Origin of the sequence: Kiloniella litopenaei (assembly GCF_000982415.1) — a bacterium.
GTDB lineage: Bacteria > Pseudomonadota > Alphaproteobacteria > Kiloniellales > Kiloniellaceae > Kiloniella > Kiloniella litopenaei.
On record NZ_LANI01000004.1, the window covers coordinates 1 to 57,671 of the forward strand.

A 57,671-nucleotide genomic window follows, 5' to 3' on the forward strand; every position below is an offset into this window, starting at 1 on the left:
ATGGGGCTGAGGAATCTATCCTCGGTTCTGCGGTCATGAACCTGCGCATGCCCGGCCAATACATCGATGAAGAAACCGGACGCGGCAGTGGATCAAGCCTGACCCACCCACTCTACTACAACTACAACCGTGACTACGATCCCGCCACAGGCCGATACACACAGGTCGATCCGATCGGACTGGCAGGGGGAGTGAATACTTATGCTTATGCTAATGGAAGTCCCAAGAGATATATTGACCTTGATGGCCTTTTAGTCCGCAATGGTGAAGGTGGAATAATTGACAGAATATGGGATGACTTTAGGAGAGGCTGGAGGGATCACAATAGAGAGGATTATTGCCCAGTCCCGTCTGGCCCATTAGATCCAAGTGCTCCGTTACCTCCTCCTGCCTTACCAAGTGAGAAAAGTGATGGGGAACCGGGAGATGGGAGTGATAAGGGGAAAGAGCCATCTCGACCAGGGAAAATGCAAAAGGAAGTCGAGAAAGGCCAAGCTCCTAAGGATGTAGATCGTGTTGATCCTCCTCATATTGATGGACAAGAACCTCATATACATTATAAGGACGGCACAAGTTCTAATCAGTCGGGTTCAACTCATGACAAATACAAAGGATCACCCAATCCTAGTAATAAAACTAGAAAGTGGTTGAAGAAACACGGTTGGACTCCACCTCTTAAAAGCTAAGGTTGTTATGAAAATGAAAATTTATGGCTATAGTGAAGAATCTGAGAATTTAAATAGAATGAAAGAGGTTTCATTATTGTGTAATAGTAATGATTTGGAATTAATTATCCAATTTTTAAAATATACGCAAAATCAGTTAAAGGAACATGGCAAAGATTTTGGACATGAGCACTTTAGAGATTGGTTAAAGCAGGAAAATATAGACTTTGTTGGGTCTGATATAATTATTGTTGGAGAATGAGAGTACTCTTGGTGAAATATTTTCTGAATCTGATATGAGTGAACATCGCAAACAACTAAAAGAAATTCCATTAACTAAAACGAAGAAATATTTAGAAGATATTGCATTTGAACTGGAGATGGAATCTCTTGGGGCTCCAGTTATGCCCGATGATATTTTTGCTCTTTATGTTGAGCTGTTTGAAGATATTTCATTTTGTCTTAAGAAGGGTTCATATCACTTTGTTGCCAGCTTATACTCTAAAGTAAATAAACTTTCTGACAGTCAAAAAAATCAACTATTAGATATTTTTGTGGTTAATTTTTCTCAATATGATGGACTTGATTTTCGGCTGTGGGTTTGTAGTTTTATTGCCAAATGTTATTCCAATGAAACAGCCTTAGGCGTTTTTGAAAGTTTTGCCGAGAAGTATGAATTTGACGTAATTGCTGATGTGCTTGTTGCACTGGAGACTATTATGTATCGATTGAAAAAAGAAGGTTTAGAGACGCAGAGAGCAGTGTTGCTTTATAAGAAAATTCTTCAAAAAGATGCATAATTAAATAATGCATTATTTAATCTCAATAACACGCACTATTTTTCCCTGTTGCTCCCTATTTAACATTGCAACCAACCTGAAAACTTTCCGTCTGGAACGCGTTCTGTAGTTTTGTATCTCAAGTGGTAGTGCATTGGGGTTTGTCGGACTCAATGCACCTTCTCCGCCCAACAATAACTCTATAAATTCAGGTGATGCGAGTTCCGGATCTAAGCCGCGTTGTTGGCTAGTCAGGGTTATATGAGGCGCGATTTTCTCAAAAAGATCCGGGGATATTCCAAGCAGGCCCTTTACTTCCTGAAGTGTTGTAAAAGGCCCATTGCCGGTGACCAGCTCCCCAATGTGTCCTCATTTATAAGTTAGCTGTGTTTGTGTTTTGATCTGTTGTTGACTTGGTAGCATATTCATATGGTGTTAGCCCCTTGAGGCTGGTGTGGGGTCTTTGAGTATTGTAATCCCTTCTCCAACTCTCAATCAATTCCCTTGCATGAAGATAGCTCAAGAACAGATGTTCATTGAGGCATTCGTCTCTTAATCGGCCATTAAAACTCTCGACAAATCCGTTCTGCATAGGCTTTCCGGGGGCGATATAGTGCCACTCTACCTTTTGATCCTTCTGCCATTTCAGGATTGCATTGGAGGTTAGCTCTGCACCGTTTAACCGTTTAATATCATTTCTGTCCCGCCAGTCCAGCACGGCGGCTGTCAGGCTATCCGGATCTGTTGCGCCAGCACGGTCAAAAAAGAGTTTGATAAATCCTTTCGGGGCTGCATTGAAATCAACACGCCCGCCTTCGTCGGGGATGATTCCAGTGATTTTGTTCTGGATAACACCTCTGCGGATGCTTTTGGCACCGGGGCGTGGGCAACCAATACCTGGCTTAAAGGTGGCCGGTATTGGGGCGAGAACTATGGCCAGCAACAGGCAAGCGACAACAGATGTCTTTACCTGGGCGCCAAGTCTGGCCAAGCCGGGTCGTTATCGTCTCTATACCCGTTGGGCGGCTGCGGATAGCTATGCCAAGGAAGCGGAATATACGATTCACCACGCCCGCGGTAGCAGTGTTGTTGTACACGATCAGCAACAGGAAGGTGGACGTTGGAAGAGCCTTGGTTCCTATGATTTTGTACCAGGGCAAAACCATCGCATAGAACTGCGCAATGCTGACACGGGTAAAACGGTGGTTGCGGATGCGATCTACTTTGAGTGGGTTGGGGATAACAGGGGGGGGGCACGGCGGATGCGGCGCGTTTTGTGCAGAATGATGCGCAAGAGATTTCCTATATCCTGTGGGATAATCTCTTTACCCCGAAGAAGCTTGTGGACAGTTCGGGCGCGGTTGTCTGGGATGCGGCGTTAAGACCCTATGGGGCTGAGGAATCTATCCTCGGTTCTGCTGTCATGAACCTGCGCATGCCCGGTCAATACGTCGATGAAGAAACCGGGCGCGGCAGCGGATCAAGCCTGACCCATCCGCTCTACTACAACTACAACCGCGACTACGATCCTGCCACAGGCCGATACACACAGGTCGACCCCATCGGACTGGCTGGGGGTGTGAATACCTATGCTTATGCCAATGGAAGTCCAAGGAGATACGTTGATCCGAAAGGATTGCAAGCTGTGTGTATAGGGAGGCGGTGCCAGGGAAATTATATAGAACCATTACATCCTTTGGGACCTCTAGCCCCCTCAGGACCAGGTGAGATGCCAAATTTTGGCGTTTGTGGATTAGGTCTTGCTATTGCTATCGGTATCATGGCTAGTCAAGAGGATGGGGATGAAAAAGAGGAGGGGAAAGCAAAAAAGAAAGGGGGAGGGAAAAATGCTAAACATGCTAATCAAAAGAAGAGAGATGAAGCTGCAAAAAAATATAAAGAAGCAAAAGAGAGATATGAATCTTTGAAAAGCCAGCCCAATAAAACTCCAGCAGTCAAAAAAGAAATGGAAAAAGCTAAGAAAGCAATGGAGAAGGCAAAAAAGGATATGAATTTTACAGGTGAGCATCATAGTGGAAAAGCAAAGGGTAATCGATAATATGGAAAAATATACATTTTTTCTTGAGTGGGACGGTGGAACATATATATCCCAACGTTTATCTGTTTCTCTTGATGCTGCAATTAGTGACTGGTCGGAAGACATAGATATGATTACGATAGGAGCGCATGAAGATTCAAAATCAAAATTTATTCTTGATCTTAAGGATGAAACTCCTGTAGCGGTTGATGAGGTAACTTCTGTTTGGTGTATGTGCGTTTCTATAGAAGATAAGTTGGCAATAATTCATATCATTAAATGATATGAAGAGATCGTTTCATTAGTTATTTTTTTAGGTGAATGAGTACCCTGCGAACCCAATAAGTCTTAATTATTGTTTTTGAAAAACTTGCCGAAGAATATGAATTTGTAGTGATTGTTGCCTTAGACACAGAACGGGCAGAGTTACTTGATAAAGGTGCATAGCTAAATAATGTATTATTTTACCTCAATAATACGCGTCATTCTTCCTTGTTGGTCTCCATTCAATGTGGCAACCAATCTAAAAATCTTCCGTCTCGAGCGTGTTCGATAATTTTGAATTTCAAGCGGCAGTGCATTGGAGTTTGTATGACTCAATACACCTTTACCTCCCAATAATAACTCAATAAATTCAGGTGAAGCGAGATCCGGATCAAAGCCGCGTTGTTGGCTTGTCAAGGTTATATGAGGGGCAATTTTCTCAAAAAGATCCGGGGATATTCCAAGCAGGCCCTTTACTTCCTGAAGTGTTGTAAAAGGCCCATTGCCGGGGCCGTAGGTACGGCCTTGTGCGGTGTAGTCTCTGCGCTCTGCACCGTTTAGCCGCTTAATATCATTTCTGTCTCGCCAATCCAGCACGGCGGCTGTCAGGCTATCCGGATCCGTTGCGCCCTCTAATACAGCTTTTGTTTGGGCGCTTTCTTTTGCTGTCTTTACCAAAGCGATGTCTGTACGGGCAGAAAAAATCATTCTGCCGACAAGCACAGACAGGGCAATGGAAACCCACAAGGCTGCAATAAGGGCTAAGCCTTGTGGGGGAGTAACAGAATTTGTGCTGCTAAATTTACTTTATAGTGAGCAAGATCAGTCTATTTTGGGTAGGCTTTGGTCCATTTCGCGGGCGGGTTGCGGGCAGCAGCTGCCGACAATTTTTGCGGGGACGCCGACGGCTGTGCAATGTGCAGGCACGTCTTCCAGAACAACCGATGTTGCACCGACCTTTGCGCCGCGTCCAATTTCAATGTTACCGAGAATCTTGGCCCCGGCGCAGATCAGAGCGCCTTCGCGAATTTTAGGATGACGATCCCCAGTATCTTTACCTGTTCCCCCCAGAGTAACGTTCTGTAACAGGGATACGTTGTCTTCTATCACAGTGGTTTCGCCAATCACGACGCCTGTACCGTGGTCAATCATGATGCCCTTGCCAATTTTTGCCGCCGGATGGATATCCAGACCAAAAACCTCTGATATCCGATTTTGCAAAAAGAGCGCCAGAGCCTGTCGGTCATTATTCCATAGCCAATGGCCTAATCTGTAGCATTGCAGGGCATGGAAACCTTTGAAATAGAGGAGAGGTTCCAGATGGGATGTGCAGGCGGGATCTCGTTCAAAAACGGCAATGATATCTGATCTGATAGATTGGGTTATGCTTGGGTCTGCGGAAAAAGCGTCTTCAAATACTTGACCAAGAAGTCGGGCGGGAACTGCATTGTTGCCTAGTTTTTCCGACAGCATGTAGCCAATTGCCTTTTCCAGACTGTTATGATTGAGCATGGAAGATTGCAGGAACCCCGATAAGACAGGCTCTTTCGCGAGCATTTCATTGGCTTCTTTACGGATATAGGACCAGATGAGATCGGTTGTATCGGTTTGCTCTGCGACATACGCCATTTTGTGTTCCTTTTCTTGGATAGCCGTCGAGGACAGTAATGGGAGCGCGTCTATCCAGAATTCATATTATACAATGATATAGGCAAGAGGTGTGATATTTTAAATGAAAATTTGTGATAACAGCCATTAACTATATTTATGAGCCCTCATATTCCGTGTGTATTTTACGTGTGTATTTTTGGGGGTGTATTTCAGGCCGTACATCAGAGGAGCCTGTTACCCAAGTTTAAACATGAGTTGTTGTTGTATTTATGATTGGCAATGCAAAGCGTCCGTCAAAAAGCTGAGAAAAGCATCCAGTTTGGGGGACAGTTCTCTTTTTTGTTGATAAACAGCAAAGCGATCGCGCTGACTTTGGGTGTAGTCCGGCAGAACGTGAACCAGTTTTCCGGATTTAATATCATCAGCCACCATATAATCGTTCAAGTTGGCAATACCAAGCCCTGATCTGGCTGCATCACGCAGTGTATAGTAGCTATTTGTTTTGAGCCTAGGTGTAATATCGACATGATATTGGGTTGTTTTATTGCTCATGGACCACCGCTGGGCCTGTGCCATTGCGGAATACACCAGTGTCTGATGCTTGGGCAGGTCATCGGGCGTTTTCGGTTGTCCTGATTGCTCTATATAATGAGGAGAAGCGACGAGAACGCGTTTTTGGGCGATCAGCTTCAGGGCAAAAAGCGAAGAGTCCGGCAGGCCTTTACTGGAACGAATAGCAAGATCATATCCCTCTTTGGTGATGTCGCGGAGCTTTTCCGTCAGGTCCAGATCTATGTTGATGTTTGGATATTTCTCAAGAAAAGTCGACAGACGTGGCCCCAGAAAATACTGTCCAAAAGCGGTAGGGGCCGTAATGCGCAGGGTGCCCGATGGTTCGTTCTGAAGGCTGCCGATTGTTTCTTCAAGTGTGACGACATCTCCTAGAATATGGTCACACTGGTCGTAATAGTATTTGCCAATATCTGTTAAGCTCAGGTTTCGTGTTGTCCGATATAAAAGTTTAGACTCAAGCAATTGTTCCAATTGCGAAATTGCTTTGCTGACAGAAGAGGCTTTCATGCCCATTTTTTCTGCCGCTTTATTAAACGCGCCGGTTTGTACAACAGTATGAAAAACTGTCATCAGATGAAATTTATCAGAAGGGCGCCGCATAATTAGTTCCTTAAAAGAATTATTAAGTCAATTATTCGGGCAATTATCAAGGTTTAATGGAAACTATATTCTTGATGGTGTTGATAAAGGCACAACAGGAATATCTTTAGATGCACTCTCTTTCTCGTTCGAAAAATTTATATCTTCTGGTTCTGTCAAATTTTATGACATCAATCGGCCAAGGGGTTGCGTTGATCGCAACGCCCTGGTTTTTGATCAATTCCAATGACGGTTCGGCCGTATTTGGTGTTGTCGCTTTTACCGTGAACCTTTTTATCTTTTGCACGGCGCCATGGTTTGGGGTTTTTGTTGATCGTTATTCGCGAAAAGGCATGATGATCACTATCCGCATTGTACTGCTTCTGTTATTGGCTGCGTTATTCGCACTGTCCTATCTTGAACAGTATCAAGCCCCTTTAATGGCAATGTATTTTGCCTTGGGGAGTTTGTTTTTTATTTTAAATCAATCTGCCCGTTCAGCCTTTATTCAAGAGGTTTTTGACGAGGGGCACTACGCCAAAGTCAATTCTATTATGGAGGTGGAGGGGCAGGCCGCGGCTGTTGTGACCGGGGCTATTGCAGCCGTCATGCTGCGTCATTGGTCACTTCAGGAAATTATTATGCTGAATCTGGGCGCTATTTTTGTGTCTCTTGCTGCGGTTTGTGTTGTTAGCTATCAACACCAGATTAGGCCTTCTGAAGACAAACCGTCATTTTTATCCGAATTTATGGTTGGGTTAAACTATTTGTGTCGGCATCCAAAATTGACAGTTTTTGTGCTTAGCAGTGCGACACCTTACAATTGTGTTCAAACTGGTAACTACTTGGTTCCTATCGTTTTGGTCGTTCTTTTGTCGGAAGGGGCGGAAACGCTTGCGCTATATGAAATTATCTTTGGGTTGGGGGCTGTCGTTGCCGGGCTTACCTATGCCTGTCTGTTTAGCGCACGTTCTCCGACACAGGTTATTCTATTTAACATGTGTATTTTTTCCCTGGTTCTAGTGGCACAAAGCTTTTCGCCGAACCTTTTTACGGTGATTTGGCTGGCACTGTTTCTCGGGATTGCAAATAGCTCACTTCGAATTGCGCGTAACAATTGGCTTATGACTGTGATCGATCCTGTGGTATTTGGGCGGGTTATGACCACAATCCCCAGTTTGTTCCTGGGAATGAAAGCGGCCTTGATCGGTGTTGTTGTTTTTGTTGTCGAGAATTGGGGACCTCACGCGGCGATTGGAACGTTGTGTGTTTTCCAGCTTCTTTCTCATCTAATTGCCTGGTACAGCTATCGTGCCGGGCTATCCTATGGGGTGCAGCAGGATGCCCTGGCACAGGATGTTCCACAAAAAGCCTAAGAGGAATATTCTGGAGCAAGATCCAAGGGTTTGTTAAGTAAATAGCTTATTTATTCTTCTCACTGTTCACAAGTATACTTCATGTCCGGCTCTATTTTTGATCTCTTGCCACTTGAAACACCAAGGTTACGTATTCGCCAGTATCGGGACAGTGATCTCGAGCCGACGAGACGGATGAGCCAGGATGCCGGGTTACGAAAATGGCTGCCGTCTGGTGTGTATAGCGATCAAGAACATGCTGACTATGTACGGGTTTCCGGAACGGCCGATGCCAAGGATTTTGTTGTCGAGGACAAGGTCACTGGCTGTGTTGTTGGGGAGATGACTTTTCATCTTTGGTTTGTCGAGAAGACCTGGGAGATCGGGTGGCTTATTCTTCCTGAGTTTCAGGGGCGAGGCTATGCCAGCGAAGCTGCCCGTGCTTTGATTAAAGTAGGGTTTGAAGAGCTTGGGCTGCATCGAATTATTGCAACCGCGCAACCGCAAAACCCGGCTTCCTGTCGTGTCATGGAAAAGATTGGTATGCGACGCGAAGGCGAGTTTCTACAATGTATTCCAAGGCCGGATGGAACGTGGTGGGATGAAGTTTTATACGCAATTCTGGCCAGCGAGTATCAAGCTGTGGATTGAAGGCGCCCTGTAAAAAGGTCCGGGAATAAGCTATTGCTTCTCGAGTATCTTTTTAAGGAACTTTTTGGTTCTTTCGCGTTTGGGTGCTGAAAAAAGCTCTTCAGCAGGGGCTTCTTCGACGATCTGACCATCGGCCATGAAGATGACGCGGTCTGCGACATCGCGGGCAAAGGCCATTTCATGGGTCACGATGACCATGGTTCTTTCTTCGGTTGCGAGCTCTTTCATGACGTTTAGAACTTCGCCAACCAATTCAGGGTCCAGGGCTGATGTCGGTTCGTCGAAAAGGATCACATCGGGTTCCATGGCAAGAGCACGGGCAATTGCTACTCTCTGTTGTTGCCCGCCAGACAGGGCCGAAGGATAGGCATCTTCTTTGTTGGCCAAACCAACTTTCTTAAGAAGTTTACGTGCTTTTTTTGCTGCGGAACCGGGCTCTTCGCCTTTTACAATAACCGGGCCTTCGGTAATATTTTCCAGAACCGTTCTGTGTGGAAAGAGGTTAAAGTTCTGAAAGACAAAGCCAGCGGATTTCCTTAAGGCACGGATGGCCTTTTTTTGTTTCTTCAGATCCTGTGATGCATCAACGCTTGTGCTTGAAATCCGGACGGTACCGCCGTTGGGTGTTTCCAAAAAATTGAGGCAACGTAACAGGGTTGTTTTGCCTGATCCACTGGGACCAATAATTGCAAGTACCTCGCCTTTGTGTACATTCAGATCAATGTCAGAGAGAACGTGGTTGTTATCAAAGGACTTTTTCAAACCCTTGACGGCGATCATTGTCTCTTTGTTTGTGCTGTCCATCTTAGTTCGCCCTCAAATGACGGTTTGATCGTTGTTCCATTTTATTTTGTAGTCTGGCGATAATGATACAGAGGATCCAATAGATCGCAGCTGCGCTAAGATACATGGCAAACACTTCGTAAGTTCTGGCTGAAATGAGCTGTGCCTGTCGAAACAATTCGGGTACCTGAATTGTTGCTGCAATCGCTGTATCTTTTATGAGGCTGAGGAATGTGTTGCCCAGGGCTGGTAAGGCGACGCGGATTGCCTGTGGCAAGATGGACCGCCGCATTGCCTGCGCCGGGGTCATCCCAATGGAATAGGCTGCTTCCCAGTGGCTTTTATCAACGGACTGGATTGCCCCGCGTAAAATTTCCCCTGTGTAGCCACCAACGTTCAGGCTAAGGCCCAGAAGGGCGGCTGGAATAGGGTCCAGTCTAATACCAAATTCGGGCAGTCCGTAGTAAATCAGGAAAAGTTGGACGATGAGCGGTGTCCCCCGGATGAAGGAAACGAAGAACATAGCTGGCCAACGAATTAACCTGGTGGGGGAGAGGTGCATAAATGCAATAAGGAAGCCCAGACTTAACCCGAGGATCATTGATCCAAGGCTAAGGCCAACGGTAAAGCCAGTTCCCGTCATCAAGAAGGGAGCTGATTTCAGGATAAGGTCGATTATTGCATCCATGAATTTACCATTTTATTGATTTGGCCGGGTGTCAGCAGCCTTGGGTTAAGTCTGGGCCAGTTTCACAGTTTATTTTGTCGCGTCCAATTTAAACCATTTCTGGGAAATCTTTGCGAGTGTACCATCGGCACGCAATTCATCTAAAGCTTTATTCAAAGCATCAAGAAGGTCGGCGTTATTTTTGCGAAGTGCAATACCCATGCGTTGTTTGTCAAATGGCTCGCCCGCGGCAACAATACGACCACCAGAGTTTTCGAGAAGATAAGTCGCGGCCAAACGATCGTTTAGGAAGGCATCGAGGCGACCAACCAGAAGATCCTGTAGCTTTGTTGCGTTGTCGTCATAGGTTGAAACATTTGCTTCGGGTACATTCTTGTTTAGCCACTCTTCGTAGTTGCTGCCCAGACCAACACCAACAGTCTTACCGGAAAGATCTGCGGGGGTATTGAAATCTGACTGTTTGTCTTCGCGGGTAATGACCTGAATACCAGATACGGTATAGGGTTGTGTGAAGTCATATTTCTTTTGGCGTTCTTCGGTAATTGTTACCTGATTGGTAACGATATCAAAACGCTTCGTTTCCAAACCGGCAAGCATGCCATCCCATTTTGTCGGGACAAACTCTGCGTTTACGCCAATACGTTCTGCCACAGCTTTTGCCACATCAACTTCAAAGCCGACAAGTTCACCGTTTTCATCTTGGTAGTTGAAGGGGGGGTAGGTTGCTTCCAGGCCGATCAGGATTGTGCCACGATCTTTGATTGTGGATAGCAGCTTTTCGTCACTTTCAGCATTGGCAGCAGAAAAGGAGAGGCCAAATGCGGTTGCTGCAAAGGTTGCTGCAGAAAGAATTTTTTTTATGTTTATGTAGCTCATGATGATTCGCTTGTTCTTGAATAAAAAGGTTCGTTTGGCGTTGATATGAACCATGCAAATAGGTGTTTCAAGCTATTTAACACTTCAAAATGTGAATAGCTGGTATTCACAATGTTTTGGTGTATTAATTTTCTTAATTATTTGTCACAAAAGAAGAAATTTTTGAAACTTCTTTAGATGTGCTTTTTGAATGGTGATCAGAAAAGACAAATCTAGGAAAGCTGTCCCTAAAATGTGTAAGAAATTTTCTTTGTCTCTATTGGGGCGATCAATCATAGTCTTGATATGGATTAGTAGATACCCTTTGTGATTTCAGCTTCCTGACTTCATTCCCTTAGTTTGTACCCTTAATTCGTACCCTTAATTCATACTAGGAGAAATTTGATGCCGTCCAAGCCTTCTTATGATCCCGCTATTGCGGGTGAGTTTCCAACTTTTGTGACACATCTTGAGTGCTCTTATACAGGTGAAAGGTTTGAATCAGGTCAGTTACACGGGCTTTCCCCGGCAGGAAAACCCATTCTGGTTCGTTATGATTTAGAAGCCTTGAGCCAAGCTGTTTCCAAGGATGAGTTAGCCGCAAGGCCCGGAGGGTTTTGGCGTTATCGGGAATTCTTGCCTGTGCGAGAGGCCAAAAACGTAGTTAGTCTGGGCGAAGTTATAACACCCTTGCTTTCTTTACCTACTCTGGCAGGGAAGGGTGGGGAACTGATTGTTAAGGATGAAGGACGGCTTCCCACTGGTTCTTTCAAGGCGCGTGGATTGGCGCTGGCGGTGTCTATGGCAAAGGAACTCGGGGTTCGACGTCTTGCCATGCCAACAAATGGGAATGCTGGCGCAGCCATGGCGGCCTATGCGACACGAGCAGGTATGGAAACGACGATTTTTTGCCCGGACGATACCCCGGAAGTGAATGTATCCGAGATCGAGTACCAAGGCGGAAAGGTCTATCGTGTCAACGGATTGATTAATGACTGTGGAAAAATTGTTGGTGAAGGCAAAGAACTCACGGGGTGGTTTGACTGTTCAACCCTGAAAGAGCCTTATCGTATTGAAGGCAAAAAGACGATGGGGCTGGAGCTCGCCGAGCAACTGGGATGGGATGTGCCAGATGTTATTTTTTATCCCACGGGTGGCGGGACTGGTCTTATTGGTATGTGGAAAGCCTTTGATGAGTTAGAGGCTATTGGTTGGATTGGATCCAAGCGGCCCAAGATGGTCGCTGTACAATCCACAGGATGCGCGCCGATTGTCAAAGCCTATGACGATGGAGAGGAGCATGCACCCCTGTGGGAAAATGCCTATACTCATGCATCAGGCATACGTGTGCCCGTTGCTGTGGGCGATTTTCTAATCTTAAGAGCAGTACGTGAAAGCGGTGGTTTTGCCATTGCGGTGACAGATGAAGCGATTGCTCTATCCCAGGCAGAGGTTGCGCAAAAAGAAGGTGTTTTACTTTGTCCTGAAGGGGCAGCAACCTATGCGGCCTATAAACAATCGTTGCAGGATGGTCGTATCAAGGAAAGTGATCGGGCGGTTCTCTATAACTGTGCAACTGGTTTAAAATATCCCATGCCGACGATTTCCCGTACTTTAGATAAAAACCAGCCCATTGATTTTTCTGCAATATAATACTTTTTTTCGGTGCCAATGCTAATGCTGTTTTATTGGACACGGATTTGATGTCTTTGAGATCTTAATAGGGAAATACAAAGAATTGTGATTATTATGATGCGATGATTATTTCGCCATCTTCCTTTGTGAAGGTTGCGCCAGAAGGAACGTTTATCAGTGAAAATACTGTTTCTGACGGCCTACATAATAGAGTGCCCTTATCTGTGCAGACTATAGGGCGATTTACGAGGATGGGGTACTCTAGCATTGCTTCGAAGATGCTGGTTTCTGAAACGGTCGTGTCCAGTAATCCCAGCTCTTTGGCAGGAGATTTTGTCGTTCGCAATGCTTGTCGTGGTGTTAGGCTGGATTTGTTCAACAAATCATTTAGTTGTTCACGCTGCCAACCTGTTTTTAGGTATTCAACAATTTTCGGTTCGCCATAAAACTGTCTTATAATATTCAGAACATTCCGTGATGTTCCGCATTCTGGGTTATGATGAATTGTGATTGTCATTGCTTTGATCTTTGAAATTTGTGTGCCACACCAACCGACTTCAGAACTGTTTATTTTCAGAACTGTTTATTTTCTGGGGAAATAGATTTGGGTTCTATTCGCAAGGGCAACCAACGATAACATAACGGGGACTTCGACCAGCACACCGACAACCGTGGTCAGGGCTGCGCCTGAATTCAATCCGAATAAACCTATCGCAACAGCAACAGCCAGTTCAAAAAAGTTTGATGTTCCGATAAGTGCGCAAGGGGCTGCGATCCGGAAGGGTACTCTCATAAACCAGGCGGCAAAATAGGCGACTGCGAAAATACCATACGACTGAACGAGTAGTGGGATGGCTATGATAATTATAAGTGTCGGGTTTGCGAGTATTACATTACCCTGAAAGCCAAAGAGAAGAACGACGGTTGCCAAAAGACCTAATATTGAAAAGGGCTTTAGAGCTGCGGTGAAATTTGAAATCGCTTTGTTTGTTCTATTTGTGCTGAGGATGATTTTACGGGTTACCACTCCGGCCAGTAATGGGACAATAACATATAAAACAACACTAAGAACCAGGGTACCCCATGGTACAGGAATATCTGTAACGCCTAAAAGAACGGCGACAATGGGGGCGTAAGCAAAGATCATAACCAGATCATTTATACTGACCTGTACTAATGTATAGTTTGCGTCACCTCGGGTTAGTTGAGACCAAACAAATACCATTGCTGTACATGGTGCTGCACCCAGCAATATTAACCCTGCAATATATGAATCAGCATCTGGGGCTGTTATTAAGTCTATAAACAAGAACTTAAAAAAGAAAACGCCAAGAGCTGCCATTGTAAATGGTTTTATAAGCCAGTTTATGACCAGCGTTATAAAGAGACCTTTGGGTTGCTCTGCCACGTGGCGGATACTACCAAAGTCAACCGATACCATCATTGGATAGACCATGGCCCATATGAGCACGGCTATGACGAAGTTGACATGTGCATATTCGAAAGAGGTAAGGAGGCTAAAGATATCGGGCCAAATTTGTCCTAATACAATGCCTAGAACTATTGATAATGTTACCCATAGTGAAAGCCATTTTTCAAAAATTCCAATACCGTTGTTCTCTGTCGACATTTCAGATCTACTTTTTGTACTTATAGGATAGGGGTGAGGTTTTGCCGTTATTGTTGAGCATTGTCAGGGGTGCAGGCAATTTTATCGATAATAGGCTGGCAAAGTTCTGGGTTCCCGCCGCAACAATCTTCCATCAAGAAAGTCAGAAGGTTCTTCATTGCTTCAAAATCGACAAAGTACCGTATTGTCCGCCCTTGTCGTTCTTTGCGTAGCAGGTGTGAGTTTACCAGGATCAATAAATTTGTTGATGCTGTATTCGGCCGGATATTAAGGGTTTCGCTAATTTCGCCCGCCAATAGACCGTTATCCCCCGACTTTATGAGTAAGCGGACTATTTCCAACCTTGTAGGTTGGCTAAGGGCTGAGAAAATTGATAGTGCTTTATATATTTCCATATTTCATGAATAATGGAAATATTAGAGTGTGACAAGTGTTTATTATTAGGATTTAGATTTTAAAAGCCTGACGCGGGATGATTTTGTGGCGTTCATGCCACGATCATTTTGTCTGTTAAAGTTGAAGTTATCTGTTCTATTCAATTATCATGCGTTGATGTTATCGGAAGATACAAAGGAATAAAGGTTAACATCCTGTCTTAATTGCCACCCTTTTGATTGCCAGAAGTAATTCGCGATACCGTTATCTTTGAAGACAAAAATATGGGTTTTTTCGATGCCAATCCTCGCGAGATTGCAAACGCATTCCCTGAAAAGCTTCTCGCCAAGTCCAAGTTTTCTGTATTCAGGTTTTACGATTAGATGTTGTAGGTAGCCCCTGCGCCCGTCATGGCCACACATGACACAGGCAATAATATTGTTCTTGTCTTCAACTACGAAATTGAGGTTGGGATTCCGTTCCAAATAAAGCTGTGTTGCTGCATAGGAATCTGCGTCGCGTAAGGTTACTCCGGGTGTTTCCTTAAATAACGTTATCAGTTCTGGATGGTCGGATGGTAGCATCTGGCGTAGTTGCATTAAAAATTATCTTTGTCGATGGTTCGTAAAATATTTCAAAGCTTTGCATCTTGTTAACAATATTAGAATAAACAGTTTCTGTCGTTTTTCCTATCTTTAGTTGGTTGAGTATGTAAGGGGGGTAGATTGGGGAAAATCTCACGTTTAGCAGTTATGCTTTTTATCATCGCGTTTCTTTGGGGGTGCAAGGAAAGTAGCGACACTTTTGAAATGAAGATGATAAGTTTGAGTAAGACAAACATTGGGGTGAAAAACCTGGATACACGAAAACTTGAGGGGTGTGTTGTTCTATTGAATGGGGCGAATGGATTTTGGCACGAACCCGAAAGATCAGAATTCAACAAAGGGGAAAGCCGCACCTTTTCACTGTCGCGATTTTACAGCGTAGGCAAACGTCAATTCGACTATAGAGTTGATAGGATTTCGCGGGTTTCCGTTAATTGTAAAAAACCACTTGGGTCTGCATTACTGTTTGAGAGCAACCAGAGCTTCAATGGTTTCCTCAGGTAGTTTGTGCTTTTCAGATACACTTCACTAAACCGTGACAAGAGAACTCTTTTTGTAACTTGATCCCTTGAAAATCAAGTGCTTGAATGTGTGCTCTTATAACTAGAGCAGCTTTGAGCCCTATGCATTCAAAAATTGATAAAAATCCAAACGATAAACAAGGCACTGGCGTTAGAGCTGAGGAACAAATTAGTTTCGTGCAATTGCGTGATGTGTCAGAGGATGAGATTATGTCTCATATGTCTGATCCGCGTGTAGCAGAGCATATGCCATTGCTCACATTCAAGTGGGATAAAGATGCCCTTGTTAAGTTTATTGCTGCCAAAGAGGAATGCTGGCGTCGGGATGGGCTGGGACATTGGGCGATATTGTACCAAGGAACCTATGTCGGATGGGGTGGTTTCCAGAAAGAAGGCAGCGAATGGGACTTTGGACTGGTCTTGAAGCCTGAATGCTTTGGTCTGGGACAAAAAATAACCAAGAAAGCGCTGGTCTTTGCCAAAGCTGACAGTCGTATCCCTTTTATAACGTTCTTGCTCCCTTTATCCCGGACAAAAACCGCAGCGCTGAAAAGACTTGGCGCTAAATTTATTGAAGAGATAGAACTGGAAGGTGCTGTTTTCAAAAAATACAAACTTGATACAGCCTAATTAAAGAGTATTGCTCGCCCATCTTGAATGAAAGCGTCGTTAAGGCAAATGGAACACTGCAACTCAGCTATGATGTCGCATGTTCTTGATGTTTTTTTTCACCTTTGATATATAGCCGCCACATATTGTAGCTCTGGTTTTACGTTCCAGCCCGCACAAGGAAAGAGAATGTCAAAGATTGTTGTTTCGGCACTGTACCACTTTGCCGTTTTGGAAGACTTTGAAAGTCTTCGCGAACCACTTCACAAATTCATGCTTCACCACGATGTCAAAGGCACATTGTTGCTTGCACGCGAAGGTATTAACGGCACTGTTGCATCTTCCCAAGAAGGAATTGATGCGCTTCATGCATATATTCGCGCAGATGAACGCCTAAAGAATGTGGTGACGAAAGAGTCCTATCACGATGAAATGCCATTCCATCGTACCAAGGTAAAGCTCAAGAAAGAGATTGTTACCATGGGGGTTGAAGGCATTGATCCGAACCAGATCGTTGGCACTTATGTCAAGCCAAAGGATTGGAACGAACTGATTTCAGATCCTGATGTGGTTCTGGTTGATACCCGGAATGATTATGAAGTGGGAATTGGCACCTTTAAAAATGCCATCGATCCCAAAACAGCAACCTTCAGAGAATTTCCGGCCTACGTTGAGGAAAAACTCTCAGACGCAAAAGATAAAAAAGTTGCGATGTTCTGTACTGGCGGTATTCGTTGTGAAAAATCAACCGCCTACTTGAAAGAGCAGGGCTTCAAAGAAGTTTATCATCTCGAAGGTGGCATTCTGAAATATCTGGAAGAAGTACCGGAAGAAGAGTCCCTGTGGGAAGGTGAGTGCTTTGTGTTTGACAGCCGCGTTGCGGTGAAACACAACCTTGAAAAAGGTATTTACGATCAGTGTTTTGCCTGTCGTATGCCAATTACCGAAGAAGACAAACAAAGCAAACACTATCGTAAGGGTGTTTCCTGTCACCATTGTTATGAAAGCTTGACCGACGAGCAGTTAAAACGCTTTGAAGAGCGCGAAAAGCAAATCGAGCTTTCCGAACAGCGTGGCGTTGATCACATCGGGGGGGAGGTTGCTTCACTTATAGAGAAACGCCGCGAAGAAAAACAGCAGATGAGAGAACAACAGAAGAAGATTACCCTGGGACAAGAATGATCTTTTTTGGGTAGCTGAGTTGTTGGTGTTGAAGATTTGGGCGGGGGCAATATTGATCCTGCCCAAACTTTTATGTGTTCCGCATTTTGACAGACATCTCTTTCAGAAATTCTTCTGCGGCAATCAAAGCGCCCTCCAGATATCCACCTTCGGACGGGGCTAATTCACTTCCAATAAAGTTAATCTGCCCGCTCCACAGGTCTTTCAGGCTTTCAGGTTTTCTGTAATGAGGATGTGCCTTTAGTGGCTCCATATCTTTTACGGTCGCTGTAAAAGGATCTTGTGACCAATCTTTGATAATGATTTCAAGTGGCTGTGGGGTTGTGTTACCAAACAGACGCTGGATTTGTTCTGTTATCAGGTATTTTAGCTGTGTTTCACCCAGGGTTTGCCTTTGTGTTCCGGATCCGCCAAGAAAGCCAAAAAGTGCATAGTTATTATTGGGTGACGAAGCATCGTGAATTTCCATCATGGGGCCAATGCGGCTAAAGACCTGTCCAGAAAGGTTGTGATCCTTCCAGAATGGGCGCTGGAAACGAATGAGTGTTTTGGCATGCCCGGCCATCCAGGTTGGAATGGCGCGCATATCCTTGCGGATATTCTGGTTTAACTCTGGAACAAACTGAATAGTGCTTTCAACCAGGCGCGGTGGAAGTGCAAAAATAACATTTTCACATGTAAATTTTCTGACTCCATCGTTCTTTTCTGCTGTGATTTCTATTGTGTCTGTTTGCTTTTCAACAGAAATCGCTTTGTGGTTCAAGAGGATGTGTGGCGTTGGAACCTGAACTTGCAGTCTATTGATCAAACTGGATATACCACCCTGAATTCGGTATGAGATCATCTTATATTGATTTCCTGACAAGCGTTCTGAGAATACTGTGGGATCTTCGTAGAGTATATCACCAGTATTTTGCTGTTCGAATATCTGGAGGTCCAGTTCTTGGACTAGATCCATCATATGCCGCTGTCCCGGCCAGAACCACGTCGGTCCAAGGTCGAATGGGGTGGATGTTTTTATGCGCCCTCCCAAGCGGTCACGCGCTTCAAGGAGTAGAAAGTTTTCTCCCTGTTGGGCCAGACGGTAGGCGAGGTACAATCCGCTTAAACCTCCACCAATGATTACGAGAGGGAGCCTGTTCATTTGGTAACCTTCAGTTTTCGTTTTATTATCGGGGGTCTTTCAGTGGTTAAGCATCGTGCCGATACAAAGAACAGACTTTAAACATCATCGTGACGTGTTGATTAAAGCCTGTTCTGTTTTGAGCAGTTTAGTACTTAATTACGACCCGTCATTACTCCGCCATCAGTATCCCAAATTGCACCCGTGACCCATGATGCAGCATCCGAGAGCAAGAAACTGATTACTTCAGCGACATCAGTTGGCCGGCCGACACGGCCGATCGGATGAAAATCGCTGAATCCCCCGGTGAGCGTGTCTTCAATTTGATCCGGTTCGATAAAAGAACTAAAGATCGGCGTCACAACAACAGCTGGTGAAACAGCATTTACCCGGATATTGAACTCTGCAAGTTCCATGGCCAGATGCTGTGTTAAAGAATGCAATCCTGCTTTTGCCATGGAATAGGCAGAAGAAGGGGTTGCTTTGATCGCCTGTTTTGCCCACATGGATCCAATATTTACAATTGAACCACCATTATGTGTTTTCATATTTTTTGCAACGGCTTGTGTTATAAAGAACAGGCTTTTGTTCAAGTTGTGGTAGCTATCGAAATCATCATGATTATGATCGAGAAACGTGACGGGTTTAAAGGTCCCTGCGGCATTAACCAGCCGTGAAATATGACGTTTCTCTGCTTTTACTGTTGAAATGAATTGCTGAACCTGATCTGTATCTTGAAGGTCAACAGCATGTATTTCAATTTGACCTGATCCATTTTGCCCCAATTCTGATTTGACCGCTTCGAGTTTTGTATGATCCCGACCAACGAGAATCAAATTTTGATCCTTGTTCCGTAAGGCCCGTGCTGTTTCTTTTCCCATTCCACTTGAACCGCCAACAATTATCGCAACCGTATCAGTCATTAATTTATCCAATCTATCTATAGGTAGGTGAGTTGTTTCTTTAAAATGGTAGTGTTGAGAAAATTGTCAATAAATTTATCTATCTATGAATAGGTAAATTTATAAATATTTATTTATAATGAGTCTAAGGTATTGTTTTGTTTGCGCTTTTTTTTGAGGGTTGATTCGTGGATGAGAATGGATAATACCAACTCAAGATCAAAAAACTGTTGAACGAGATCTGTCGCGCTCAACAGTTTTGATGAAAAGGTAATAAACTTCAGGAAATATCTCTTCTATCTGGCAGTAAGGTTTTTATTGAAGAACCTGATCACTTCTTCATTAAATTCTTTTTGGAATTCTTTTCTGTTAAAAGTGGGGGCATCGACGCATACCATATTCCAAACCCTTGGATTTTGCTCTTGCAGAACAGGATTGCAGGGAGAGAGAAAGGCAAAGTGTCCGGCATTTTTAACCAGATGATATTCCGGTTCCTGGGGAAGAGATTTAAAGATCAGATCAGCATTGCTTTCTGTTGGTACATTCAGATCATTTGTCCCGGACCAGAGTTGAAGAGGGAGTGTGATCCTTTTTAATGCCGATTGGTCAAAGGCAAAGCCAAAACCCGGCGCGACCACGACTGCGGCGGAGATCCTTGGGTCGTGATGCCAGTCATTAACAGGAAGTTTTGCCAGCTCAGTAATGGCTGGTTGGTTATTTATGCCAAGTTTACAGGCGATTTCCGATGGATTTTTTTGACAATGAGTAAGCAGTCTATGGATGTTTGGAACGCCACCACTTGAAACTAATGCAGTGTAGCCCCCGGCAGAAAACCCAAAAATACCAATTCTGGCTGGATCAATATTTGCCCTGCCAGCCCAGTCGTTGAGCAGATGATCTATGGTCAGTTTTATATGTCGGGGACGATCCAGCATCCAGCGTTGTGGAGGGTAACTCTCGTCTTCATAGTTGTTTCCGGTGTGGGTCGGTGCTGCTGCAACATAGCCTGCATCGGCAAGTGCTTTCGCTGTGCTGGCATGCCCGCCCATCCAGCCGCCATAACCGTGGGAAAGCAGGATTAGAGGATGAGAGCCCGGCTTTACAGGGCTATCTAGCGCTAAAGCTTGGCGAAAGGGCGTGTTTGCTTCATTGGGAGACGCACTGTCGCTTGGATACCAGACACCAACCTCTATAATCCTATCGTTAGGGTCGGTTACGAATATTCGTTGGAATCCTGCTGCCTGTGCGTATCCAGTGGTTAATACGAATAGTGTGCTTATCAGGGATATAAGAGCTTTCAATTTATGACACCTTTTCTTTCATGGAAGAGGAATTTAGAGTTGCTCTTTGGTTTTGACAGCGTTGGTTGAAAACTAAGACCTAAAACGTGATTTAGGTCGTTCTGAATCGCGATTTAGTCATAATCGCTATGACTTTGTTTTCGTACTTGGTTATGTTTCTCTCAGACTATGTGCACAGCTTCTGTCCGATAAATCTTTTTTCATTAGGTCTTTATGCTATTTATTCCTCTCTCTTTTGTTGTGGCTTTGTTGCTACTTATATTTCTTGCTCAAGGAATTTTGAGCGGGGGAACTCTGCAGAAAAGCCGTCTTTTTCAAATTTTGATTATTCTTTACGCCGTTCTTTCTGTGCTGATTGGGGTACGTTGGGGATACGGCATACTGACATTTCTTCCTCTACAATCAATTTTAGCTGCAAGTTGGGCATCCCTAGCATGGTTGAGCTTTCGGAGCTTTGTTCATCAAGGAGGACAAATCTCTTTTTTAAAAGATTGGTATCATCTTTTACCAACTCTTCTGGTTGTAGCCCTGGTCCAGGTATGGCCCGACCCGATTGATATCGTTTTAATTGTAATTTACTTGTTTTATGGGCTGATCCTTTTAAAGTTGGCGTTATCCGGGCCTGATCGCCTGAATGCTGTTCGATTGTCCGAAGCTCCTCGTACTCATTTGGCCCTATGGGTGACGTCTCTTATTCTGATCGCCTTTGCTGGCGTTGATATTTTTATTTCCTATGATTTTCGATTTATGGATGGTCAACTCTCGGGAATGGTTGTCTCGTTTGCGAATGTGCCTGCTTTATTCGTTTTGGGGGTTGCGGCATCCGTTGTCGGGCAAACTGTGTCAGATCCAAACGGTGACATTGAGGATCCGAAATCAAGTCGTGGTATCGAACCGGAAGATCAGGACGTTTTGATTAAAATAGAAAAGCTGCTTGATGAGAAAGCAATTTACCAAGACTATAATTTAAGCTTGAATCGTCTTGCCCGAAAAAGCGGTATTACTTCCCGACGTATATCAGGGGCGATTAATCGACTGAAGGGACAGAATGTATCTCAGTTTATTAATGAGTATAGGGTTGCAGAATCTTGCCGCCGTCTGGCAGATACAAATGATACCATCACGAATGTTATGCTGGAATCTGGTTTCCAGACCAAATCGAACTTTAACAGAGAGTTTAAAAGGGTAACGGGACTAAGCCCGAAAGACTGGCGACAAGAATACCCAAATGTTCGATATAAGCTATAAGAAGCTGATGAAAATTTAGCGGTATGGACAAAGTGCAACAGTATGTGTTGCTGATTGGTAACACTTTTGTTGAAATTGCTTTTCCGCATAATTTTAATACTTGGCAAATAAATCCAATACGGGTATTTGTCCTTTGTGAACTACTTTAAGCTTTGACAAGGAACGATTTATGACCCGTATTTTAGCCTCTGCATATACCCGCACGAGCGCTTTCGGGAATCGTTTTCTCAAAGCTTTTGTTGCTCGTGTTTTCGGATCAGCATTTCGTGGATGTTCTCGGTCATAACAAACTGAGAAATTCGTCTGCTGAGTGTCACATCTAATTGGCACTGACTGTTCGAAAAATAGTATTTCACCTTTTCACACAAAATTTAAAAATACGACCTGACAAACTTGTTTTGCTTATGGAGTTCTTGTCACCTTAATGGTGGTTTGAGTGTCTTCATTTGTTGAGCTTTTAATTACTGTCCCCAAAGGTTTGGGGAGGGGAATTGAGATGGGTTTTTATCCTGTGATCAGGAGGATAATGTTTAAATTCTGAGTGTTACACGAGTAACTATTCAAATCGAGCGGTCGTGCTTTCATTTTATGGAGTAAGTCATGGCTAGAGTTTTCAAGCTCTTTATTCATATTTTTTCTCGTATCCAGGCAAAAGGCATCTCTGGTGATGTTCGAAATCTTCCTGCATCAATCCGTAGGGATATCGGATTGCCTGCAGACCCGGACCCACCAATAGGGTCTGGTTTTACCGGGTATCCTTGGTAAAGAGATAGATTAAGCGGATGTATTACGCTTAATCTCTTGGTCGAGGTCAGGTTGAATTTGCAGCTTGGCCTCGGCTTAGGTGAGCAGATGTATAGTTGCTGATGAAGTTGATAGTGTTGTCTAGGTAATAAAATTACAAAATCTATTGTCTTCGAATGAATAAATAAGGTCGAATATCCAGAATTTAACAGGTTATTTTCAGGATTCTAGCATTAGAAAGAAAAAAATCTGCTTTTTTGCAGATCTTGGATGCAAATTTATATGTTTATCTGCAAATAAGCAGATGTCATTATTGTTGTCAAGTAACCAGTATATGTAGTGTTTTCAGTTAATATTATTGTATATCAGGTGGTTAAGAGGTGGTTTTCTTGGAATGGAAACGTTGTCTTGTGCTAACTGCCTCTAAAAATAATCTGGGAAAATAATAATTTAATTGACCTTTACGTAAGATGTTACAAAGATAAAGTATGAATGAACAGGGCTTGTATAGCATCACGGAACTAACGCATGAGTTTGGGATTACAACCCGAACCTTGAGGTTTTATGAGGGCAAAAATTTACTCAACCCACATCGGGAAGGGCGAAAAAGGTTATACACTTCGCGTGACAGGGCAAGATTAGTACTGATTTTGCGTGGTAAGCGCTTGGGGTTTTCCTTGGCCGAAATCAGAGAAATCATCGAAATGTATGATTTGGAACCTGGTGAGAGTGGTCAAATTCAACGTTTGCTCGAGTGTATTGCTAAACATCGTTCCAAGCTTGTGGAGAAGAGGGAAGATATTGATGAAATTCTCTCGGAAATGGCGCGTGTAACTGCTGTCGCATCACAACGTTTGGATGAATTAAAAAAATAAACCTGTTCAAGTTGTTAGAGACGTGACCTGCAAGGTCATCGAACCGTGTGTCGACGAATTCCTTTCACTCGTGTGAAAAGAATTTTCGCGATGCCAATAGGATAGTGGCAAGATTTGTCGCGGACAGGGAGAAGTTGTTTGGTTCAATCGGGCGACATGTTGCTCGAGGCGAAAGGTATTAACCTTCGCTTTGGCGGAATTCGGGCTTTAACTGATGTCAGTTTTTCTGTCCGCAAAGGAGAGGTCTTCTCTATCATCGGGCCCAACGGGGCTGGTAAAACCTCGATGCTTAACTGCATTTCTGGACGGTATAAACCTCAAGAAGGTGAAATTATTTATCGGGGAAAGAACCTGATTGGGCGATCAATCAACGATCGTGCTGCAATGGGAATTGGGCGAACCTTTCAGAATTTGGCGCTTTTTAGCCATATGTCTGTACTCGATAATATCATGGTTGGCCGTCACCACCTGCTGAAGAATAACTTTTTTACGGGCATGCTTTACTGGATTGGCGGGGCGAGAAAAGAAGAGCTAAAGCATCGGCGCGATGTTGAAGACATAATTGATTTTCTTGAAATTCAGCATGTGAGAAATGAGCCCGCGGGAACATTGTCTTATGGTCTTCGAAAACGCGTAGAGCTTGCCCGGGCAATTGCTATTAATCCGGATCTTATTCTTTTGGACGAGCCGATGGCGGGTATGAACCTTGAAGAAAAAGAGGACATGGCCCGATACATTCTTGATCTTAACGAAGAACTAGGTGTCACCGTTGTTATGATTGAGCATGACATGGGGGTTGTGATGGATATATCAAATCGCGTGATGGTTTTGGATTTCGGCAAGAAAATAGCCGAAGGCCTGCCAGAGGAAGTCATGGAAAATGAGCATGTTAAGCATGCTTATTTGGGGGAAGAAGATGAGTTACTCCATGATGATGAAGCAGAGGCGGCAGCACTATGAGTAACAAAGAAAAAAAGCCTGATCTAAGTGTTGTTGGTAATGCACACGTAATTGCCGGTAATGATATTGCCTGGAATGCAAAAGCCTCTGACCAAGTTGACGTTGAAGTCTATGACACGCTCCCAAAAATTCTTGCGTACAATGCTGCTCATTTTCCAGATGATGTTGCGCAACGTGAAAAGGAATTCGGAATCTGGAATCGCTTCACCTGGAAAGATTTCAACGACCACGTCGGACGGATGGCCCTTGGAATGGCTTCATTAGGGGTTAGCCAAGGTGACACGGTTGTCCTGATTGGTGACAACAGGGTTGAATGGGTTTGGGGCGAAGTCGCTGCACATGCCTGTCGTGCAATGAGTATGGGTATCTACCGCGATGCATTGGAAGATGAAATTGCCTATCTTACGGACTATACAGAGCCAAAGGTCGTAATTGCCGAAGACGAAGAGCAGGTAGATAAGTTTCTTAATCTGGAAGACCGGATCCCATCAATCAAACATATCATCTATACTGATCCCCGCGGGATGCGTAAGTATGATGATCCTAGATTAATGTCATTGGAAGATCTGGAGAAATTAGGACAAGCATCGCTGGATCAAGACGGTAATGCCTATGATCTTTTGATCAGTGAGACAAATACAGATGACGTTGCGGTGCTTTGTACAACATCAGGAACGACATCCAATCCCAAGTTATCAATGTGGCCGCACCGGGCGTTTTTGGGGCATGCAGCTTCGTATCTGCGGGCTGATCCCAAGACCTCGGCAGACGAATACCTTGCTGTTCTTCCCCTAAGCTGGGTGATGGAACAAATGTACTCTGTGGCTTGGAATTTAATCTCTCGCATGAAAGTCAACTTCCCCGAAGAACAGTCGACTGTGATGGCTGACCTGCGGGAAGTTGGACCCAGTTTCGTACTCTTGGCGCCTCGGGTTTGGGAAACAATTGCCGCCGACGTCAGGGCGAGAATGATGGATTCCAGCCCCTGGAAACAAAAGATGTATGATTGGGGGGCTAAAAAAGCTTTAGAGGCCTTGGAAAACGGACAGAAATCCTCTGCTGCTGAATGGTTGTTGATGCGTGCGCTCCGCGATCGTCTCGGATTTAAAAATCTAAAATCCGCGGCGACGGGTGGTGCTGCGATGGGGCCCGATACTTTTAAATTTTTCCTCTCTATGGGGATTCCCTTGCGTCAACTTTATGGGCAGACAGAGGCACTTGGGGCCCACACAATTCATAAAGCTGATGATGTGAACCATGAAACGGTTGGCTCTCCTATGCCTGGTGTCGAATTACGGATCGATAACCCGGATAAAGAAGGTCTTGGTGAGATCGTTGTCAACCACGACAATATGATGCGGGGCTATTATAAAAACGAGGCAGCAAGTAAAGAGACTTTTGGGGATGATGGTTGGTTCCTGACGGGGGACGCTGGCTATTTTAACGATGACGGACATTTAGTTGTTATCGACCGTATCAAGGATTTGGCAAGCACAACATCCGGTGTGAAGTTTTCGCCGCAATACATTGAAAATAAATTAAAATTCTCAACTTACGTTGCTGAGGCTGTTATTTTGGGGGCTGATAAACCCTATCTAACTGCGATAATATGTATTCGATATCCTATTGTGTCCAAATGGGCTGAAAAGCGGCGTCTTCGTTTTACGACCTATACCGATTTGTCTGCGCAACCTGCTGTCTATGAACAGTTGCGGAAGGAAGTGGAGATCGTGAATGCGACTTTGCCACCGGCGCAACAGATCAAAAAATTCCTGCTGTTATATAAAGAGCTGGATGCGGATGATGGCGAACTCACGCGGACACGTAAGGTACGACGCGGTGTGATTGCTGATAAATATGGGGATATCATCGATCGACTTTATTCGGATGATGATCATGTTGATATTGATACCGTTATTCATTTTCAGGATGGATCAAAACAACGCATTGTTACCACGCTTAATATTGAAAATTTAGGGTCTGATGGTTCAAGTCTTCGACCAGAAAAACAACAGGCTGGGGGACGCTAAGATGAACTGGGATCTTTTATTCCAACTGATGATAAATGGTATCATTGTTGGGTTGTTATACGGCGTGGTCGCCATGTGTTTTGTGTTGATCTACAAATCGACACAGGTTGTCAACTTTGCGCAGGGTGAATTTCTTGTTCTTGGGGCTTGGGTCTGCTGGTTTTTTGTCATGAAATGGCAATTGCCCTTTGTCTTGGCCTTTCTGTTTGCCATGGCCTTTATGACGGTTTTTGGTATTCTGGTACAAATGGTTATTCTGCGCCCTCTGATCGGAGAACCAATTATCTCTGTGATTATGGTAACAATCGGGTTGTCCATATTCATGCAGGCGTTAATGAATTGGGTATTTGGTAACTCCGCTGAACGCTTTCCCTCTGTCTTTGGCGATGAAACCATTTCAATTGGCGGGCTCCAGGTCGAGACGGCTTACCTTATGTCTCTGGTGCTTTCACTCGTCGTGATGGGGCTCTTCTATTACTTCTTCAAATTTTCTCGTTATGGATTAGCCATGCGGGCCACTGCCTTTAATCAGCAGGTTGCGCAGTCGCTGGGTATTTCCGTTAAACAGGTTTTTGCGATGGCCTGGGCTATCTCTGCATTGGTGTCTTGTATCGCCGGTGTGGTTCTGGGGCTTGTAAATGCGGTTTCAAACTCGCTGGCGATTATTGGAATTAAAGTTTTCCCAGCTGTGATTGTTGGTGGACTTGATTCCATCGTTGGCGCCGTTATTGGCGGTGTCATTATCGGGATTCTAGAAAACCTTGCAGAATTCTTTGATGGTCAGTTCTTCCACATCGGCAATATGTATACCGTTGCGCCGTTTTATGTGCTGATCATTATTTTGATGATTAGGCCCTATGGCCTTTTCGGTACCAAAGATATTGAACGCATCTAAGAAAGGGAGCGGTTAAGCTATGTCACATGTTCCTCATCCGCGCCCTTGCGGTGATTTCAGAACTACATACAGCGACGACACATCATTGTTTCGTACCAAAGTAGAGGGTTATACGATTTACGTTGGGATCGCTGCCTTGTTGTTTGCGCCTTTGGTGTTGAATGACTTTTATGTCAGTCAGATGATTTTGATTGGTATTTATGCCATCGCAGCCCTTGGTCTTAATGTTCTTGTTGGTTTTACTGGACAAATATCCCTTGGCCATTCTGCTTTTTTTGGCTTTGGTGCATTTGCCTCGGCCTGGCTGAATAATACCACTGGAATTCCTGTCTTTATTTGTATTCCCCTTGCGGGCTTGATGACCACAGCCATCGGCATGATTTTTGGGATTCCTGCTGCACGTCTTAAGGGACTGTATCTTGCGATCGCCACTTTGGCATCACAGTTTATTCTACAGGATTTCTTTGCCCGTGCTGATTGGTTCTCTGGCGGAGCTTATGGATCATCTGCCGAAGTGGTGAACTTCCTAGGTATCGATCTGGATACTGACCAGAAATATTTTTATCTGGTTCTTTTCTGGGTTGTTGTGTCTTTTCTCGCCGTGAGCAACCTTCGTCGTTCCAGAGATGGACGGGCGTTGGTTGCTGTTCGTGATCACTATCTATCCGCTGAAATCATGGGTATCAATCTAACCCGTTACCGGATTATGTCCTTTGGTGTTTCAAGTTTCTTTGCCGGTCTAGGTGGGGCTCTTTACGCACACTATCTGCAATATGTTTCTGTCGAAGGTTTCACGATCTTGCTGTCCATTCAATTCCTGGCCATGATCATTATCGGTGGATTGGGATCTGTTTCAGGCTCATTGCTCGGGGCAATTTTCATTCTGTTGCTGCCACAGTTTATGGAAGAGGTTGCCAGTAGTGCGGCGGTGGTTTTTGAGGGCATTGAACAAAGTAAAGCCTATATCAAGGAAATGTCTGTTGGCGCGGTAATCATTCTGTTCCTGATTTTTGAGCCAGAAGGACTTATTCATCGCTGGCGTTTAATTCGTGCCAGTTGGAAGCTTTATCCATTCTCTCACTAAGAGAGAGGCATTCATTCCGCGGCGGCCGGGGTGGAAATATAAGAATGATGCCGCCAAAAGGGAGGAAGACATGAAGCAGCGTATTCTCGCCGCAACACTTGCCCTGGCGGCAGCTAGTAGCCCAGCCATGGCAGAAGATTCAGTATTCGTTGGTCACCTTGTTGATTACACAGGTCCAACATCGTTTGTGAGTAAGTTCTATGGTCCGGGTGTACGTGATGCCGTGGATTACATCAATTCGACTGGGGGAATTGATGGAACTAAAATCGAAATGGAAACCATTGATTACGCTTATAAAGTTCCGCAAGCAATTGCGAACTATAAAAAGTGGAAATCAAAAGGTATGATCGCACTACAAGGTTGGGGTACAGGTGATACCGAGGCTCTAATCTCTTTTGTTGCAAAAGATCAGGTTCCAGTTTGGTCAGCATCATATTCCGGGCACTTGACTGACCCAACAGGAAAGAACCCAAAGACCAAAAAGCCTGCGCCATATAACTTCTTTTATGGTCCATCCTATACGGACGCATGTCGTGCGTTGGTCCAGTGGGCAGCTGGTGATGCAAAGGAAAAAGGCATTGCCAATCCGAAGTTTGTACACACAGGCGATAATCATCCGTATCCAAATGCACCTAAGGAAGGCTGTGCAGAGTATGCGACTGAGCTTGGGCTAGAGGTTCTGCCCCCGGTTGTTGTTCCGCTTGGTCCTGGTGACTTTAAAGCACAGTGCCTGACTATCAAAGAGTCCGGTGCGAACTATGCGTACGTTGGAAACCTGGGTGGATCAGTAATTTCACTGCTGAAATCCTGTAATACTGTTGGGGCCGATGTTACCTATATGGGTAATGTTTGGGCAGGGGATTATCTCACGATCGAAGCTGCGGAAGCAAAAGACTATGTCTTCCCAACAGCAACACCTTTCTGGGATGCTGCTGCGGACGGAATGGCGCTGGTTTACAAAATTGCCCATGATAGTGGTTTCTCAAAAGATGCCAAACCAACGCATCACTACATTCGTGGGGTCTGTTCTGCTTATTACATGAAAGAAGCTATGGAATGGGCAAAAGCGAATGGTGGGTTGACTGGTGAAAACATCAAAAAAGGTATGTATGTGAACCAGAACTGGACACCTAAAGGTCTGGAAGGTGTTTGTCTGCCGTCAAGCTGGTCGCCAGAAGATCACCGTGGAAGTACCGTTGTTTCTATTAACAAAGGATCTTTCGAAGATGGTGCCGTGAACATCGAACGGATTGCGGAAATGACATTACCGCGTCGTGACGATTGGGTTGGTTACTAATCGTGAAGATGGTCAGGTCTTCCTAGAGGTTGACCTGACCCTTTCTCTATAAATCATTATTTTCTGGATTTAAATCCGGCCTTAATCTGGGGATCTCTAACATGAGTTCTGTATCTCAACTACAAAGCCCAACACAGGATGAAATAATTCTGGCTGTCAATAATGTTGAAGTGGTCTTTAATGACGTTATTTTGGTGCTCAGAGGCTTGAACCTGACTGCAGAGCGCGGAAAAATTACTGCGTTATTGGGGGCAAATGGTGCCGGTAAATCCACTACTCTTAAAGCCATTGCGGGCCTGTTAGGTTCCGAAGATGGTGAGGTAAGCCGTGGTGATATTGTTTATAATGGTATGAATATCACCGAAATGTCACCAGAACAGCGGGTTCGAAACGGAACTTTCTTGGTGATGGAGGGACGCGGTATCGTCCAGGATATGACCGTGATTGAAAACCTGCGTCTTGGTGCTTTTACTCAACCACAAAAAAATGTCGCAGAAGATATGGAAAAGGTTTTTACCTATTTCCCACGCTTAAAAGAAAGAACGGGGCTGGCGGGGTATCTCTCGGGTGGTGAACAACAAATGCTGGCAATTGGTCGGGCACTTATGGCGCGGCCAGATTTGATCATGATGGATGAACCTTCCATGGGCCTTTCACCGCTGTTGGTGAAAGAGGTTTTTGGCATTATCAAGCGTATGAATGAAGAGCTTGGAATTAGCGTTCTGCTTGTTGAACAGAATGCGAATATGGCGCTTCGTGCTGCGGATTACGGCTATATCATGGAGAACGGTAAAATTGTTCTTGATGGTACTGCTGAAGAGCTAATGAATAACGAAGACGTCAAGGAATTCTATCTTGGTGGCGGCGGTAACGAACGTAAATCATTTAAAAATATCAAGTCTTTCAAACGACGTAAGCGTTGGCTTTAACATACTTTGTGTCTCGCGTATTTTATGAATTTGAACTTTTGTGAATTGGATCGCTTTTTATGACCGATTATTTTGATCATAAGGAAACTCGTAGCCAGGATGAGCGAGAAAATGATCAGTTGCTTAGGCTTCAAAAGTGCCTTTCTGAGGCAAAGGAAAAAGCACCTTATTATCGTGAAGCTCTCGTTGATATCGATCCCCAAAAAATTACCTCTATAAAGGATCTTGCTGCGCTACCTGTTGTGCGGAAATCTAATTTGATAGAAATGCAAAGCTCTAGCTCTCCTTTTGGCGGACTAGGACAGGTTTCAACAGGAGAAATGGCACGTTTGTTTCTTTCTCCGGGGCCTATTGTCGAACCTCAGGGTATTGATGGCGACATTTGGCGCGTAGCCCGTGCTTTACACGCGGTAGGTTTACGAAAAGGCGGTGTTGCTCATAACTGTTTTGCGTACCACTTTACGCCCGCTGGAATTATGTTTGATTTTGCTGCGCGTACTCTTGACTGTGCTGTTTTTCCCGGTGGTGTTGGCCAGACAGAAAGCCAGGTTCAGGCGATTAATCGCTTTCAGGCTGATACCTATATGGGAACACCTGACTTCTTAAAAATCATATTGGAAAAAGCTGATGCTTTGGAAACGCCGATATCATCAATTAAGCGTGCTTTGGTGACTGGTGGGCCTTTGTTCCCAGATCTAAGACGGTACTACGAAGAACGGGATATCTATGTCAGGCAATGTTATGCGACGGCTGATGTTGGTCTTATCGCTTATGAAAGCGAAAGCCTAGAGGGGATGATCCTTGACGAAGATGTAATTGTTGAAATTGTACGACCTGGTACAGGTGATCTCGTCGCAGAAGGTGAAGTTGGTGAAGTCATTGTGACGTGTTTTAATCCGAACTATCCACTGATACGTTTTGCAACTGGGGACTTGTCGGCATTTCTGCCTGGTCAGAGTTCCTGTGGCAGGACAAATCGCCGAATTAAAGGATGGATGGGGCGCGCCGACCAGACAACTAAGGTAAGGGGAATGTTTATTCATCCGGAACAGATCGCCCGAATTGTTGAAAAACATGATGAGGTTATAAAAGCTCGTTTGGAAGTTAGTGAAAAAGATGGGCGAGATAGTATGGTGTTACTTTGCGAAATCACTGGTAACGGTGATCGTGAAAGTTTGCGCGAAAAGCTAGAAGAAACAGTTCGATCTGAATGTCGTTTGCGCGGTGAAATCGCTTATAACGAGATTGGAACTTTGCCCAATGATGGCAAAGTCATTGATGACATCAGGCCTATAGCAAACGCCTAAAATTTTTAGGGTAAGATATCATCTAAATCATTCTGGAGTTTTTTCATACTCTCTTCGGTGTCTTTGGTAATCTCTGATGGCTTCCCATTCGGTTTTATGACAGCAGTGTTTGTGTGTGGTTGATCAATGTGCGATGCGTTTACCCATCTGGAAATTGCGCCTATTAGTGCTCTTTGATCAATGGGTTTTGAAACATAATCATCCATACCTGATGCAAGATAGAATTCCCGGTCACCTTTCATGGCATTTGCAGTTAAGGCAATGATCGGAATCTTTGATGTCGGTTCTGGAAGGCTTCGAATACGTTTTGTTGCAGTTGGCCCGTCCATCTGTGGCATTTGAACATCCATCAGGATGATATCAAACTCTTGTTTCTGGACTGCCATGTAAGCTTCTATGCCATTGTTCACGATGTGCAATTTGCAATTTAATGACCTAAGCAGTGATTGAATCACCTTTTGATTTATTAAATTGTCTTCGGCGACCAATATCTTGATTGTCTTGCCAATATATTCTGGAACCTGATCTCGTGCTCGTTCGGCTTCTTCCTCAGCACGGACTTTCTTTTCGTCTCCTTTTTCAACGAGAATTGTGAACCAAAATGTTGATCCCATTCCTTCAACACTTTCAACACCAATTTCCCCCCCCATCAAGTGAGTAAGCTGTTTACAGATCGCGAGCCCCAGGCCTGTTCCGCCATACCTGCGTGTTGTCGATGAATCAGCCTGTGAAAAAGCTTTGAACAGGTTACTTTGATTTTCTAATGCGATACCTGTCCCTGTATCTTCAATTTCAAAACGGAATTTTATTTTATTATCAATAGTTTCGAGTTGCTCAATAATGATAGAAATTTTACCGGATAAAGTGAATTTGATGGCATTGCCAATTAGGTTATAAAGAATTTGTTTTATTCGGCCTGGATCTCCCTTGATTACATCTGTGTTTGTCGGCGCGTTGAGTACTTGAAAACGGATGTTTTTTGCCCTGGCCCTTGATTCCCAAAGGGCTTCGGTTGTGCCCAATAATTTTCGCAGTGAGAAATCAATTTTTTCTAACTCAATTTTCTCAGCTTCGATTTTTGATAAATCGAGAATATCGTTAAGAAGAGAGAGAAGGGATTCGCCTGATTCTTTAATCGTGAAGACACTGTTGTGCTGTTCATTGGTTAAATTGCTACCCAACAGGGAGCTTACCATACCAAGTACCCCGTTCATTGGGGTCCGTATTTCGTGGCTCATGGAAGCAAGAAAGCGTGATTTGGCCAGGTTGGCTGCTTCTGCTTGCTGTTTTGCGTTTTCTAGTTCTGCTGTACGTTCTTTTACCCTGGCTTCCAAGTTTTCTTTGGCTTTGTTGAGGGATTTGGTCGTTTTGAAAAGGGTAAGAAAAGCTATTGCGACCCCAAGTGCTAGAATACAGGTGCCCGCAAGCATGATGCGTGTATTGTTTTCTGCTTCTTGATAATAGATCTTGAATTGGTTGTTTTGCGTTTCAATCAGAACATTTAGAATTGCAAGATTTTTTGAATCCGTCAGATCCTTTGTTAGAACGGATAGTTCTCTATCAAGTGTGATCAGTTGCTCTGCATAATTAATAATAGTTGTCAGTTCATTGTTTTCGACATTGTCAAAGTCTTGGGAAAGTTCTTTGAGTCTATCAACCAGTTGAGATAACCCGATCCTTATTTCTGCAGGGTTATATGCTCTGTTGTTATTTACGAGTGCTATAAGGTTAATCAGATTGGTAAGAATAAGTTGCGTAGCTTCGTTGCTGTGATGATTTTCTGAAAAGGTAATCAATGCTTGAGGGAAAAAAATCTCAGTATCTTTGTAAAGTGCATTCTGATTTTTAAATATCTTAATGACTTTTTTTCGTTGAATGTGATTTCGTTTATATGATCTAAAAAGTGTTTGAAATTCAGAACTGCTTAGTTTTTGTGAATTCAGGTTATTTTCCAGAGTGTTAAGTATCTGATCTATGGTTTGATCGGCTTTATCATATGCTTCGTAGTTTATTGTTGTCCCTAAGCGGTGTTTTAGAACTTCTTTATTGATATGGGTTTCATTTGTTTTTAGTTCTTGCAGCATCAGACTCAATTGCTGCATCTGAAAGGGATGTGTGCGTCGAGTTTCTATGTAGGTGAAGATGATGACGGCGCATAGGCATAAGACAAAGAGTGCCAGAACGCTTTTGACTATTGCTCTGCCCATTTGTACCCCCGATATTCAAAGCGGAAGGCTTCATTCTTGACCATGATTTTCACTGTTTTACTGAAAGCATGGTTTTCTTTGGTTTTTAGACAGCTAGCCATTTTAACTCATGATGTAGTCATTAGGGCGCGATACTATCTATGGTCGTGTATAAGGTTTAATTATTCGTAAAACGTTTAAGAGTCGCTTGAAACAATTTGTGGGGTATCATGACGCAGAACATAAAATCCCGGTGCTATCCATCCAAACTGGGTAATGTTGCACCGGGATTATGATTAATTTACATAGATTTGTTCAGTTTTTTAATAAAGTTCAACAGCCAAAGCGGTGGCTTCACCACCACCAATACACAGGCTTGCAATTCCTTTGGAGCCTCCTGTGCGTTTTAAGGCATGTAGCAAGGTGACAATCAGTCTGGTTCCTGATGCGCCAATGGGGTGCCCCAGTGCACAGGCTCCACCGTTTACATTAACCTTGGCGGGATCAAGATCAAGATCCTTGATAGCGGCCAGTGTTACAACCGCGAAAGCTTCGTTAATTTCGTATAGATCTACATCATCTCTGGACCAGCCAGCTTTGTTCTGTACCTTTTCAATGGCACCAACGGGGGCTGTGGTAAACCAGCAAGGTTCCTGCGAGTGAGTTGCATGAGCTTTGATTGCAGCCAGGGGTTTTAAGCCTTTTTTATCAGCCTCGGATTTTCGCATTAAGACCAAGGCTGCTGCGCCATCGGAAATAGAGGATGAGGATGCGGCAGTAACCGTGCCGTCAGGACGAAAGGCAGGGCGTAGCTTGGGGATTTTATTCGTATCAACTTTAAATGGCTGTTCATCATTTTCGACAAGTGTTTCACTTTTGCGATTTTTGACCGTCAGGGGTTCAATTTCGTCTTTGAAGTAACCTGCTTCTGTCGCTTGTTTGGCACGATTAAGGCTTTCGATGGCAAAGTTATCTTGTTCTTCTCGGGTGGCTTTGTATTTATCTGCTGTTGCTTCGGCAAAGGTGCCCATCAGACCGCCCTTGTCAAAGTAGGCATCCTCCAGGCCATCCATAAACATGTGGTCAACAACAGTACCGTGTCCCATGCGCATACCGCCACGTGCCTTTGGTAGTATGTAGGGGGCATTGGTCATGCTTTCCATGCCACCAGCCACGACAATATCTACACTACCAGACGCAATCGCATCGTGGGCCAGCATCACCGTCTTCATGCCAGATCCACAGACTTTGTTGACTGTCGTACAGCCAGCTGACAGTGGAAGGCCACCTTTGATTGCTGCCTGTCGCGCCGGTGCTTGCCCCAAACCAGCGGGCAGAACACAGCCCATCATAACTTCCTGAATGTCTTCAGCCGAAAGGCCGGACCTTGATACAGCGGCTTTAATTGCCTCTGCCCCAAGATCAGTGGTTGAAAGCGGAGATAAAGCTCCTTGAAAGGAGCCCATCGGGGTTCGGGCGGCAGAAACGATAACGATTGGATCAGACATGATTTTGTTCCCGGTACTGAGATCTGGATATCATCCAGATAAAGTTGTTGGCAGATAAAGTTGTTGGTGATTTTTGATTTAGGAAAGGCGAACGGCACCATCAAGGCGAATTGTGGACCCATTGAGAAAGGCATTTTCACAAATGTGTGCAACAAGGCCGGCAAATTCCTCTGGCTGCCCAAGTCTTTTGGGGTGCAGGCTTTTTTCCACCAAAGCATCTTTCACCTTGTCAGACATGCCCGCAATCATCGGGGTTTCCATGATGCCCGGTGCGATGGCCATGACGCGGATTGCGCTGCGGGCGAGTTCTCTGGAGAGTGGCAGGGTCAAAGAAGCAACTCCCCCTTTGGACGCAGCATAGGCTGCCTGACCAATTTGGCCTTCCCAGGCAGCGATAGACGCCGTGTTGATAATAACACCGCGCTCACCGTCAATTTCGTCGTATTGCACCATACGTTCGGCTGCCAGACGCATTACGTTGAAGGCACCGACTAGATTGATATCGATTGTTTTACGAAAGAGGTCGAGATCATGCGCACCGTCTCTGCCGACGAGCTTTGCCCCGGGGGCAATACCAGCACAGTTCACAACAATGCGGATGGGGCCGAGTGTGTCTTCAATAATTTTAACGGCTGACTTTACGGCGTCAGGATCTGTAACATCGGCTGTAACGGCAGCTGTATCAATGTCTTGGGCATCAATATCTGCTGCAACACGGTTTACGCCTTCGTCATTGAGGTCCACAAGACCACAGCGTACGCCTTGCGATGCCAAATGTCTGGCAACGGCTTCACCTAATCCGGAACCTGCGCCTGTAATCAGCGCTGTAAGACCAGATAATTTCATAACGTGCTTCCTCTTAACAAAGATCAAATTTGGTTATGTAGTACAAAGAGATGAGATTATTTGTTTCTCATCGCCAAGGAGATTTTGGAATTTGGATGACGATCTAGTTTATCGGCAATGAACCAAGCTGTTTCTACCAGCTTGTCAATATCGACCCCGGTTTTTACAGACATACCATTGAACATATAAACGACATCCTCGGTCGCGACATTCCCGGATGCTCCACGGGCATAGGGGCACCCACCTAGGCCCGCAACAGAGGTATCAAAAACGGCAATGCCATTTTGCCAGGCTGCAAAAATATTCGCCAAAGCCTGTCCGTAGGTATCGTGAAAGTGTCCGGCCAGCTTTGTTACGGGAACTGACGTCGAAACGGCTTCAATCATCTGCTGGGTTGCAAGGGGTGTTCCGGTGCCAATGGTATCGCCAAGACTGATTTCATAGCACCCCATATCAAAAAGAGCTTCTGCAACTTCGGCCACTTTTTGCGGGGCAATTTTCCCTTCGTAAGGACAGCCTAATACACAGGATACATATCCGCGGACTTTGATATTTTTTTCTCGGGCAGCCTGAACAACAGGCTCAAACCTGGCAAGACTTTCCTGAATTGAACAGTTGATGTTTTTCTGAGAGAAACTTTCAGAGGCTGCGCCGAAAATAGCAATTTCCTGGACACCTGTTTCAACTGCCCGCTCTAACCCTTTCAGGTTCGGTGTTAAAACAGGATAGCTAATCTCAGCTTTCCGGGTGATTCCAGACAGGACTTCACTTGCATCTGCCATTTGTGGCACCCATTTCGGGGAAACAAAAGCAGATGCCTCAATTGAGCTTAAGCCAGTTTCTGACAAGCGATTGATGAGTTCTATCTTTACATCGGCCGGAACAAGTATCTTTTCATTTTGTAACCCGTCGCGGGGACCTACTTCTACAAGCTTTACAGTCTGGGAGGGCGTAGGAGACATCTTATTCCTCACTATCCAGTTCGACAAGGACATCACCTTCGTTGACCTGATCATTTACCTGTCCCAGAAAGGCTTTCACGGTGCCTTCGGTCGGGGCAACAATGGTGTGTTCCATTTTCATGGCCTCGAGAACCATCAGGGGATCGCCAGCGGAAACTTTGTCGCCGATGGAAGCAAATATCTTAATAATTTTTCCGGGCATTGGGGCGCGGAGGCCACCTGTATCTTCGTCCAGATTTTCGGCCGCAATCAAAGGATCAAACAGATGGACCTGATAATGCTGATTATCCAAGAAAACATGACGTTCTAATTCGTGACAAATCACGGTTGCCTTGGTGATCTTTCCATCAACCGTGACTGTTACACGGTCTTCTTTAACCTGACCGGAAACGTTGTATTCCTGTTCATTGATCAAGAAGCTGTAGCCGTCAGCGTGATATGTTGCGATGACGTTATGCTCCTGGTCATTTTCAGTAAAGCGTAATTTTTTTTGTGCTCTGCCGCCCAAACGCCAGCCATCTTGTGAACCCCAGGGGGAATGAGGATCTGATTGAGGGATGTTTGGTGTATGTCCCTGGAGCTCGACAAGAGAAACGAGGATCAAGGCAAGATCTGAAGCTGTTGATTTTTCGGGGAACAGGTACTCCTGTTCTCTCTCGATCAGGCCTGTATCCAGCTGTGCTGCCTTGAAGGCGGGGACATTGGCAAGTCTGTCGAGGAAAGCCACGTTAGTTTCAAGCCCGACGATATGTGTGTCGTTCAGGGCTGCACTAAGTCTATCCAGCGCTTTTTCCCGTGTTTCATCCCAGGTAATCAGTTTCGCGATCATGGGGTCATAATGGGGCGAGACAACGCCGCCCTGTTCGACACCGGCGTCAATGCGAATGTGTTCAGAGGCTCTTGGGAATGCCAGGCGTACCAGCTTTCCTGTGGCAGGGAGAAATCCATTGTCAGGATCTTCTGCGTAGATCCGGGCCTCAAAAGCATGGCCAGAGAGTGATATTTCATCCTGTTTTGCCGGAAGAGGTTCTCCGGCTGCAATGCGTAATTGCCACTCGACAAGATCGAGACCTGTAATAAGTTCGGTAACAGGGTGTTCGACCTGCAGTCGTGTATTCATTTCCATAAAATAGAATTCGCCATTGGGGGCGAGCAGAAATTCAACGGTACCTGCGCCACGATATCCAACAGCTTCCGCGGCAGCGATCGCAGCTTTGTGCATGGCATCGCGGGTTTTATCGCTCAATCCGGGGGCAGGGGCTTCTTCGATGACTTTTTGATGACGCCGCTGTGAAGAACAATCGCGTTCGAACAGGTGTATTGTATTGCCATGGTTATCAGCAAAAACCTGTATTTCCACATGGCGGGGGTTTTCAATGAACTTTTCAATTAGAACTCGGTCATCACCAAAAGCTGCTTTTGATTCACGCTGACAGGATGCAAGTGCTTCTTCGAATTGGTCGGCTTCGTGAACAATCCGCATGCCTTTACCGCCACCACCGGCAGAGGCTTTGATCATCACGGGATAGCCAATTTTTTTCGCCTGTTCTACAAGGTGGGCTGTGTCCTGATTTTCTTCTTCGTATCCCGGGGATAAAGGAACACCAGCTTCCCGCATCAGGCGTTTGGAAGCTGATTTATCCCCCATGTCGATAATTGATGAAGCTGGCGGGCCGATGAAGACAATATCATTTTCGGCGCAACTATTGGCAAAGCTGGCATTTTCGGAAAGAAAGCCATAGCCGGGATGAATAGCCTGCGCCCCGGTCGCTTTTGCAACATCTAGTATTTTATCCGCTAGAAGGTAGCTTTCGGCAGGGGGAGGAGGGCCTATATGAACGGCTTCATCGGCTTCTTGAACAAAGGGGGCATCTCTGTCGGCATCCGAATAGACGGCAACGGTTTTTATGCCCATTAGATGCGCCGTTCTGATAATGCGTCTGGCGATCTCGCCACGGTTTGCAATAAGGATTTTATTAAACATTCAATTCTTCCTGATCCAAGTCCGATTTAGGCGACCCAATTGGCTTTGCGTTTTTCAAAGAAGGCACTGAGACCTTCGCGTCCCTCGGGTTTTAACCGCTGTTGAGCGATAAGCTCTGCGGTTTCATTCATCAAGGTGTTATCGAGCTGTCGGTTACTGACCGTTTTAATAAGTTCCTTTGCCACATGAAGGGCATCAGGGGCAGCAAGATTGAAGGAAGACAAAATATCTTCTATGGCTTGATCCAGATGCTCGTCCGGGCAGCTTTCATGCACAAAGCCGATATCGGCTGCTTTATCCGATTTGAATATTTCGGCAGTAAGAAAATATCGACGCGCCTGTCTTTCCCCCATTGCGGCAACCACATAAGGCGCAATGGTCGCAGGAACCAACCCGAGCTTTACTTCAGACAGGCAAAACTTGGCGTATTCTCCGGCAATGGCGATATCTGCTACGGCTGTAAGCCCCACACCACCGCCAAAAGCGGCCCCCTGTACCCGTGCAATTACAGGTTTGGGACAAACTGCGATAGCGTTGAGCATATGGGCGAGTTTAAGGGCATCGACCCGGTTTTCTTCTTCGGTGAAGTTTGCGGCGCGTTTCATCCAGCCGAGATCAGCTCCGGCACTGAAGCTTCTACCTCTGCCACCCAGTACAATGGCTCTGATATCAGGATTTTTGCCCAGTTCGTTAAAAACCTGGGTTAATTCTGCGATCATAACTTCATCAAGGGCATTGTGAACGTCCGGGCGGTTCATCCAAACCCATGCGTTGCGGGATTTAATTTCTATTTCGAGTGTCTGATAGGTCATATTACTACATCCTGAAGACACCGAATTTGGTGTCTTTTATTGGTGCATTAAGAGAAGCAGACAAGCCCAAAGCCAATACCCGTCGTGTTCGTGCGGGGTCAAATACACCATCATCCCACAGGCGTGCCGATGCGTAGTAAGGTGAACTTTGTTCTTCGAACATGTCCAGCATTGGTTGTTTGAATTCCTTTTCTTCCTCTGCTGACCAGCTACCGCCTTTTGCTTCGATATTATCCCGACGAAGGGTGGACATGACAGAGGCAGCCTGTTCACCGCCCATAACTGAAATGCGTGAATTCGGCCACATCCACAAGAAGCGTGGTTGATAGGCTCTACCGCACATGCCGTAGTTACCGGCCCCGAAGCTTCCCCCGATCAGAACGGTGAATTTGGGTACGTTAGCCGTTGCAACAGCGGTGACCATTTTGGCACCGTCTTTTGCGATGCCGCCTGTCTCGTATTTACGGCCAATCATAAAGCCGGAAATGTTCTGTAGGAAAACAAGGGGAATCCCCCGTTGCGCACAGAGTTCTATAAAGTGAGCAGCTTTCTGGGCGCTTTCTGAAAAGAGAATACCATTGTTGGCAACAATGCCGACAGGATAACCCCATATACGTGAGAACCCACACACAATACTGGTGCCGTAACGGGCTTTGAATTCGTCAAACCTAGATCCGTCAACGATACGGGCAATGACCTCGCGTACATCATAAGGTGTTTTAAGATCACTTGGGACAACACCGTAAATTTCCTTGGGATCATAGAGCGGATCTTCCGGCTTCGACAGATTGAGCTGATTGGGCTTTTGCCAGTTCAGATTATCAACCACATGGCGGGCGATAGTCAGGGCATGTGCATCATTTTCAGCCATATGGTCTGCGACACCGGACAGACGTGTATGAACATCTGCGCCGCCAAGATCTTCGGCCGAGACAATTTCACCGGTTGCCGCCTTTACGAGGGGAGGGCCACCAAGGAAAATCGTGCCCTGTTCCTTCACAATAATGGTTTCGTCTGACATGGCGGGAACATAGGCTCCGCCAGCAGTACAAGAGCCCATAACAACGGCGATTTGAGGGATGCCCATGGAAGACATCTGGGCCTGATTGTAGAATATCCGGCCAAAGTGATCTCGATCAGGAAAGACTTCATCCTGATTGGGAAGGTTTGCGCCACCTGAGTCGACCAGATAAATACAGGGAAGCCTGTTTTCCTGGGCAATTTCCTGAGCGCGCAGGTGCTTTTTAACGGTCATGGGGTAGTAAGTACCACCCTTGACTGTTGCATCGTTCGCCAAAATCATACACTCGACGCCAGAGACCAAGCCGATACCTGCTATAACACCTGCGGCGGCAATGTTGGCATCATACATATTATGAGCCGCTATCGGAGAAACTTCCAGAAAAGGCGATCCGGGATCAAGCAGGGCCTCAACCCGTTCTCTTGGTAGCATCTTGCCACGTGCGAGATGTTTTTCCCGTGCCTTCTCTGGGCCACCTTTTGCCGTTTCTGCCAGAATGTTGTTCAGGTTATCTACCAGGCCCTGCATATGAGCTGCATTGGCTTTGAATTCATCTGATCTGGGGGAAATTTTGGAACGGATGACAGACATTATGCTGTCTCCCCAAAGAGTTCACGACCAATGAGGTATCTACGGATTTCACTGGTACCTGCGCCAATTTCATAGAGCTTGGCATCACGCCATAAACGTCCCGTCGGGAATTCATTGATATAGCCGTTGCCGCCGAGAACCTGAATTGCTTCTCCCGCCATCCAGGTCGCTTTTTCTGCGGAATAGAGAATGGCTCCTGCGGCATCTTTACGGGTTGTCTCTCCGCGGTCACAGGCTTGTCCAACAGCATATACATAGGACCGACAGGCATTCCATGTTGCGTAGATGTCAGCCATTTTCCCTTGCATCAACTGGAATTCACCGATGGCTTTACCAAACTGTTTACGTTCGTGGATGTAAGGGACGATAACATCCAGACAGGATGACATGATACCCAAGGGACCACCTGAGAGAACAGCGCGCTCATAGTCCAGGCCGGACATCAGAACGTGGACCCCGCCATTTAGTTTACCAAGAATGTTTTCTTCGGGGACTTCGCAGTCCTGAAAAACGAGTTCACCAGTGTTTGAGCCGCGCATGCCAAGCTTGTCGAGCTTTTGAGCAACGGAAAAACCGGGGAAACTTTTCTCAATGATAAAAGCTGTGATGCCTTTCGGGCCTGCTTCCGGATCTGTTTTCGCATAAACAACCAGAGTATCGGCGTCTGGCCCGTTGGTGATCCACATTTTGTTCCCGTTCAGAACATAGTGATCACCTTTCTTTTCAGCTTTCAGGCGCATGGAAACAACATCAGAGCCAGCACCGGGTTCGGACATGGCCAGGGCGCCAACGTGTTCGCCGGTGATTAGCTTTGGCAAGTACTTGGACTTTTGCGCATCTGTTCCGTTACGCTTAATCTGATTAACGCAAAGATTAGAATGGGCACCATAGGAAAGGGCCACAGAAGCGGAAGCCCGGCTGAGTTCCTCCATCGTGACAATATGGGCGAGGTATCCCATGCCACTGCCGCCATAGCTTTCATCAGCTGTGATTCCCAACAGTCCCATGTCACCCATTTTACGCCACAGATCCATGGGGAATTCGTTGGTTTCATCAATCTCGGCTGCGCGAGGGGCGATTTCTGCATCAGCAAAGGCTTTGACGCTGTCTCGCAGCATGTCGATCTCTTCACCGAGGTTGAAGTTTAAACTAGGGAAGTTATGGCCAGTACTCATGATTTTTATCTCCAGTAAGGAAACTTAGTTTTCTGTTTTTGTCTTTTGAATTTTTGCGATTGTCGCGGCGACATCAGGTTTGTTTTCCATGCGCATAAAGGTACCTTGAGCTGCTGCAACATGAACTTCGGTATTATCGTTTTGCAGGGCGTAAACATCCATACGGGCGATTGTAACACGTCGTCCTGCCCTTAGGACGGTGCCTTTGCCAATTAATTTTTTTCCAGCACCGGGAGCCATCATGTTGATTTTGTACTCAACAGTTAGAATTGAGTCGTTTTCTTCAATTAGTGTATAGGTGGCATAGCCCCCGACGTAATCGGCAAGGGCACCGATAACACCCCCTTGGAAGAAACCATGATGTTGGGATAGTTCCGGGCGAAATGGCAGTTCCATTTCCACATATCCAGGTTCAATAACTGTTAACTCGGCCCCCAGCGTTTTACCAAAGCCGGTGTTGTTATAGCTATCGCGTATAAGTTCTGCATAGTCCGGGTTGCGTGGTTGAAAGCTCGTTATTGCCATGGTGTTAACTTCCCTGTGTTTATTTCTTTTTATTGTTATTTAATCTCTTTTAGTTCGTTTAGACGCATTTCGACGGAATTGCTGACATCTTTGAGTTCTTGTAAGGTTTCTAGAATGTCTTGTTGCTTTTGTTCCAGTTCCGCTTTTCTCTCTTCAATGCGGGCCTGTAGTTTTTCTAGCTGGCCTTTTTCGCCGGATGAGTCGTCATACATCTCAATGATTTCTCGGACTTCAGCTAGAGAAAAGCCGAGGCGTTTTCCGCGAAGGATAAGCTTGAGACGGGTTCTGTCTCTGGGGGTGTAAAGGCGTTTTCTGCCCTGTCTTTCCGGGTTGAGCAGCTTTTCATCTTCGTAAAAACGAAGGGTCCGCGTTGTGATCGCGAATTCTGCGGTTAGTTCGGAAATGGTGTAGAAGCGTCTCTCTGTCATAGGTATAGTTTTTACGCATTTTACGTAAACGTCAAATAAATAATTATAATTCATATATAACAGTTAGTTAGGCTATGTTTTGTGAGATGGGAGGATAGAGTTTTAGGCTTTTTATGAAAAGCTTTTACCTTGCAGGGAAATATTGACAATATCGCTGACACTTATTCCTTATGAATTTCCCGTCATAATTTTTATTTTTAATGAGCCTTATTTTAATGAGCCTTAAATGACTTCTTCCCAAGCCGCTCCGAGCATTTCTGTTGTTGATATCAATAATCTCACGTTAGAAACCGAAAGATTGAACCTGAGAAGATTTAATGAGGGTGATCTGGATAACCTTTATAAATTGCTCAGCCAGGAAGAAGTCGTGCGTTATCTCTATGGCGAAGTGCAGACCCGCGAAGAAACCCAGGAAAGGCTTACAAAGAGACTAGAGATGAATAGTCTCAAAGATGATGGTGATACCTTGATCTTGGCTGTAGAGGAGAAGCAGACTGGTGCATTTATTGGAGATTTGGTGCTGATTTTAACCAGTGCAGAGTTCTCTCAGGGGGAAATCGGTTTTGTCTTCAATCCTGAGCACCATGGTAAAGGTTATGGTTACGAAGCCTCTATGGAAATACTGCGGTATGGATTTGAGGTTCTGGGGATGCACCGCATTAAAGGTCGGTGTGATGGACGAAATAAAGCCTCGGCTGGGTTAATGAAGAAGCTCGGACTTGAATTAGAAGCACATTTTATTGAGAACGAATGGGTGAAAGGTTGCTGGACGGATGAGATGGTTTTTGCCATGCGTCGGAGCCAATGGGACACTCAAGCTCAACCCATTACATAGAATTCCCAAAAGTGACATGGATCTGTCACGCGTTTGAAATCTCAAGGTTGCATGACAAGGGGAGCAAAATATACCAGCCTTTGGGAGTCTTCTTATGAAAAATTTGGGTAAATCAGCAAGCCTGGCAGTTCTTGCCATGGGCTTGGCAACATCAGCCATGGCCGTTGAGCCTTTCAGCCGTCTATCTTCTTTTCCAATTTATGAAAACCTGCCAAAAGGCGAAGAAAAGACGACCGAAACAGTTGCTGAAATTGTTGCGTCAGCTATGAACGGCACTATGCTGGTCTACACAGATTCAGAACTGGAAGCCATTGGTAAGGTTGATATCTTTGATCCTGCAAATCCCAAAGCAGCGGGGGTGATCAAGGTCGGTGGAGAACCAACGTCCGTTTCTGTTAACGGAAACTATGCTTATGTCGGTGTAAATACCTCTAAAAGCTATGTGAAGCCATCGGGTCACCTTGTGGTTGTCGATTTGAAGTCCAGCAAAGTAATCGCCAAGTGCGATGTGGCGGGGCAGCCGGATAGCGTGGCACTTAGCCCAAATGGGAAATATCTCGCGATTGCCATTGAGAATGAGCGTGATGAAGATCTTAACGAGGGTGTGATCCCGCAGGCTCCTGCAGGACACCTTGCAAGCTTTACCCTGGATGATAAGGGAATGCTTTCAAACTGTGATGCTGTCTCCATTACTGATTTAACTGGCCTTGCAGATATTGCTCCTTCAGATCCTGAACCGGAATTTGTTTCTATCAATGGTCTTAATCAGGCTGTTGTGACGCTTCAGGAAAATAATCACATCGTTGTTGTTGATCTGGAAACTGCCAAGGTTGTTAATCACTACTCTGCTGGAACCTCTTCTCTCACAGGCGTTGATAGTACCAAAGACAAGTCTATTTCGCTGACCGAAAGCCTTCAGGATCTCAAGCGTGAACCTGATGCTGTTTCCTGGATTGATGACAATCGTTTTGTCACAGCAAACGAAGGCGACTACGAAGGTGGTTCCAGAGGCTTTACTGTCTTCTCCAAGACCGGTGCGGTTCTTTTTGACAGCGGATCACAGACAGAACGCCTCGCTGTTTCCATGGGCCACTATCCTGAAAAGCGTTCTCACAAAAAAGGAACGGAGCCAGAAGGCGTAACCGTTGGTACCTTCGGTGAAGATAACTTGGTCTTTGTCGGGCTGGAGCGGGCAAATCTGATCGGGGTATACCACGATGTGAAGACTGAAAGTGGTCTGAACAATCGCTTTGATTTTGTTCAGGGCTTGCCTTCAGGTGGGGTTGGTCCGGAAGGTATCGTGACCATTCCATCCCGTGGATTGGTGGTCATTGCCAATGAAAAAGACAAAGCTAAAGATGGTTTCCGTTCCAACATCACTATTTATAAGCAAGGATCAGAAGGGGCGCAGCTGCCACAAATCGTTTCTGTGGATGGCCCGAACGGAGTACCAATAGGTTGGGGTGCCTTGTCAGGCCTTGCAGCTAATGCAACAGATCCTTCCATCCTCTACGCTGTAAATGACAGTTTCTATTCTACGGCAGACATTTTTACCCTGGACGTTTCCGCAAGTCCTGCCCGTATTGTTTCTTCCCGCCGTATTACAAAGAACGGCAAGCCTGTTGAAAACCTTGACCTTGAGGGAATTACTGCCGCACCGGACGGAAGTTTTTGGGTTGCCTCAGAAGGCAAGCCGGAAAAACGCGAGAGTAAAATCCTGCATGTCTTGCCCACCGGACAGGTGGCAAAAGAGCTTTCTTTACCTGTTGAGTTGGAAGGCCAGATGAAAAAACACGGTCTGGAAGGGATCACACTCTCTGGTGATACACTCTACATTGCTGTGCAACGGGCATGGAAAGATGATCCTAAGGGCTATGCCAAGATTATCTCGCACAATCTGAAAACAGGTAGTTGGGGTGTAAATGCCTATCGTCTTGATGCTCCTGAAAGTCCTGCTGGCGGTTGGGTTGGTTTGAGCGAGATTACCAGCCTTGGTAATGGCGACCTGGCAATTGTAGAGCGTGATAACAAAGGTGGTCCTGATGCCGCAATCAAGCGGATTTACCGTGTGTCTGTCCGTCACACAGCCGCTGCTGAGTTGGGTGCCAAAGAAGTTCCCGTACTTAAAAAGACTCTGATCAGAGATGTTCTTGCGGATTTGCGGCAATCGAACGGTTGGACCCCTGATAAACTGGAAGGTCTGACCGTTGCATCAGATGGAACAGTTTATGCGGTGACAGATAACGATGGTGTTGATGATTCAACCGGGGAAACACTGTTCCTGAACCTGGGGCCAATTAATCAGGTCCTTGCCAATCAGTAATCTTGGCTTTTTGTCTTAATCTATTCTGGTCGTATCTCGTACACAAAAGCCCCAACTTTTTTGGTTGGGGCTTTTGCTGTTCTCATGAGGCAGTTGTTCTCAATTGTCCAATAAAATCTCTTACTTGTTTTTCTAACTGCCCGGCTTCCTCGGCTAGACTTGATGCCGAACTCTGTACTTGATGAGCTGCCGAGCCGGTTGCATTTGCGGTTTCTCTTACTTGGATAATATTCGACGTAACTTGGTCAGTACCACTGGCAGCTTGCTGAACTGACATTGTTATCTCAGATGTTGCTGCCCCTTGTTCTTCAACAGCGGAAGCAATTGCCGTTGCAACTTCATGAATTGATTTGATGGTACCTGAGATACTTTGAATTGCTGAAACGGCATCTTTCGTCTCGGATTGAATAGAGTTGATCTGGGATGAAATATCTTCTGTGGCTTTGGCTGTTTGATTTGCCAAAGACTTCACTTCGGATGCAACGACTGCGAAGCCTTTTCCGGCTTCTCCGGCTCTTGCTGCCTCGATTGTCGCGTTTAGTGCCAACAGATTGGTTTGTTCTGCAATGTCGTTAATAAGCTTGACGACTTCACCAATTTTATCAGCTGCAAGGGCCAGTCCCTCAATTTTGTCGTTGGTAAGGGATGCTTCTTCTACGGCATTGTTTGCTATGTCGGCTGAACGTTGAACTTGGGATGATATTTCATTAATGGATGCTGATAATTCTTCAGTAGCAGCGGCAACAGACTGGACATTTGTTGACGCTTCTTCTGCAGCACTTGCAACCACGGATGTTTGGCTAGACGACTGTGTTGCTGCGCTGGACATGTCCTGGGCAACAGTTCTCATACCGTCAGCAGATCCAGACAGTGATGAAATAATACGACCAATAGAAGCTTCAAAATCATTTGCCATCTGTAGCCGTGCTTCATTGTTTTTTTCTTTTGCTGTTTGTTCCGTCAACAGTTGCTCTTCACGCGCTTTTTCAATTTCTTTCTGAGCAAAGGTCGCCTCTGATAGTGCGGCTGCAGCTTGACTGAAGGCGGCTTCTAACTTGATAGCCAGCCACAAAAGAACGACGGTTTCGGCGATGACAATGACGGCGTGAAGCACGACGCGATAAAGGTCTGCTCCATTTGGGAAGATTGCCATTGGCATAACAAAATTAAGGACCAGATGATGAACAGCGACAGTCGCTGCGGCAATGATTATGGCTCTCCAATTGCAAAGGGCCGTTACCATGGCCAGACTTGCAAAAAAATACATGTGAATATCGATTTGCCACGGATGCCCTTTGAAAAGGTAGGTAATGATGGCGGGCATTAGGCTTAATCCAACAGCAATAATATAGTGTGTTGTCGCTGAATTAATGCCTGCAAACTTCCATGTCAGGCCAACCGCCAGAGATACGGCGACTGTCATAACTGTTACGTCTAAAAATGGAACCCCGAGTATGATGGCTATTACTGGTGTTAAAATGATGTGCGCAAAAATGAATAGAATAAACATCTTTGCAGCGCGGGTTCTAATTGTCTGTAAGTCATTCATAAGTCTGGACTCTTGTGATTAATCTGTACGTGAATTTACGTGACTTGAATTTACCATGGAGTTTATGTTTTAGTGAAGAAGCAGCTGCCCGTTGCAATCGCATCAAGCAATAATAATGCAGAAGGAAGCTGTATATCCGAAACCGGGATTTCTTTGCCAAAATCGACAATAAGCAAATTATCCCAATACCCAATCCGGACTAAACGGGCATCCAAAGTATCTAACGCTTCTATATTTTCCTGAAAAGTGTGTTCTGGGGAAAACAGCACTGCAAGCTGTTGAACGCTCTCTGCTGGGCGGAAATACATGTATCCCAGATAGATACTACTGAAAAAAATCAGTAATAGTGCCGGGGTTAGATTTTTGAGAGAAAATTTATTCTCTGTTTCCATAAAATGTTCCCATGGCGTTGTTTACACTAAAGTAACAACTTTTTTGTCTCTATGGGTTTTCATTCATAGAGGGTATTTTTCTTGGTGACATAGATATTTAAGTATTTACTGGTTAATATCTTGCTAATTGAAGCAATTTTCTGGGGGATTATGCGCAAGAGGTACGGCGCAAAGTATTTCTCGAACAGGCTTCGAAGAAAAAATAATTAGTCATCTAAAGCTGGAACATGGCCAGGTAATTGTCTGGTTATAAAAAATCAAGAGTCTTGGTTTAAAAAGCTCTGGTTCATGCTTCGGGCAGGAAGACTTTTCTCTCGCGGGTTACTTTCTCAACAATAAAATCGACGGCGGCTCGTATGCGGGCAAACCCCTGAAGGTCGGCATGATAGATAAGCCAAAAGGTACGCATGAAGTTGACTTCTTCGCGCAGGACCGGGACCAGATTCTCCTGATTATCCGCCATGAAACAGGGCAGGATACAAATGCCAGCCCCCGTAGAGGTTGCGTGCATCTGGGCAATCAGGTTTGTACTGCGAAGTTGCGGGCGTAGTTCTTTGCCGATTTGGGGCACGTAGTTCAATTCCGGAGAGAAGATCAGGTCTTCGATATAGCCGACGAGACGATGTTCTTTTAGCTGATCTTTATTCTTTATCGGCCCCCGGCGTTCCAGATATTCAGGCGATGCGTAAAGCCCCAGGCGGTAATCGGTGAGTTTGCGGGATCGCAGGCGCCCTTCTGTGGGGCGGCTAAGACCGATGGCGATGTCTGCTTCACGCTTGGAAAGGCTGAACATGCGCGGCATGGCGACGAGATCAATTTCCAACCCGGGATGAGATCGGCAAAGATCACAAATTCTAGGCGCCAGAAAATAACTGCCAAAACCATCCGGTGCGCCAATTCTGACGGCGCCGGTCAAGTCCAGATCTGCCCCGGCAATCTCGTTTTGCACGCCCATTGCCATGGTTTCCATGGACTCTGCGGCCCCAAGCAATCGCTGTCCGATTTCTGTCAAAGCATAGCCTTGGGGGCCACGTTCGAACAAGGTAGCGTTTAGCGCGGTTTCGAGTGCCTGAATGCGGCGGCTGACCGTGGTATGGTCCACTTTCAGGCGCTTTGCGGCAATCGTCAGTTTTCCTGTTCGCGCTACGGCGAGGAATGGGCGGAGGTCATTCCAGTCAAAAGTAGGATTCATGATGTATTTTCGCACACTGGTTTGTCACTATTACCTATAGCTGTGCAAAAAAAACAATGCAAGTCTGTATGACAAGATCAAGAAGCTGGCATCTTTTGTTCAGACGATTCTCATTGAACTCTGAATTTACAGGCAGATGCTCTTTTAAACAATTTGCTGCGTTCTGGTCCTGTGTTTTCACATATGGTCAGGCGCGATCACTATTTGAAGGAGATGCGGTATGACCGCTGAACTCTATCACCTGATTGGTGGCGAAAAAGTAAAAGGTACTTCCGGACGTTTTAGCGATGTTTTCTGGCCAATGACCGGAGAAGTCGCCGCGAAGGTGCCTCTGGCTTCTGAAGAAGAATTGAGAGCTGCTGTTGAAAACGCGAAGGCGGCTCAGCCTGCATGGGCGGCGACCAATCCGCAAAAGCGCGCGCGTGTAATGCTGAAGTTCCTGCATCTTTGTCAGGAAAATTATGATGAACTGGCAGAGCTGTTGGCACGTGAACACGGAAAAACCATTCCTGATGCCAAAGGGGACATTCAGCGCGGGTTGGAAGTCGTTGAGTTTGCCTGTGGCATTCCGCACCTGCAAAAGGGCGAGTTTACCGAAGGTGCCGGACCGGGCATTGATATGTTCTCTATGCGTCAGCCTTTGGGGGTTGTCGCAGGTATCACGCCGTTTAACTTCCCTGCGATGATCCCGATGTGGAAGTTTGCCCCTGCAATCGTTTCCGGTAATGCCTTTATCCTGAAACCATCCGAGCGTGATCCATCTGTGCCACTGCGTTTGGCCGAATTGATGCTGGAAGCTGGCCTGCCAAAAGGTATCCTGAACGTTGTGAACGGCGATAAGGTGGCCGTTGATGCCATTCTGGATGATCCGGATATCAAAGCTGTCGGCTTTGTAGGTTCCACACCTATTGCTGAATACGTCTATACCCGTGCGACTGCTTCTGGTAAGCGCGCACATTGTTTCGGTGGCGCTAAAAACCACATGGTCATTATGCCTGATGCGGATCTGGATCAGGTTGCGGATGCCTTGATTGGTGCTGGTTATGGATCAGCCGGGGAACGCTGCATGGCAATCTCTGTTGCTGTTCCTGTCGGTGAAGAGACCGCAAATCGTCTGATTGAGAAGCTGACACCTCGTGTCGAAGCTTTGAAAATTGGTCTGTCGACAGATCCTGACGCCGATTTTGGTCCGATGGTTACTGCCGAGGCTGTTGAACGTACCAAAGGCTATGTTGATCTTGGCATTGAAGAAGGTGCCAAATTAGTTGTTGATGGTCGTGACTTTGTCATGCAGGGCTACGAAGATGGCTTCTATATGGGCGGATGTCTGTTTGATAACGTGACCCCTGATATGCGTATCTACAAAGAAGAGATTTTTGGTCCGGTTCTCTCTGTTGTACGTGCCAAGGATTACGAAGAAGCACTGCGTCTGCCAAGCGAACATGAATATGGTAATGGCGTTGCGATCTATACCCGTGACGGTGATACCGCGCGCGATTTCATGACCAAGGTCAATGTTGGCATGGTTGGTGTAAATGTGCCTATTCCTGTGCCACTTGCCTATTACACTTTTGGTGGTTGGAAGCGTTCCGGTTTTGGTGACCTGAACCAGCACGGACCGGATGCGATCCGTTTCTACACCAAGACCAAAACTGTGACCCAGCGTTGGCCTTCGGGTGTAAAAGAAGGTGCCGAGTTCTCAATTCCAACGATGGATTGATGATAGAATACGGGATGCTTTTTGATTGCTGTTGCAGTTAATCACTGTAGGGGTAATTCAGAAGCATCCCGATCTCTTTTTCTGAACAAAAGATAAGCTGATGAGCCAATTTGAACTGAATGAAGAACAGTGCGCTATTCAAGAAATGGCGCAGGATTTTGCCCGTGACAAGATCGCCCCTTTTGCTTTGGAATGGGACGAGAAAGAACATTTCCCAGTTGATGTCATGCGTGAAGCCGCAGCCCTTGGTATGGGCGGGATTTATGTGCGTGATGATGTCGGTGGCACTGGCTTGGGGCGTTTGGATGCTGCGCTGATCTTTGAGGCGCTTTCTGCCGGATGTCCGGCTGTATCTGCCTTTATTTCCATTCATAATATGGCATCGTGGATGATTGACCAATTTGGTACCGAAGAACAGCGCCAAAAATGGTTGCCGCAAATGATGACGATGGATTTCATCGCGAGCTATTGCCTGACAGAACCCTCTGCCGGGTCAGATGCTGCTGCTTTGAAAACCAAAGCAGTTCGCGACGGAGATGACTTTGTTCTCAATGGCGCCAAACAGTTTATTTCGGGCGCGGGAACATCCGATCTTTATCTGGTTATGGCGCGAACAGGCGGCGATGGTGCGGGTGGTGTTTCCTGTTTCCTTGTGCCTAAAGACGCTGCGGGTGTTTCTTTTGGTGCCAATGAAAAGAAAATGGGATGGAAAGCGCAACCAACACGAACTGTCGTTATGGAAGATGCACGCATTCCCGCCGCCAATATGATTGGTGAAGAGGGGCAGGGGTTCAAAATCGCCATGATGGGGCTTGATGGTGGACGTCTGAATATCGGTGCCTGTTCCCTTGGTGGTGCTCAATCTGCGCTGGATAAGGCCATTGGCTATATGGGCGAGCGCAAAGCCTTTGGGAAATCACTAGCCCAGTTTCAGGGACTGCAGTTCAAGGTTGCCGACATGGAAACAGAGCTGACTGCGGCACGTACGCTTTTATATACCGCGGCAACCAAACTGGATGCGAAAACACATGATGCAACGCGCTGGTGCGCAATGGCGAAACGTTTTGCAACGGACACCGGGTTCACTGTGGCAAACGAGGCATTACAGATCCATGGCGGATATGGATACCTTGCAGATTATGGCATTGAAAAGATTGTCCGGGACCTCAGAGTTCATCAAATTCTGGAAGGGACAAACGAGATTATGCGATTGATCATATCCCGTGATCTGCTGAAGGGAGACAGAGCATGACAGATGAATTGATCGTACGTCAGGAAGGCAGTGCCGGACGTATTACGCTTAACCGTCCCAAAGCCTTGAATGCGTTGTCGCTGGATATGGTTCATGGCATGTTGGCTGCCCTGGAACGCTGGCAAACAGATGAAACCGTCCGGGTTGTTATAGTTGATGGCGCTGGTGAACGTGGTCTGTGTGCCGGGGGCGATATTCGCGCCCTTTATAAATCCGGACAGGAACAGGATGGGGTTGCTCAGACGTTCTGGGCCGATGAATATAAACTCAACGCACTTATCGCCAATTATCCCAAACCCTATGTCGCTGTTATGGATGGCATTGTTATGGGCGGCGGTGTCGGTATTTCTGCGCACGGCAGTAATCGACTGGTGACGGAACGTTCCATGATTGCCATGCCGGAAACGGCAATCGGTCTTTTTCCTGATGTCGGTGGTACCTGGCTTTTGGCAAACGCACCGGGGGAAGTCGGTACGTTTCTGGGGCTGACAGGGCACCGCATCGGGGCACAGGACGCTATTTATGCCGGATTGGCAGATATTGAAATTCAGAGTGACAAGTTGCCAAACCTGATCGAAGTGTTGTCTCAGGCTGATTATGGCACTGATGCACGTGCCGATGTCGATAGTTTGCTCAGAAGTTTCACTGTGAGTTCTGGACAATCTCAACTTGCTGAAATTCGAGGGAAAATTGACCAGATTTTCTCTTTTGATACCGTTGAGGAAATTGTTGCTGCTGCTGAAAAGGCAAATAGTGATCTGGGCCAGAAAATAGTGAACGATCTTGCTGGTCGCGCGCCACATTCTATGAAGGTAACGCTGGCTGCTATTCGCAAAGCCAGTACGCTGGGCGGGATCGAAGAAGATCTGGATATGGAATATCGACTTGCATGTCGCATGTTCGAGCAGAAAGACTTTTTTGAAGGTGTACGTGCCGTCGTTATCGATAAAACCGGAAATCCCCAATGGTCCCCGGCGACTTTAGAGGCGGTACCAGAGACAATGGTGAGCGATTGTTTTGCAAGTTTAGGTGCAAATGAACTTGGGCTGTCATCTGGAATAATTCGGTAAATCGGAAGAGGAAAAGAATATGAAAACTGTAGCATTTATCGGATTGGGAAACATGGGTGGCCCGATGGCGGCCAATCTGGTCAAAGCCAACTATGTGGTTAAAGGCTTTGACCTGTCAGAGCAGGCAAAGGAGCAGGCCAGAAAAGACGGTATTGAAGTTGTTGATAATGTTGATGAAGCCGTTGCTGCTTCCGACGCGATTATTACAATGCTTCCGGCGGGAAAGCATCTTCTCAGTGTTTATGAAGTAACGCTGAAAGCTGCTAAACCCGGGTCACTCTTCATTGATTGTTCGACCGTTGATGTGGATAGCTCACGCACGGCGCATGATGCAGCTGAAAAAGCGGGGATGTTGTCTCTTGATGCACCGGTTTCCGGGGGCGTTGGTGGAGCAACGGCGGGTACGCTGACCTTTATGGCTGGAGGCACGAAAGAGGCATTTGATAAAGCGCACGAACTTCTGGATGTTATGGGGGGCAAGATTGTTCATTGTGGTGGTGCTGGTAATGGACAGGCCGCAAAAATCTGTAACAACATGATCCTGGGTATTTCCATGATTGCCTCGTCAGAGGCTTTTAACCTGGCCGAAAAGCTGGGACTTGATCATCAGGCGCTGTTTGATGTTGCTTCAACATCTTCGGGTCAGTGCTGGTCAATCAACACCTATTGTCCTGTTCCCGGACCTGTACCAACCAGTCCGGCAAATAATGACTATGCGCCGGGCTTTGCGGCTGCTTTGATGCTCAAGGATCTCAAGCTTTCTCAGGATGCTGCTAAATCAGCAGGTGTCTCAACGCCTTTGGGTTCTCATGCCGAAGAACTCTATCAAAGTTTTAACGACGCTGGTGGAAGCGGGATTGATTTTTCCGGTATTATCAATCATTTAAAGGGCAGTAAATAATACTTTGCCCCGTCAGATTTTCTGTCGGCGGTAAGATAAACAGGGGTAGAAATGTTAAGCCACGGGTCTGATTATCGCGCGGTTAAAGAGGCTTTTGAGTGGGATATACCGGATAGCTATAATATCGGTGTTGATGTCTGTGACAAATGGGCCAAGCGTTCTCCAGATCGTCTGGCGCTCAGTTTTGTTGATATTGATGGCAATGTTTCTGACTATAGTTTCAGCGATCTGAAAGACTATTCAAATCGTATGGCAAACCTTTTGTCGTCATCCGGGATCAACCGGGGCGACAGGGTTGCGATTTTACTGCCGCAATCTCTGGAAACCGCATTTTCGCATATTGCAGCCTATAAAATGGGCTGCGTTGCGGTGCCTCTGTTTATGCTCTTTGGTGTCGAGGCACTGGAATATCGGCTGTCAAATTCGGGTGCACGCGCAGTTATTACCAATCGGGCGGGTGTCGAGAAAATAAAGGAAATAAAAGATCGTTTGCCCAACCTGAAACACGTTTATTCTGTTGATGGTGTCTCAGCGGAGGGCGAAGATCTGCACCGGAATTTGCTGTGTCATTCTACAGATTTTACACCCGTGCAGACAAAGCCCGACGATCCAGCTTTGATTATCTATACCTCGGGAACAACGGGGCAGCCAAAGGGCGCGCTTCACGCGCACCGTGTTCTGCTCGGGCATTTGCCGGGGGTGGAGATGTCACATGATTTCTTTCCCCAACCCGGCGATAAAATCTGGACCCCCGCAGACTGGGCGTGGATTGGCGGACTTTTGGACGTTTTACTGCCTGCACTTCATCATGGGGTAGCAGTTGTTGCCAGACGTTTTGAAAAGTTTACCGCCGAGGCGGCGTTTGATTTGATCGCCGAACAGGGGATCAGGAATGCTTTTATTCCGCCAACGGCCCTGAAGATGATGCGGTCCGTTTCTGACCCCGAAATTCGCTGGGATCTCAATATGCGCTCTATCGCATCAGGAGGAGAGTCTTTGGGGACAGAGCTTCTGGAGTGGGGACAAAAAACATTCGGGCTGACAATCAATGAATTTTATGGGCAGACCGAATGCAATATGATTGTTTCTTCCTGTGCCAAAATTATGGGTGCAAGACCCGGCGTCATGGGGCGTGCCGTTCCCGGACATGATCTGGCGATTGTGAGTAGCGAGGGAGAAATCCTTCCACAGGGGATGCTGGGCAATATCGCTGTTAAATCGCCTGATCCCGTGATGTTCCTTGAGTACTGGAACAATCCGGAGGCAACAAAGGCCAAGTTTGCGGGGGAGTGGCTTCTGACTGGTGATACAGGCATTCTTGATACGGAAGGCTGGATACAGTTTGTTGGTCGGGATGATGATGTGATCACCTCATCAGGCTATCGCATTGGCCCCGGCGAAATTGAAGACTGCCTGATGGGACACCCGGCTGTGCGCATGGCGGGGGTGGTTGGTAAACCAGACCCTCAAAGAACCGAGATCGTAAAAGCCTTTGTTGTGCTGAATGATAATTTTGTGGGCGATGATGAACTGGCATCAGAAATCCAGCTCTTTGTGAAAAAGCAACTCGCCGCCCACGAATACCCGCGCGAAGTCGCTTTTGTCGATGCTCTGCCCATGACCACAACGGGCAAGATTATCCGGCGTGAACTCAGAGAGTGGGGATAAAGTCCCGTTGAATTGGGAGTAACCAAAAGATTATCCCCAATTCTGATATCACAACCAAACCTGATCTTTCAGGTTTCGGGTAATCAGTTTCTGATAGAGGCGATCTCTTGCCTCTGTATTTTCTGGATTGGCCCAATCATAACCAATAAGATCCCAGTCCGCATCCTTGGGATCCAATCCCAAGGTTTCGATGTAATCCTGTTCCGTGACCAGAAACTGGGTGCCGTAGGTTAACAGGTATCCGTTGGTCTGATCTCTGTGTTCTTTGGCTTCCGGGTAGAATACGGTCCAGAAATTTGTATAGGGCATACATCTGGGTGGGCAGAGAAGTTTGCCATAATCCAGCTCTGTTCGTTCATTCGTTGGGGCGGGTACAGAGTCCATCTGAATAATTTGAGATAGGTGTGACCAGCCCTTAAAGCCAAGGGCTTTTGCGATTTGAGACAAACAATGTTTGCGTTTTACTGTCTCGATTATCTCGAGGTCAGACAGGTTTTTGAAATCCGGGTTCTTTTTAATGAAAGCAAGGCTCGCCTGTTTCCCCGTCGTGATATTGCGGTGAAGAATGCGCGCGTTATGTTTTAGCTTATGGATAATATCAGCCATAGAGTTTCTCCTTGTACCGGATCTATCCGCTC

General features: G+C 45.9%; 55 protein-coding genes and 1 pseudogene. 28 read left to right on the forward strand and 28 right to left on the reverse strand.

Annotated features, from left to right (window positions below; translation table 11 throughout):
- From WH95_RS21470 to WH95_RS06435, 3 genes are all read left to right on the forward strand, one after another.
- Positions 1-686, forward strand: a 686-nt coding sequence (locus WH95_RS21470) for an RHS repeat-associated core domain-containing protein (protein WP_046504681.1), incomplete at its 5' end; no start/stop codon positions are given.
- Positions 687-699: 13 nt separating this feature from the next.
- Complete coding sequence (locus WH95_RS06430) at positions 700-927, forward strand: hypothetical protein (protein WP_157845904.1); 228 nt, start codon at positions 700-702, stop codon at positions 925-927.
- A gap of 34 nt (positions 928-961) precedes the next feature.
- Positions 962-1,465, forward strand: a complete 504-nt coding sequence (locus WH95_RS06435) for a hypothetical protein (RefSeq protein WP_157845905.1) — start codon at positions 962-964, stop codon at positions 1,463-1,465.
- Positions 1,466-1,817: 352 nt separating this feature from the next.
- Here WH95_RS06435 and WH95_RS06440 read toward each other — a convergent pair.
- Positions 1,818-2,123, reverse strand: a pseudogene (locus WH95_RS06440) (integrase core domain-containing protein); the annotation flags it as partial.
- 253 nt (positions 2,124-2,376) lie between these two features.
- Here WH95_RS06440 and WH95_RS06445 point away from each other — a divergent pair.
- The 3 genes from WH95_RS06445 to WH95_RS06455 are packed head-to-tail and all read left to right on the forward strand — an operon-like array spanning position 2,377 to position 3,765.
- Positions 2,377-2,826 (forward strand): golvesin C-terminal-like domain-containing protein, encoded by a 450-nt coding sequence (locus tag WH95_RS06445; protein WP_046504686.1) that lies wholly within the window; start codon positions 2,377-2,379, stop codon positions 2,824-2,826.
- A complete protein-coding gene (locus tag WH95_RS06450) occupies positions 2,721-3,503 on the forward strand; it encodes an RHS repeat domain-containing protein (protein WP_157845906.1) in 783 nt (260 codons plus the stop codon). The genes WH95_RS06445 and WH95_RS06450 overlap by 106 nt, the downstream gene beginning before the upstream one ends.
- Before the next feature lies 1 nt (position 3,504).
- Positions 3,505-3,765 (forward strand): hypothetical protein, encoded by a 261-nt coding sequence (locus tag WH95_RS06455; protein WP_046504691.1) that lies wholly within the window; start codon positions 3,505-3,507, stop codon positions 3,763-3,765.
- A 176-nt stretch (positions 3,766-3,941) separates the two neighbouring features.
- Here WH95_RS06455 and WH95_RS06460 read toward each other — a convergent pair whose 3' ends face one another.
- The 3 genes from WH95_RS06460 to WH95_RS06470 form a co-directional block, all read right to left on the reverse strand.
- Positions 3,942-4,454: a type II secretion system protein GspK gene (locus WH95_RS06460; protein WP_157845907.1), complete on the reverse strand. Its 513-nt coding sequence runs from the start codon at positions 4,452-4,454 to the stop codon at positions 3,942-3,944.
- Positions 4,455-4,568: 114 nt separating this feature from the next.
- On the reverse strand, positions 4,569-5,375 hold the full coding sequence (cysE, locus tag WH95_RS06465; protein ID WP_046504696.1) for a serine O-acetyltransferase: 807 nt from the start codon (positions 5,373-5,375) through the stop codon (positions 4,569-4,571).
- 249 nt (positions 5,376-5,624) lie between these two features.
- On the reverse strand, positions 5,625-6,530 hold the full coding sequence (locus WH95_RS06470; protein ID WP_046504699.1) for a LysR family transcriptional regulator: 906 nt from the start codon (positions 6,528-6,530) through the stop codon (positions 5,625-5,627).
- 110 nt (positions 6,531-6,640) lie between these two features.
- Between WH95_RS06470 and WH95_RS06475 the strand changes: the two genes are divergently transcribed.
- Both WH95_RS06475 and WH95_RS06480 read left to right on the forward strand, forming a co-directional pair.
- Positions 6,641-7,885: an MFS transporter gene (locus WH95_RS06475; RefSeq protein ID WP_046504701.1), complete on the forward strand. Its 1,245-nt coding sequence runs from the start codon at positions 6,641-6,643 to the stop codon at positions 7,883-7,885.
- Positions 7,886-7,966: 81 nt separating this feature from the next.
- A complete protein-coding gene (locus WH95_RS06480; RefSeq protein WP_082114022.1) occupies positions 7,967-8,515 on the forward strand; it encodes a GNAT family N-acetyltransferase in 549 nt (182 codons plus the stop codon).
- 30 nt (positions 8,516-8,545) lie between these two features.
- On the opposite strand, the gene tcyN is transcribed toward WH95_RS06480, so the two are convergent.
- The 3 genes from tcyN to tcyJ all read right to left on the reverse strand — a co-directional run bounded on the left by tcyN (position 8,546) and on the right by tcyJ (position 10,862).
- The gene (gene tcyN / locus WH95_RS06485; protein ID WP_046504703.1) at positions 8,546-9,319 is read right to left on the reverse strand and encodes an L-cystine ABC transporter ATP-binding protein TcyN; all 774 of its coding nucleotides are present in this window, start codon (positions 9,317-9,319) and stop codon (positions 8,546-8,548) included.
- Between the two features lies 1 nt (position 9,320).
- The gene (gene tcyL, locus WH95_RS06490) at positions 9,321-9,986 is read right to left on the reverse strand and encodes a cystine ABC transporter permease (protein WP_046504707.1); all 666 of its coding nucleotides are present in this window, start codon (positions 9,984-9,986) and stop codon (positions 9,321-9,323) included.
- A gap of 69 nt (positions 9,987-10,055) precedes the next feature.
- Positions 10,056-10,862 (reverse strand): cystine ABC transporter substrate-binding protein, encoded by an 807-nt coding sequence (gene tcyJ / locus WH95_RS06495; RefSeq protein ID WP_046505355.1) that lies wholly within the window; start codon positions 10,860-10,862, stop codon positions 10,056-10,058.
- A gap of 384 nt (positions 10,863-11,246) precedes the next feature.
- Here tcyJ and WH95_RS06500 point away from each other — a divergent pair, with 384 nt between their 5' ends.
- A complete protein-coding gene (locus WH95_RS06500; protein WP_046504710.1) occupies positions 11,247-12,494 on the forward strand; it encodes a threonine synthase in 1,248 nt (415 codons plus the stop codon).
- Positions 12,495-12,588: 94 nt separating this feature from the next.
- On the opposite strand, the gene arsC is transcribed toward WH95_RS06500, so the two are convergent.
- The 4 genes from arsC to WH95_RS06520 all read right to left on the reverse strand — a co-directional run bounded on the left by arsC (position 12,589) and on the right by WH95_RS06520 (position 15,080).
- Positions 12,589-12,993, reverse strand: a complete 405-nt coding sequence (gene arsC / locus WH95_RS06505; RefSeq protein WP_046504712.1) for an arsenate reductase (glutaredoxin) — start codon at positions 12,991-12,993, stop codon at positions 12,589-12,591.
- Between the two features lie 66 nt (positions 12,994-13,059).
- Complete coding sequence (gene arsB / locus WH95_RS06510) at positions 13,060-14,106, reverse strand: ACR3 family arsenite efflux transporter (protein WP_046504714.1); 1,047 nt, start codon at positions 14,104-14,106, stop codon at positions 13,060-13,062.
- A gap of 47 nt (positions 14,107-14,153) precedes the next feature.
- A complete protein-coding gene (locus WH95_RS06515) occupies positions 14,154-14,501 on the reverse strand; it encodes an ArsR/SmtB family transcription factor (RefSeq protein ID WP_046504716.1) in 348 nt (115 codons plus the stop codon).
- A 147-nt stretch (positions 14,502-14,648) separates the two neighbouring features.
- Positions 14,649-15,080 carry a GNAT family N-acetyltransferase gene (locus WH95_RS06520; protein WP_046504719.1) on the reverse strand — a complete coding sequence of 144 codons (432 nt, stop codon included), beginning with the start codon at positions 15,078-15,080 and terminating at the stop codon, positions 14,649-14,651.
- Between the two features lie 737 nt (positions 15,081-15,817).
- On the opposite strand from WH95_RS06520, the gene WH95_RS06530 reads away from it, so the two are divergent.
- A complete protein-coding gene (locus tag WH95_RS06530) occupies positions 15,818-16,237 on the forward strand; it encodes a GNAT family N-acetyltransferase (protein WP_218044462.1) in 420 nt (139 codons plus the stop codon).
- 168 nt (positions 16,238-16,405) lie between these two features.
- Entirely contained in the window at positions 16,406-17,398 is a 993-nt protein-coding gene (gene trhO, locus WH95_RS06535; protein WP_046504726.1) for an oxygen-dependent tRNA uridine(34) hydroxylase TrhO, read from the forward strand.
- Positions 17,399-17,468: 70 nt separating this feature from the next.
- Here the strand turns inward: trhO and WH95_RS06540 are convergent, their stop codons facing one another.
- The 3 genes from WH95_RS06540 to WH95_RS06550 form a co-directional block, all read right to left on the reverse strand.
- Positions 17,469-18,542 (reverse strand): flavin monoamine oxidase family protein, encoded by a 1,074-nt coding sequence (locus WH95_RS06540; protein ID WP_046504728.1) that lies wholly within the window; start codon positions 18,540-18,542, stop codon positions 17,469-17,471.
- A 134-nt stretch (positions 18,543-18,676) separates the two neighbouring features.
- Entirely contained in the window at positions 18,677-19,444 is a 768-nt protein-coding gene (locus WH95_RS06545; protein ID WP_046504730.1) for an SDR family NAD(P)-dependent oxidoreductase, read from the reverse strand.
- Between the two features lie 275 nt (positions 19,445-19,719).
- On the reverse strand, positions 19,720-20,724 hold the full coding sequence (locus WH95_RS06550) for an alpha/beta hydrolase family protein (protein WP_052741843.1): 1,005 nt from the start codon (positions 20,722-20,724) through the stop codon (positions 19,720-19,722).
- 279 nt (positions 20,725-21,003) lie between these two features.
- On the opposite strand from WH95_RS06550, the gene WH95_RS06555 reads away from it, so the two are divergent.
- The 10 genes from WH95_RS06555 to WH95_RS06595 all read left to right on the forward strand — a co-directional run bounded on the left by WH95_RS06555 (position 21,004) and on the right by WH95_RS06595 (position 32,093).
- Positions 21,004-21,972 carry a helix-turn-helix domain-containing protein gene (locus WH95_RS06555; RefSeq protein ID WP_157845908.1) on the forward strand — a complete coding sequence of 323 codons (969 nt, stop codon included), beginning with the start codon at positions 21,004-21,006 and terminating at the stop codon, positions 21,970-21,972.
- 600 nt (positions 21,973-22,572) lie between these two features.
- The gene (locus WH95_RS21260; RefSeq protein ID WP_157845909.1) at positions 22,573-22,737 is read left to right on the forward strand and encodes a hypothetical protein; all 165 of its coding nucleotides are present in this window, start codon (positions 22,573-22,575) and stop codon (positions 22,735-22,737) included.
- A 467-nt stretch (positions 22,738-23,204) separates the two neighbouring features.
- Complete coding sequence (locus WH95_RS06560; RefSeq protein WP_046504734.1) at positions 23,205-23,591, forward strand: MerR family transcriptional regulator; 387 nt, start codon at positions 23,205-23,207, stop codon at positions 23,589-23,591.
- A 156-nt stretch (positions 23,592-23,747) separates the two neighbouring features.
- The gene (locus WH95_RS06565; RefSeq protein WP_046504736.1) at positions 23,748-24,551 is read left to right on the forward strand and encodes an ABC transporter ATP-binding protein; all 804 of its coding nucleotides are present in this window, start codon (positions 23,748-23,750) and stop codon (positions 24,549-24,551) included.
- A complete protein-coding gene (locus WH95_RS06570) occupies positions 24,548-26,581 on the forward strand; it encodes a long-chain fatty acid--CoA ligase (protein ID WP_082114023.1) in 2,034 nt (677 codons plus the stop codon). The genes WH95_RS06565 and WH95_RS06570 overlap by 4 nt, the downstream gene beginning before the upstream one ends.
- Before the next feature lies 1 nt (position 26,582).
- Positions 26,583-27,476, forward strand: a complete 894-nt coding sequence (locus WH95_RS06575) for a branched-chain amino acid ABC transporter permease (RefSeq protein WP_046504737.1) — start codon at positions 26,583-26,585, stop codon at positions 27,474-27,476.
- 19 nt (positions 27,477-27,495) lie between these two features.
- The gene (locus tag WH95_RS06580) at positions 27,496-28,560 is read left to right on the forward strand and encodes a branched-chain amino acid ABC transporter permease (RefSeq protein ID WP_046504740.1); all 1,065 of its coding nucleotides are present in this window, start codon (positions 27,496-27,498) and stop codon (positions 28,558-28,560) included.
- A gap of 70 nt (positions 28,561-28,630) precedes the next feature.
- Positions 28,631-29,857 carry an ABC transporter substrate-binding protein gene (locus tag WH95_RS06585; RefSeq protein WP_046504743.1) on the forward strand — a complete coding sequence of 409 codons (1,227 nt, stop codon included), beginning with the start codon at positions 28,631-28,633 and terminating at the stop codon, positions 29,855-29,857.
- 101 nt (positions 29,858-29,958) lie between these two features.
- A complete protein-coding gene (locus tag WH95_RS06590) occupies positions 29,959-30,786 on the forward strand; it encodes an ABC transporter ATP-binding protein (RefSeq protein ID WP_046504745.1) in 828 nt (275 codons plus the stop codon).
- Positions 30,787-30,845: 59 nt separating this feature from the next.
- On the forward strand, positions 30,846-32,093 hold the full coding sequence (locus WH95_RS06595) for a phenylacetate--CoA ligase family protein (protein WP_046504748.1): 1,248 nt from the start codon (positions 30,846-30,848) through the stop codon (positions 32,091-32,093).
- Positions 32,094-32,098: 5 nt separating this feature from the next.
- On the opposite strand, the gene WH95_RS20465 is transcribed toward WH95_RS06595, so the two are convergent.
- The 10 genes from WH95_RS20465 to WH95_RS06645 form a co-directional block, all read right to left on the reverse strand.
- On the reverse strand, positions 32,099-34,300 hold the full coding sequence (locus tag WH95_RS20465; RefSeq protein WP_052741844.1) for an ATP-binding protein: 2,202 nt from the start codon (positions 34,298-34,300) through the stop codon (positions 32,099-32,101).
- Positions 34,301-34,602: 302 nt separating this feature from the next.
- Positions 34,603-35,787 carry an acetyl-CoA C-acyltransferase gene (locus WH95_RS06605; protein WP_046504751.1) on the reverse strand — a complete coding sequence of 395 codons (1,185 nt, stop codon included), beginning with the start codon at positions 35,785-35,787 and terminating at the stop codon, positions 34,603-34,605.
- Between the two features lie 78 nt (positions 35,788-35,865).
- The gene (locus tag WH95_RS06610) at positions 35,866-36,633 is read right to left on the reverse strand and encodes an SDR family NAD(P)-dependent oxidoreductase (RefSeq protein WP_046504754.1); all 768 of its coding nucleotides are present in this window, start codon (positions 36,631-36,633) and stop codon (positions 35,866-35,868) included.
- A 56-nt stretch (positions 36,634-36,689) separates the two neighbouring features.
- Positions 36,690-37,595 (reverse strand): hydroxymethylglutaryl-CoA lyase, encoded by a 906-nt coding sequence (locus WH95_RS06615; protein ID WP_046504756.1) that lies wholly within the window; start codon positions 37,593-37,595, stop codon positions 36,690-36,692.
- Position 37,596: 1 nt separating this feature from the next.
- On the reverse strand, positions 37,597-39,579 hold the full coding sequence (locus WH95_RS06620) for an acetyl/propionyl/methylcrotonyl-CoA carboxylase subunit alpha (RefSeq protein ID WP_046504758.1): 1,983 nt from the start codon (positions 39,577-39,579) through the stop codon (positions 37,597-37,599).
- A 26-nt stretch (positions 39,580-39,605) separates the two neighbouring features.
- Entirely contained in the window at positions 39,606-40,391 is a 786-nt protein-coding gene (locus WH95_RS06625) for an enoyl-CoA hydratase/isomerase family protein (protein ID WP_046504761.1), read from the reverse strand.
- 4 nt (positions 40,392-40,395) lie between these two features.
- Entirely contained in the window at positions 40,396-42,003 is a 1,608-nt protein-coding gene (locus WH95_RS06630; RefSeq protein ID WP_046504763.1) for a carboxyl transferase domain-containing protein, read from the reverse strand.
- Positions 42,003-43,178 carry an isovaleryl-CoA dehydrogenase gene (locus tag WH95_RS06635; RefSeq protein WP_046504766.1) on the reverse strand — a complete coding sequence of 392 codons (1,176 nt, stop codon included), beginning with the start codon at positions 43,176-43,178 and terminating at the stop codon, positions 42,003-42,005. Before WH95_RS06635 ends, WH95_RS06630 begins: the two co-directional genes overlap by 1 nt.
- Positions 43,179-43,202: 24 nt before the next feature.
- A complete protein-coding gene (locus WH95_RS06640; protein ID WP_046504768.1) occupies positions 43,203-43,703 on the reverse strand; it encodes a PaaI family thioesterase in 501 nt (166 codons plus the stop codon).
- A gap of 35 nt (positions 43,704-43,738) precedes the next feature.
- Positions 43,739-44,131 (reverse strand): MerR family transcriptional regulator, encoded by a 393-nt coding sequence (locus tag WH95_RS06645; protein ID WP_046504770.1) that lies wholly within the window; start codon positions 44,129-44,131, stop codon positions 43,739-43,741.
- 226 nt (positions 44,132-44,357) lie between these two features.
- Here WH95_RS06645 and WH95_RS06650 point away from each other — a divergent pair, with 226 nt between their 5' ends.
- Together WH95_RS06650 and WH95_RS06655 are read left to right on the forward strand one after the other, a co-directional pair.
- A complete protein-coding gene (locus WH95_RS06650; protein ID WP_046504772.1) occupies positions 44,358-44,966 on the forward strand; it encodes a GNAT family N-acetyltransferase in 609 nt (202 codons plus the stop codon).
- A gap of 94 nt (positions 44,967-45,060) precedes the next feature.
- Positions 45,061-47,289, forward strand: a complete 2,229-nt coding sequence (locus WH95_RS06655) for an esterase-like activity of phytase family protein (protein ID WP_046504774.1) — start codon at positions 45,061-45,063, stop codon at positions 47,287-47,289.
- An 82-nt stretch (positions 47,290-47,371) separates the two neighbouring features.
- On the opposite strand, the gene WH95_RS06660 is transcribed toward WH95_RS06655, so the two are convergent.
- The 3 genes from WH95_RS06660 to WH95_RS06670 all read right to left on the reverse strand — a co-directional run bounded on the left by WH95_RS06660 (position 47,372) and on the right by WH95_RS06670 (position 50,422).
- A complete protein-coding gene (locus tag WH95_RS06660) occupies positions 47,372-48,838 on the reverse strand; it encodes a methyl-accepting chemotaxis protein (RefSeq protein ID WP_046504776.1) in 1,467 nt (488 codons plus the stop codon).
- 62 nt (positions 48,839-48,900) lie between these two features.
- A complete protein-coding gene (locus tag WH95_RS06665; RefSeq protein ID WP_046504779.1) occupies positions 48,901-49,230 on the reverse strand; it encodes a hypothetical protein in 330 nt (109 codons plus the stop codon).
- 286 nt (positions 49,231-49,516) lie between these two features.
- Entirely contained in the window at positions 49,517-50,422 is a 906-nt protein-coding gene (locus tag WH95_RS06670; protein WP_046504781.1) for a LysR family transcriptional regulator, read from the reverse strand.
- 220 nt (positions 50,423-50,642) lie between these two features.
- Between WH95_RS06670 and WH95_RS06675 the strand changes: the two genes are divergently transcribed.
- From WH95_RS06675 to WH95_RS06695, 5 genes are all read left to right on the forward strand, one after another.
- Positions 50,643-52,142, forward strand: coding sequence for a CoA-acylating methylmalonate-semialdehyde dehydrogenase (locus WH95_RS06675; protein WP_046504784.1), 1,500 nt, complete (start codon positions 50,643-50,645; stop codon positions 52,140-52,142).
- A 100-nt stretch (positions 52,143-52,242) separates the two neighbouring features.
- Positions 52,243-53,394, forward strand: a complete 1,152-nt coding sequence (locus tag WH95_RS06680) for an isobutyryl-CoA dehydrogenase (protein WP_046504787.1) — start codon at positions 52,243-52,245, stop codon at positions 53,392-53,394.
- Positions 53,391-54,464, forward strand: a complete 1,074-nt coding sequence (locus WH95_RS06685; RefSeq protein ID WP_046504790.1) for an enoyl-CoA hydratase/isomerase family protein — start codon at positions 53,391-53,393, stop codon at positions 54,462-54,464. Before WH95_RS06680 ends, WH95_RS06685 begins: the two co-directional genes overlap by 4 nt.
- A gap of 19 nt (positions 54,465-54,483) precedes the next feature.
- A complete protein-coding gene (gene mmsB / locus WH95_RS06690) occupies positions 54,484-55,365 on the forward strand; it encodes a 3-hydroxyisobutyrate dehydrogenase (RefSeq protein ID WP_046504793.1) in 882 nt (293 codons plus the stop codon).
- A gap of 51 nt (positions 55,366-55,416) precedes the next feature.
- Positions 55,417-57,033 carry an acyl-CoA synthetase gene (locus tag WH95_RS06695; protein WP_046504796.1) on the forward strand — a complete coding sequence of 539 codons (1,617 nt, stop codon included), beginning with the start codon at positions 55,417-55,419 and terminating at the stop codon, positions 57,031-57,033.
- Between the two features lie 48 nt (positions 57,034-57,081).
- Here the strand turns inward: WH95_RS06695 and WH95_RS20470 are convergent, their stop codons facing one another.
- Positions 57,082-57,639: a hypothetical protein gene (locus tag WH95_RS20470; protein ID WP_052741845.1), complete on the reverse strand. Its 558-nt coding sequence runs from the start codon at positions 57,637-57,639 to the stop codon at positions 57,082-57,084.
- Positions 57,640-57,671 lie beyond the last annotated feature (32 nt).

Bases quoted from the DNA above. Each gene is read 5' to 3' on its own strand.
- WH95_RS06560 (WP_046504734.1), top strand. From the start codon at position 23,205: ATGAATGAACAGGGCTTGTATAGCATCACGGAACTAACGCATGAGTTT.
- WH95_RS20470 (WP_052741845.1), bottom strand. From the start codon at position 57,639: ATGGCTGATATTATCCATAAGCTAAAACATAACGCGCGCATTCTTCAC.
- WH95_RS06680 (WP_046504787.1), top strand. From the start codon at position 52,243: ATGAGCCAATTTGAACTGAATGAAGAACAGTGCGCTATTCAAGAAATG.
- WH95_RS06470 (WP_046504699.1), bottom strand. From the start codon at position 6,530: ATGCGGCGCCCTTCTGATAAATTTCATCTGATGACAGTTTTTCATACT.
- WH95_RS21260 (WP_157845909.1), top strand. From the start codon at position 22,573: ATGGCTAGAGTTTTCAAGCTCTTTATTCATATTTTTTCTCGTATCCAG.
- tcyL (WP_046504707.1), bottom strand. From the start codon at position 9,986: ATGGATGCAATAATCGACCTTATCCTGAAATCAGCTCCCTTCTTGATG.
- mmsB (WP_046504793.1), top strand. From the start codon at position 54,484: ATGAAAACTGTAGCATTTATCGGATTGGGAAACATGGGTGGCCCGATG.
- WH95_RS06615 (WP_046504756.1), bottom strand. From the start codon at position 37,595: ATGTCTCCTACGCCCTCCCAGACTGTAAAGCTTGTAGAAGTAGGTCCC.
- arsC (WP_046504712.1), bottom strand. From the start codon at position 12,993: ATGACAATCACAATTCATCATAACCCAGAATGCGGAACATCACGGAAT.
- WH95_RS06460 (WP_157845907.1), bottom strand. From the start codon at position 4,454: ATGATTTTTTCTGCCCGTACAGACATCGCTTTGGTAAAGACAGCAAAA.
- WH95_RS06515 (WP_046504716.1), bottom strand. From the start codon at position 14,501: ATGGAAATATATAAAGCACTATCAATTTTCTCAGCCCTTAGCCAACCT.
- trhO (WP_046504726.1), top strand. From the start codon at position 16,406: ATGTCAAAGATTGTTGTTTCGGCACTGTACCACTTTGCCGTTTTGGAA.
- tcyN (WP_046504703.1), bottom strand. From the start codon at position 9,319: ATGGACAGCACAAACAAAGAGACAATGATCGCCGTCAAGGGTTTGAAA.
- WH95_RS06455 (WP_046504691.1), top strand. From the start codon at position 3,505: ATGGAAAAATATACATTTTTTCTTGAGTGGGACGGTGGAACATATATA.
- WH95_RS06520 (WP_046504719.1), bottom strand. From the start codon at position 15,080: ATGCAACTACGCCAGATGCTACCATCCGACCATCCAGAACTGATAACG.
- WH95_RS06645 (WP_046504770.1), bottom strand. From the start codon at position 44,131: ATGACAGAGAGACGCTTCTACACCATTTCCGAACTAACCGCAGAATTC.
- WH95_RS06590 (WP_046504745.1), top strand. From the start codon at position 29,959: ATGAGTTCTGTATCTCAACTACAAAGCCCAACACAGGATGAAATAATT.
- arsB (WP_046504714.1), bottom strand. From the start codon at position 14,106: ATGTCGACAGAGAACAACGGTATTGGAATTTTTGAAAAATGGCTTTCA.
- cysE (WP_046504696.1), bottom strand. From the start codon at position 5,375: ATGGCGTATGTCGCAGAGCAAACCGATACAACCGATCTCATCTGGTCC.
- WH95_RS06565 (WP_046504736.1), top strand. From the start codon at position 23,748: ATGTTGCTCGAGGCGAAAGGTATTAACCTTCGCTTTGGCGGAATTCGG.
- WH95_RS06655 (WP_046504774.1), top strand. From the start codon at position 45,061: ATGAAAAATTTGGGTAAATCAGCAAGCCTGGCAGTTCTTGCCATGGGC.
- WH95_RS06695 (WP_046504796.1), top strand. From the start codon at position 55,417: ATGTTAAGCCACGGGTCTGATTATCGCGCGGTTAAAGAGGCTTTTGAG.
- WH95_RS06445 (WP_046504686.1), top strand. From the start codon at position 2,377: ATGGCCAGCAACAGGCAAGCGACAACAGATGTCTTTACCTGGGCGCCA.
- WH95_RS20465 (WP_052741844.1), bottom strand. From the start codon at position 34,300: ATGGGCAGAGCAATAGTCAAAAGCGTTCTGGCACTCTTTGTCTTATGC.
- WH95_RS06640 (WP_046504768.1), bottom strand. From the start codon at position 43,703: ATGGCAATAACGAGCTTTCAACCACGCAACCCGGACTATGCAGAACTT.
- WH95_RS06610 (WP_046504754.1), bottom strand. From the start codon at position 36,633: ATGAAATTATCTGGTCTTACAGCGCTGATTACAGGCGCAGGTTCCGGA.
- WH95_RS06580 (WP_046504740.1), top strand. From the start codon at position 27,496: ATGTCACATGTTCCTCATCCGCGCCCTTGCGGTGATTTCAGAACTACA.
- WH95_RS06605 (WP_046504751.1), bottom strand. From the start codon at position 35,787: ATGTCTGATCCAATCGTTATCGTTTCTGCCGCCCGAACCCCGATGGGC.
- WH95_RS06545 (WP_046504730.1), bottom strand. From the start codon at position 19,444: ATGACTGATACGGTTGCGATAATTGTTGGCGGTTCAAGTGGAATGGGA.
- tcyJ (WP_046505355.1), bottom strand. From the start codon at position 10,862: ATGAGCTACATAAACATAAAAAAAATTCTTTCTGCAGCAACCTTTGCA.
- WH95_RS06670 (WP_046504781.1), bottom strand. From the start codon at position 50,422: ATGAATCCTACTTTTGACTGGAATGACCTCCGCCCATTCCTCGCCGTA.
- WH95_RS06620 (WP_046504758.1), bottom strand. From the start codon at position 39,579: ATGTTTAATAAAATCCTTATTGCAAACCGTGGCGAGATCGCCAGACGC.
- WH95_RS06530 (WP_218044462.1), top strand. From the start codon at position 15,818: ATGTCTCATATGTCTGATCCGCGTGTAGCAGAGCATATGCCATTGCTC.
- WH95_RS06635 (WP_046504766.1), bottom strand. From the start codon at position 43,178: ATGAGTACTGGCCATAACTTCCCTAGTTTAAACTTCAACCTCGGTGAA.
- WH95_RS06480 (WP_082114022.1), top strand. From the start codon at position 7,967: ATGTCCGGCTCTATTTTTGATCTCTTGCCACTTGAAACACCAAGGTTA.
- WH95_RS06435 (WP_157845905.1), top strand. From the start codon at position 962: ATGAGTGAACATCGCAAACAACTAAAAGAAATTCCATTAACTAAAACG.
- WH95_RS06570 (WP_082114023.1), top strand. From the start codon at position 24,548: ATGAGTAACAAAGAAAAAAAGCCTGATCTAAGTGTTGTTGGTAATGCA.
- WH95_RS06575 (WP_046504737.1), top strand. From the start codon at position 26,583: ATGAACTGGGATCTTTTATTCCAACTGATGATAAATGGTATCATTGTT.
- WH95_RS06665 (WP_046504779.1), bottom strand. From the start codon at position 49,230: ATGGAAACAGAGAATAAATTTTCTCTCAAAAATCTAACCCCGGCACTA.
- WH95_RS06685 (WP_046504790.1), top strand. From the start codon at position 53,391: ATGACAGATGAATTGATCGTACGTCAGGAAGGCAGTGCCGGACGTATT.
- WH95_RS06585 (WP_046504743.1), top strand. From the start codon at position 28,631: ATGAAGCAGCGTATTCTCGCCGCAACACTTGCCCTGGCGGCAGCTAGT.
- WH95_RS06500 (WP_046504710.1), top strand. From the start codon at position 11,247: ATGCCGTCCAAGCCTTCTTATGATCCCGCTATTGCGGGTGAGTTTCCA.
- WH95_RS06650 (WP_046504772.1), top strand. From the start codon at position 44,358: ATGACTTCTTCCCAAGCCGCTCCGAGCATTTCTGTTGTTGATATCAAT.
- WH95_RS06475 (WP_046504701.1), top strand. From the start codon at position 6,641: ATGCACTCTCTTTCTCGTTCGAAAAATTTATATCTTCTGGTTCTGTCA.
- WH95_RS06595 (WP_046504748.1), top strand. From the start codon at position 30,846: ATGACCGATTATTTTGATCATAAGGAAACTCGTAGCCAGGATGAGCGA.
- WH95_RS06540 (WP_046504728.1), bottom strand. From the start codon at position 18,542: ATGAACAGGCTCCCTCTCGTAATCATTGGTGGAGGTTTAAGCGGATTG.
- WH95_RS06675 (WP_046504784.1), top strand. From the start codon at position 50,643: ATGACCGCTGAACTCTATCACCTGATTGGTGGCGAAAAAGTAAAAGGT.
- WH95_RS06430 (WP_157845904.1), top strand. From the start codon at position 700: ATGAAAATTTATGGCTATAGTGAAGAATCTGAGAATTTAAATAGAATG.
- WH95_RS06630 (WP_046504763.1), bottom strand. From the start codon at position 42,003: ATGTCTGTCATCCGTTCCAAAATTTCCCCCAGATCAGATGAATTCAAA.
- WH95_RS06660 (WP_046504776.1), bottom strand. From the start codon at position 48,838: ATGAATGACTTACAGACAATTAGAACCCGCGCTGCAAAGATGTTTATT.
- WH95_RS06625 (WP_046504761.1), bottom strand. From the start codon at position 40,391: ATGACCTATCAGACACTCGAAATAGAAATTAAATCCCGCAACGCATGG.